This window comes from Desulfovibrio sp. SGI.230, from assembly GCF_050313065.1.
Lineage (GTDB): Bacteria > Desulfobacterota > Desulfovibrionia > Desulfovibrionales > Desulfovibrionaceae > Desulfovibrio.
This window is the reverse complement of sequence record NZ_JBNPKS010000003.1, coordinates 226,312-281,517: the sequence shown is the minus strand read 5'-3', so window position 1 is coordinate 281,517 and position 55,206 is coordinate 226,312. Positions and strand designations below refer to the sequence as shown.

The 55,206-nt window shown below is 65.7% G+C and carries 56 protein-coding genes (2 of these 56 cut by a window edge); 16 read left to right on the top strand and 40 right to left on the bottom strand.

Going from position 1 to position 55,206, the window contains the following annotated elements; all coding sequences use genetic code 11:
- The 16 genes from ACQRAG_RS05125 to ACQRAG_RS05050 form a co-directional block, all read right to left on the bottom strand.
- Positions 1-1,106, bottom strand: the 5' portion of a protein-coding gene (locus ACQRAG_RS05125) for a hypothetical protein (RefSeq protein WP_427803672.1). 385 nt of this gene lie to the left of the window's left edge; only the first 1,106 of its 1,491 coding nucleotides appear in the window; the start codon lies at positions 1,104-1,106; the stop codon falls past the left edge of the window.
- Between the two features lie 65 nt (positions 1,107-1,171).
- Positions 1,172-1,765 carry a hypothetical protein gene (locus ACQRAG_RS05120; RefSeq protein ID WP_427803671.1) on the bottom strand — a complete coding sequence of 198 codons (594 nt, stop codon included), beginning with the start codon at positions 1,763-1,765 and terminating at the stop codon, positions 1,172-1,174.
- A gap of 194 nt (positions 1,766-1,959) precedes the next feature.
- A complete protein-coding gene (locus ACQRAG_RS05115; RefSeq protein ID WP_337464364.1) occupies positions 1,960-2,382 on the bottom strand; it encodes a hypothetical protein in 423 nt (140 codons plus the stop codon).
- Positions 2,383-2,610: 228 nt separating this feature from the next.
- Positions 2,611-3,597, bottom strand: coding sequence for a major capsid protein (locus tag ACQRAG_RS05110; protein WP_204673892.1), 987 nt, complete (start codon positions 3,595-3,597; stop codon positions 2,611-2,613).
- A 101-nt stretch (positions 3,598-3,698) separates the two neighbouring features.
- The gene (locus ACQRAG_RS05105) at positions 3,699-4,250 is read right to left on the bottom strand and encodes a hypothetical protein (RefSeq protein ID WP_304019681.1); all 552 of its coding nucleotides are present in this window, start codon (positions 4,248-4,250) and stop codon (positions 3,699-3,701) included.
- A complete protein-coding gene (locus tag ACQRAG_RS05100) occupies positions 4,237-4,557 on the bottom strand; it encodes a hypothetical protein (protein WP_168934542.1) in 321 nt (106 codons plus the stop codon). The genes ACQRAG_RS05105 and ACQRAG_RS05100 overlap by 14 nt, the downstream gene beginning before the upstream one ends.
- Positions 4,547-6,385: a portal protein gene (locus ACQRAG_RS05095; RefSeq protein ID WP_427803670.1), complete on the bottom strand. Its 1,839-nt coding sequence runs from the start codon at positions 6,383-6,385 to the stop codon at positions 4,547-4,549. Before ACQRAG_RS05095 ends, ACQRAG_RS05100 begins: the two co-directional genes overlap by 11 nt.
- A gap of 1 nt (position 6,386) precedes the next feature.
- A complete protein-coding gene (locus ACQRAG_RS05090) occupies positions 6,387-6,596 on the bottom strand; it encodes a hypothetical protein (protein WP_168934540.1) in 210 nt (69 codons plus the stop codon).
- Positions 6,597-6,622: 26 nt separating this feature from the next.
- The gene (locus ACQRAG_RS05085) at positions 6,623-7,201 is read right to left on the bottom strand and encodes a hypothetical protein (RefSeq protein WP_168934539.1); all 579 of its coding nucleotides are present in this window, start codon (positions 7,199-7,201) and stop codon (positions 6,623-6,625) included.
- Between the two features lie 206 nt (positions 7,202-7,407).
- Positions 7,408-8,742, bottom strand: a complete 1,335-nt coding sequence (locus tag ACQRAG_RS05080) for a hypothetical protein (protein WP_337464662.1) — start codon at positions 8,740-8,742, stop codon at positions 7,408-7,410.
- A gap of 24 nt (positions 8,743-8,766) precedes the next feature.
- Positions 8,767-9,018, bottom strand: coding sequence for a hypothetical protein (locus ACQRAG_RS05075; RefSeq protein WP_168934537.1), 252 nt, complete (start codon positions 9,016-9,018; stop codon positions 8,767-8,769).
- Positions 9,015-9,437 (bottom strand): hypothetical protein, encoded by a 423-nt coding sequence (locus ACQRAG_RS05070; protein WP_204625197.1) that lies wholly within the window; start codon positions 9,435-9,437, stop codon positions 9,015-9,017. Before ACQRAG_RS05070 ends, ACQRAG_RS05075 begins: the two co-directional genes overlap by 4 nt.
- A 15-nt stretch (positions 9,438-9,452) precedes the next feature.
- Positions 9,453-9,767: a hypothetical protein gene (locus ACQRAG_RS05065; protein WP_303995615.1), complete on the bottom strand. Its 315-nt coding sequence runs from the start codon at positions 9,765-9,767 to the stop codon at positions 9,453-9,455.
- Positions 9,764-10,447, bottom strand: a complete 684-nt coding sequence (locus ACQRAG_RS05060; RefSeq protein ID WP_204673883.1) for a glycoside hydrolase family 108 protein — start codon at positions 10,445-10,447, stop codon at positions 9,764-9,766. Before ACQRAG_RS05060 ends, ACQRAG_RS05065 begins: the two co-directional genes overlap by 4 nt.
- A 314-nt stretch (positions 10,448-10,761) precedes the next feature.
- Entirely contained in the window at positions 10,762-11,265 is a 504-nt protein-coding gene (locus ACQRAG_RS05055; RefSeq protein WP_304037116.1) for a Mor transcription activator family protein, read from the bottom strand.
- Complete coding sequence (locus ACQRAG_RS05050; protein ID WP_204625193.1) at positions 11,252-11,560, bottom strand: hypothetical protein; 309 nt, start codon at positions 11,558-11,560, stop codon at positions 11,252-11,254. The genes ACQRAG_RS05055 and ACQRAG_RS05050 overlap by 14 nt, the downstream gene beginning before the upstream one ends.
- 271 nt (positions 11,561-11,831) lie before the next feature.
- Between ACQRAG_RS05050 and ACQRAG_RS05045 the strand changes: the two genes are divergently transcribed.
- The 9 genes from ACQRAG_RS05045 (at position 11,832) to ACQRAG_RS05005 (ending at position 25,052) form a co-directional block, all read left to right on the top strand.
- Complete coding sequence (locus ACQRAG_RS05045; protein ID WP_303954171.1) at positions 11,832-12,512, top strand: XRE family transcriptional regulator; 681 nt, start codon at positions 11,832-11,834, stop codon at positions 12,510-12,512.
- Positions 12,513-12,767: 255 nt separating this feature from the next.
- Positions 12,768-13,157, top strand: coding sequence for a YgiW/YdeI family stress tolerance OB fold protein (locus ACQRAG_RS05040; RefSeq protein ID WP_204673880.1), 390 nt, complete (start codon positions 12,768-12,770; stop codon positions 13,155-13,157).
- Between the two features lie 52 nt (positions 13,158-13,209).
- The gene (locus ACQRAG_RS05035) at positions 13,210-13,572 is read left to right on the top strand and encodes a NirD/YgiW/YdeI family stress tolerance protein (RefSeq protein WP_168934529.1); all 363 of its coding nucleotides are present in this window, start codon (positions 13,210-13,212) and stop codon (positions 13,570-13,572) included.
- 100 nt (positions 13,573-13,672) lie between these two features.
- Complete coding sequence (locus ACQRAG_RS05030) at positions 13,673-14,377, top strand: response regulator transcription factor (protein WP_168934528.1); 705 nt, start codon at positions 13,673-13,675, stop codon at positions 14,375-14,377.
- Positions 14,374-15,681: a sensor histidine kinase gene (locus ACQRAG_RS05025; protein WP_427803669.1), complete on the top strand. Its 1,308-nt coding sequence runs from the start codon at positions 14,374-14,376 to the stop codon at positions 15,679-15,681. The genes ACQRAG_RS05030 and ACQRAG_RS05025 overlap by 4 nt, the downstream gene beginning before the upstream one ends.
- Complete coding sequence (locus tag ACQRAG_RS05020) at positions 15,678-16,856, top strand: MdtA/MuxA family multidrug efflux RND transporter periplasmic adaptor subunit (protein WP_427803668.1); 1,179 nt, start codon at positions 15,678-15,680, stop codon at positions 16,854-16,856. The genes ACQRAG_RS05025 and ACQRAG_RS05020 overlap by 4 nt, the downstream gene beginning before the upstream one ends.
- 376 nt (positions 16,857-17,232) lie before the next feature.
- Positions 17,233-20,328 (top strand): multidrug efflux RND transporter permease subunit, encoded by a 3,096-nt coding sequence (locus ACQRAG_RS05015; RefSeq protein WP_427803667.1) that lies wholly within the window; start codon positions 17,233-17,235, stop codon positions 20,326-20,328.
- On the top strand, positions 20,315-23,605 hold the full coding sequence (locus tag ACQRAG_RS05010) for an efflux RND transporter permease subunit (RefSeq protein ID WP_427803666.1): 3,291 nt from the start codon (positions 20,315-20,317) through the stop codon (positions 23,603-23,605). Before ACQRAG_RS05015 ends, ACQRAG_RS05010 begins: the two co-directional genes overlap by 14 nt.
- A 316-nt stretch (positions 23,606-23,921) precedes the next feature.
- A complete protein-coding gene (locus ACQRAG_RS05005) occupies positions 23,922-25,052 on the top strand; it encodes an aminotransferase class I/II-fold pyridoxal phosphate-dependent enzyme (RefSeq protein ID WP_204673877.1) in 1,131 nt (376 codons plus the stop codon).
- 284 nt (positions 25,053-25,336) lie between these two features.
- On the opposite strand, the gene ACQRAG_RS05000 is transcribed toward ACQRAG_RS05005, so the two are convergent.
- From ACQRAG_RS05000 to ACQRAG_RS04985, 4 genes are all read right to left on the bottom strand, one after another.
- Positions 25,337-25,627 carry an HMA2 domain-containing protein gene (locus ACQRAG_RS05000; RefSeq protein ID WP_168934525.1) on the bottom strand — a complete coding sequence of 97 codons (291 nt, stop codon included), beginning with the start codon at positions 25,625-25,627 and terminating at the stop codon, positions 25,337-25,339.
- On the bottom strand, positions 25,627-27,798 hold the full coding sequence (locus tag ACQRAG_RS04995; RefSeq protein WP_168934524.1) for a heavy metal translocating P-type ATPase: 2,172 nt from the start codon (positions 27,796-27,798) through the stop codon (positions 25,627-25,629). The genes ACQRAG_RS05000 and ACQRAG_RS04995 overlap by 1 nt, the downstream gene beginning before the upstream one ends.
- A 13-nt stretch (positions 27,799-27,811) precedes the next feature.
- Positions 27,812-28,066 carry a DUF6110 family protein gene (locus tag ACQRAG_RS04990; protein ID WP_168934523.1) on the bottom strand — a complete coding sequence of 85 codons (255 nt, stop codon included), beginning with the start codon at positions 28,064-28,066 and terminating at the stop codon, positions 27,812-27,814.
- Between the two features lie 105 nt (positions 28,067-28,171).
- On the bottom strand, positions 28,172-28,411 hold the full coding sequence (locus ACQRAG_RS04985; protein WP_168934522.1) for a FeoA family protein: 240 nt from the start codon (positions 28,409-28,411) through the stop codon (positions 28,172-28,174).
- A gap of 256 nt (positions 28,412-28,667) precedes the next feature.
- Between ACQRAG_RS04985 and ACQRAG_RS04980 the strand changes: the two genes are divergently transcribed.
- Positions 28,668-28,889, top strand: a complete 222-nt coding sequence (locus tag ACQRAG_RS04980; RefSeq protein ID WP_168934521.1) for a hypothetical protein — start codon at positions 28,668-28,670, stop codon at positions 28,887-28,889.
- Between the two features lie 10 nt (positions 28,890-28,899).
- On the top strand, positions 28,900-29,196 hold the full coding sequence (locus ACQRAG_RS04975) for a hypothetical protein (RefSeq protein WP_204625184.1): 297 nt from the start codon (positions 28,900-28,902) through the stop codon (positions 29,194-29,196).
- Between the two features lie 133 nt (positions 29,197-29,329).
- Here the strand turns inward: ACQRAG_RS04975 and acs are convergent, their stop codons facing one another.
- The 4 genes from acs to ACQRAG_RS04955 form a co-directional block, all read right to left on the bottom strand.
- Complete coding sequence (gene acs, locus ACQRAG_RS04970; RefSeq protein ID WP_006006145.1) at positions 29,330-31,372, bottom strand: acetate--CoA ligase; 2,043 nt, start codon at positions 31,370-31,372, stop codon at positions 29,330-29,332.
- A 396-nt stretch (positions 31,373-31,768) separates the two neighbouring features.
- A complete protein-coding gene (locus tag ACQRAG_RS04965; protein WP_168934519.1) occupies positions 31,769-32,401 on the bottom strand; it encodes a Maf family nucleotide pyrophosphatase in 633 nt (210 codons plus the stop codon).
- Positions 32,398-32,979, bottom strand: a complete 582-nt coding sequence (yfcE, locus tag ACQRAG_RS04960; RefSeq protein ID WP_168934518.1) for a phosphodiesterase — start codon at positions 32,977-32,979, stop codon at positions 32,398-32,400. Before yfcE ends, ACQRAG_RS04965 begins: the two co-directional genes overlap by 4 nt.
- A gap of 8 nt (positions 32,980-32,987) precedes the next feature.
- A complete protein-coding gene (locus ACQRAG_RS04955; RefSeq protein WP_006006155.1) occupies positions 32,988-33,191 on the bottom strand; it encodes a Trm112 family protein in 204 nt (67 codons plus the stop codon).
- A 220-nt stretch (positions 33,192-33,411) separates the two neighbouring features.
- Between ACQRAG_RS04955 and ACQRAG_RS04950 the strand changes: the two genes are divergently transcribed.
- Entirely contained in the window at positions 33,412-34,272 is an 861-nt protein-coding gene (locus tag ACQRAG_RS04950) for a PHP domain-containing protein (protein WP_204673873.1), read from the top strand.
- A 534-nt stretch (positions 34,273-34,806) separates the two neighbouring features.
- Here ACQRAG_RS04950 and secA read toward each other — a convergent pair.
- On the bottom strand, positions 34,807-37,398 hold the full coding sequence (gene secA / locus ACQRAG_RS04945) for a preprotein translocase subunit SecA (RefSeq protein ID WP_168934515.1): 2,592 nt from the start codon (positions 37,396-37,398) through the stop codon (positions 34,807-34,809).
- A gap of 586 nt (positions 37,399-37,984) precedes the next feature.
- Complete coding sequence (locus ACQRAG_RS04940; RefSeq protein ID WP_168934514.1) at positions 37,985-38,353, bottom strand: molybdenum cofactor biosynthesis protein MoaE; 369 nt, start codon at positions 38,351-38,353, stop codon at positions 37,985-37,987.
- Between the two features lie 232 nt (positions 38,354-38,585).
- Here ACQRAG_RS04940 and ACQRAG_RS04935 point away from each other — a divergent pair, with 232 nt between their 5' ends.
- Positions 38,586-38,930, top strand: a complete 345-nt coding sequence (locus ACQRAG_RS04935) for a DVU0772 family protein (protein WP_168934513.1) — start codon at positions 38,586-38,588, stop codon at positions 38,928-38,930.
- 326 nt (positions 38,931-39,256) lie between these two features.
- Here the strand turns inward: ACQRAG_RS04935 and ybgF are convergent, their stop codons facing one another.
- From ybgF to ACQRAG_RS04865, 14 genes are all read right to left on the bottom strand, one after another.
- Positions 39,257-40,231 carry a tol-pal system protein YbgF gene (ybgF, locus tag ACQRAG_RS04930; protein ID WP_168934512.1) on the bottom strand — a complete coding sequence of 325 codons (975 nt, stop codon included), beginning with the start codon at positions 40,229-40,231 and terminating at the stop codon, positions 39,257-39,259.
- 19 nt (positions 40,232-40,250) lie between these two features.
- A complete protein-coding gene (locus tag ACQRAG_RS04925; protein ID WP_006006176.1) occupies positions 40,251-40,451 on the bottom strand; it encodes a PLDc N-terminal domain-containing protein in 201 nt (66 codons plus the stop codon).
- The gene (gene lspA / locus ACQRAG_RS04920; protein WP_168934511.1) at positions 40,448-40,948 is read right to left on the bottom strand and encodes a signal peptidase II; all 501 of its coding nucleotides are present in this window, start codon (positions 40,946-40,948) and stop codon (positions 40,448-40,450) included. Before lspA ends, ACQRAG_RS04925 begins: the two co-directional genes overlap by 4 nt.
- Positions 40,948-43,767: an isoleucine--tRNA ligase gene (gene ileS, locus ACQRAG_RS04915; protein WP_302261167.1), complete on the bottom strand. Its 2,820-nt coding sequence runs from the start codon at positions 43,765-43,767 to the stop codon at positions 40,948-40,950. Before ileS ends, lspA begins: the two co-directional genes overlap by 1 nt.
- A 326-nt stretch (positions 43,768-44,093) precedes the next feature.
- Positions 44,094-44,345 (bottom strand): HypC/HybG/HupF family hydrogenase formation chaperone, encoded by a 252-nt coding sequence (locus ACQRAG_RS04910; protein ID WP_006006184.1) that lies wholly within the window; start codon positions 44,343-44,345, stop codon positions 44,094-44,096.
- A 16-nt stretch (positions 44,346-44,361) separates the two neighbouring features.
- Positions 44,362-44,859 (bottom strand): NiFeSe hydrogenase maturation protease, encoded by a 498-nt coding sequence (gene hysD, locus ACQRAG_RS04905; protein WP_006006186.1) that lies wholly within the window; start codon positions 44,857-44,859, stop codon positions 44,362-44,364.
- Between the two features lie 299 nt (positions 44,860-45,158).
- Entirely contained in the window at positions 45,159-45,314 is a 156-nt protein-coding gene (locus tag ACQRAG_RS04900; RefSeq protein WP_006006188.1) for a hypothetical protein, read from the bottom strand.
- A gap of 15 nt (positions 45,315-45,329) precedes the next feature.
- Positions 45,330-46,544, bottom strand: coding sequence for a sulfate respiration complex protein HmcC (hmcC, locus tag ACQRAG_RS04895; RefSeq protein ID WP_006006190.1), 1,215 nt, complete (start codon positions 46,542-46,544; stop codon positions 45,330-45,332).
- Complete coding sequence (gene hmcB / locus ACQRAG_RS04890) at positions 46,545-47,666, bottom strand: sulfate respiration complex iron-sulfur protein HmcB (RefSeq protein WP_168934507.1); 1,122 nt, start codon at positions 47,664-47,666, stop codon at positions 46,545-46,547. It lies immediately after the preceding gene.
- Positions 47,667-47,681: 15 nt separating this feature from the next.
- Positions 47,682-48,668, bottom strand: coding sequence for a nine-heme cytochrome c (locus ACQRAG_RS04885; RefSeq protein WP_168934506.1), 987 nt, complete (start codon positions 48,666-48,668; stop codon positions 47,682-47,684).
- Between the two features lie 485 nt (positions 48,669-49,153).
- Positions 49,154-50,068: a tRNA (adenosine(37)-N6)-dimethylallyltransferase MiaA gene (gene miaA / locus ACQRAG_RS04880; RefSeq protein WP_427803665.1), complete on the bottom strand. Its 915-nt coding sequence runs from the start codon at positions 50,066-50,068 to the stop codon at positions 49,154-49,156.
- A gap of 1 nt (position 50,069) precedes the next feature.
- Complete coding sequence (gene coaD / locus ACQRAG_RS04875; RefSeq protein WP_006006201.1) at positions 50,070-50,624, bottom strand: pantetheine-phosphate adenylyltransferase; 555 nt, start codon at positions 50,622-50,624, stop codon at positions 50,070-50,072.
- Positions 50,609-51,160 carry a 16S rRNA (guanine(966)-N(2))-methyltransferase RsmD gene (rsmD, locus tag ACQRAG_RS04870; RefSeq protein ID WP_168934504.1) on the bottom strand — a complete coding sequence of 184 codons (552 nt, stop codon included), beginning with the start codon at positions 51,158-51,160 and terminating at the stop codon, positions 50,609-50,611. The genes coaD and rsmD overlap by 16 nt, the downstream gene beginning before the upstream one ends.
- Positions 51,161-51,333: 173 nt before the next feature.
- Complete coding sequence (locus tag ACQRAG_RS04865; RefSeq protein WP_168934503.1) at positions 51,334-52,944, bottom strand: MBL fold metallo-hydrolase RNA specificity domain-containing protein; 1,611 nt, start codon at positions 52,942-52,944, stop codon at positions 51,334-51,336.
- 171 nt (positions 52,945-53,115) lie between these two features.
- Between ACQRAG_RS04865 and ACQRAG_RS04860 the strand changes: the two genes are divergently transcribed.
- The 3 genes in view from ACQRAG_RS04860 to ACQRAG_RS04850 are tightly spaced (at most 40 nt apart) and all read left to right on the top strand, a layout consistent with a single transcriptional unit that may run on beyond the window.
- A complete protein-coding gene (locus ACQRAG_RS04860) occupies positions 53,116-53,781 on the top strand; it encodes a TIGR00730 family Rossman fold protein (protein ID WP_168934502.1) in 666 nt (221 codons plus the stop codon).
- Positions 53,782-53,816: 35 nt separating this feature from the next.
- A complete protein-coding gene (tadA, locus tag ACQRAG_RS04855; protein ID WP_370684896.1) occupies positions 53,817-54,290 on the top strand; it encodes a tRNA adenosine(34) deaminase TadA in 474 nt (157 codons plus the stop codon).
- Between the two features lie 40 nt (positions 54,291-54,330).
- Positions 54,331-55,206, top strand: the 5' portion of a protein-coding gene (locus ACQRAG_RS04850; RefSeq protein ID WP_289615973.1) for a fused MFS/spermidine synthase. It continues 618 nt past the right edge of the window; only the first 876 of its 1,494 coding nucleotides appear in the window; the start codon lies at positions 54,331-54,333; its stop codon lies beyond the right edge, outside the window.

Below are 55,206 nucleotides of genomic sequence, written 5' to 3'. Positions count from 1 at the left end.
CGTGCCTGCTCTTCTCCGGGCATGATGGCCCGGCGTCCGTCACTGCCGCCCGGCGTCGCGCCCCAGATGGGGACGGGCACGAAGGGTGGGAACATGTCCCAATAGTCAGGTCTGGGCACCCAGCTTGCGTCCAGCGTGCCGTCTTCCCCGGCCTGGGGCACGGTGTTGGCCGCCGCCGTGGTGCTGGCCAGCACGCCGCCACGCTGGGAAGCACTGGCCTTGCGGACGCGCAGTTTCCCATCTGTTTCGAGTTCAAGGCCGTCCTCGTGGCCGGTCTGGGGCATGACGCTGCCCAGGCTGGTAGGGGTGGCGATGGCCGACGCCCCGGAATCGCCCTTGGGGATGCCGAGATGCAGGATGCCGGTCTCCGGGTCATAGTCGCCGCCGGCGGGCAGTCCGGGATCGAGCGTGGACACCTCCACCTGCAATCCCAGGATGGCCGCGGCGCTCTGGGCGGCCCTGTCCTCGCTCCCTGCCGCGGCCTCCGCGCTCTGGCGGGCTGCCGTGGCGCTTTGGGAGGCGTCGGCGGTACTGGCGGCTGCCGCTGCCCGGCTTTGGTCGGCGGCTTCTGCCGAGGCAGCTGCGGCCTGTGCGCTGGCTGCGGACTGCGAAGCGCTGGACGCTGCTGCGGATTCGCTGTCCTGGGCAGCTGCGGCGCTGGCCTGGGCGGCCTTTCCCGCCTGCAGGAGCTGTTCGGCCATCTTGATGGGCGTCTCGTCGCTGGTGGGGGGCAGGATGACCGCCCGCTGGAGCTGTTCCAGCAGCTGCTGGCGTTCGGCCGTGGCCCGGTCGAGGCCTGTCTCGATGACTTCGGCATCGAAGCGGGTCCCGGACACCAGGTCGATCTGCTGTTCAAAAGGCATGTTGCGGGTGATGGCCAGTTTCCAGCCCGCGGGCAGGGGAGCGCCTTCGTGGAGGTAGGTCACGCTGCCGCCGTCGTCGTTCAGGCGGGCGGTCCAGCCGCTGGCCGGGCGGCTGTTGCCGTCGGGGCCGGTCAGGGTGACGGTCAGTTGTTCAGTCCCCCAGACTTTGAAGGAAAAAGGAAAATCCGTGGCCGTACCGTTGCCTTCGAACAGGGCACGGCCGGGACTGTAAGGCATGGTCATGCGAACTCCCGGAAAAGGGGCGGACAGGGAAGGCCGCCATATAGTGAAGAGCGGGTATCGGGCCGTCAGCGGGCCTGCAACCAGCTGTCGGGCAGGGGCAGGGGACGGCGCTCACTGGCATCGGACTGCCGGGCCTGGGGAAGGCTGGCGCTGTAGAGCTGTTCCAGCTCCGCAATCTTCTGGCTGTTGCTCTTGAGCAGCGGTGCCGCCAGCAGGCAGGCCAGCTTCCGGGCCAGCATGTGGGCGAAAAGGTCGTCGAACTGGTGGCAGTGGCGCACGTCTTCCGTATAGAGCAGCAAGGCCCGGCTGGCGCTGGTGAGCAGGATGGTGGCATCCCCGTCAGGATCCCGGGCCAGACAGAAGGGGCGCGGCAGCAGCCCTTCGTGCCGGACCTCATGCGCTTTGAGGCAGGCCTCGGGCAGGGCGTAGGCAAAGCGGTATTCCTGCTCGAAGCCCGAGGGCAGGGCCACCCGGGCCAGCCAGGCCCGGCGCTGGGCAAAGGCCCAGGGGTAGTCGCGCAGGGCCTGCCGCCGGGCACTGTCCCAGTACAGGCGGCATTGCAGGGCCTCGGGCGTGTTCTCGTCCTCGGCGGCGATGCTGCGGGCGCCCAAAAAGCCCAGGGCCCGGTTCCAGATGGCGATCTGGGTCAGGGTCTCCATATGTCTTCCTTGTGATGGCATCAGGGAAAAGGGAACGGAGGGGGCTCCCTCACGTTGGGCAGGGGGGCGGGGCAAGCGTCCGCCCCGCCCCATGAATGAGGGATCTGTCGCCCGCCGGTCGCGGGCATGATCCTGTCTCCGGTGCGGCGACCGGGCTGTGAGATGGCCCGGTCGCTCCCGGTGCGGGGAGAGGACTAGCGCACGCGCAGTTCCTTTTCGTAGGGGAAGTCTTCCTCGCGCAGCAGGGCCGCGAAGATGTGCCCGTCATGGCTGCCGCTCCCGGCCGGAGACAGCTTGAGGCGCAGCCAGCTCTTGCGCACGGCCTGGGGCACGAAGCGCCAGCCCAGGCGGGCGCCCTCGCCCAGTTCCGCCCCCTGGACGGTGATGGCAGCGCCGGGCACGTCCTGCCATTCGCCTTCGGAGCTGTCGGCTTCCTGCAGGGTCAGGGCCAGCGAGGTGGTCTGTTCTTTGGCGAAACCCCTGGTCACGGAGATGCGCAGCGGCATGGGCTCCATGCGGCCGGGCAGGCGCAGGGCCGTGAGGGGTACGGCCTTGCCGGTGCTTTCGGCACTCAGGGGGCCTTCGAAAAGAATGCAATGACTGTCGATGATAGCCATGAGGACTCCTTGTTTCCTGAAAAAATGCATGGGGAGCGGACGTATGATGGCCGCAGGTCGTGCAGTCAGAGGGGAGGGCAACCTGGGGGCCGCCGGGACACGGTGGAGGCGGAGGAAGGGGAGCGCCGCTGCACGGACAGCGCATCCGCCCGGGGATCGTGCCGTAAGGTCCCGGCATCCTGGCAGCAGCGGCAGCTCAGGGCGGTCCCCCCTTGGAAGGGCGCGGCTCTAGATGGAAGCCTCGTCCGAGGCGATGGCGTCGCACTGGCGCACGGGGCGGCCGTGCAGCACGGGAACGGCCTTGGCATCGAAAAATTCGCCGTAGTGCAGCTGCACCTGCCCGGCGTCGGAGTTCTGGAGTTCCAGCGCGGTGAGCACATCGGCGTTGGCGTACCAGACGGCTTTCTGGCGCAGATGCTGGGGCATGCGGTTCTTGGCTTCGATGGTCAGCTTCTGCAGATCCACGAAACCTTCCTCGCCCTTGCGCTTGCCCAGTGCGGCCACGGGCACGTTGGCGATGCGCACCACCCCGCGCCAGTCGCGTACGGCCAGACCGCAGCGCCAGTTGTATTTGTCGCCCGTGACCTGATATTTGCGGCCGTTCTCGTCCTGCGCCATGTAGGTCTTGAGATCTTCGTGGGAAAGGCCGCCGCGGCTGCCCTTGGGATAGATGCCGTGCACGGACTGCGGCCCCCAGGAGACCAGCCAGAGCGAGGTGCAGCCGCCGTCGCGGCCACCGGCGTCCAGCACGTTTTCGGCATCGCTGGCCGGGTAACGCATGGCCAGGCCGTTGAATTCGTCGGGGTTGCGGTTGCTGTCGCCGTAGAACAGGGTGCGGGCCACCTTCTGGCGCATGGCCTCGGCAAAGGCGATGCCCTCGCTCATGCGGAAGGAGCGGTCACGGTCGCCGTACAGGCGGATCTCTTCCACATCCAGTTCCATGATGGCCTCAAGGATGCCGCAACCTTCCTTGACCTGGCTCCACTGGGACTTGGCGGGCGGCGTGCCCTGATAGAGGCGGCGCCAGTATACGGCGGGCAGGCCGGTGCGGATGCGCGTCAGGTGGCCGTCGGACTGGTTGGCTTCCATCCAGGGCACGTCATCCATGATGTCGTTGGTCTTGTTCATCAGCTCGATGATCTGGCCGGCCTTGTCGCCGCGATAGAACTGTTCCATTTCGGCCAGCGTGGCCACAAAACCCAGAGTGGCGGACATGAAGTCTCCTTGGCAAAGGTGGTCGGGAAGGGGCCGTCAGCGGCCCGGTACGAAACGACGGAAAGGGGAAAATGCCGTGTGCCGGTTGGCGACCTGCATGGTCAGGATCGCTGCGAGCTCCAGCCCGCGTACATGCGTTCTTCCAGGGGCGGCAGGCTGCCGCCGCCTTCGCTGCCGGGCAGGCTGTCTTCCAGCAGACTGTCGGCCAGGCGGCTGAAAAAGCGCAGCACGGCCGGGTGGTTGCCGTAGCCGCTTTCTTCCAGCAGGCGGCCGATGCTCTTGTCCGTGTCGAAGCGGTCCAGGGCCAGCTGGGCCCGGGCCACGGTGGCGGCCAGATGTTCGCCGCCCAGCTGCGGATCGTCGGCCACTTCCTGCCGCCACTGTTCCACCTGCTGCTGCCAGCGGGCACGGCGCAGGGCATCGGTCTGGCGCAGATGGGCCTCCAGCCGGGCGGCGTCATCGGCTGCGGGCTGTTTTTCCTGCCCCTCGGCAGAGGTCTGGCCGGGGGCGGCGGGCCGGCCTTCCTCCGGACCGCTGCCCAGCAGGGGCGTAGCGGGGGGCGTCCCCCCCTCGTCGGCAGGCAGGCCGTACAGGCCGCTTTCCGGCCGGGGGGCCATGCCGCCTTCGTCAAAGATCGCTTCAGTTTCGGGCATCGTCTTCCTCCTGTGTCAAAAAAAGTCGGGGCAGGTGGGAGGGATCGGCCTCCTGCAAAAGGCGGAGCACGGCCACGCCCACATGGCGGCGGCCCTCCTCCCAGTAGATCTGTCCGGCCGGGGTCCCCGGTCCCGGACAGGCGGCGGTGAAGCAGAGACCGGCCTGCAACAGCCAGCGCAGCAGGTCGCGCCCTTCCGCCGAGGTCATGAGGCCGTCCACGGCCCGGCACAGTCCGGCCCGCCAGCGCTGCTGTGCCGGGGAAGCGGGGGCAGGAGCCCCGGCGGGGAAAAGCCGGTCATCGTGCATCGTGTCCTCCTTCCGGGGGCGGCGTCGTGCCGCTCGTCTGCTGCGGCCGCAGGGCAGGGGCGGCCCCGGCGGCCAGGTTGGCCAGTACCTGCAGGACGGAGCTTTTTTCCCCTTCCACGGTCAGGTCGCTGTCGGCCAGGGTGTGTCCCAGGTCGGCGGCCTTCTGCAGCAGCTCCAGCTGCTGTTCCGTCTGCCGCGCTTCCTCGCGTCCGGCCCGCAGCCGGGCCCGTTCCTCACGGGGACGTGTCAGGTTCGCGGGCAGGCCGAGGCTTTGGGCATAATTGTCCAGCAGATTGTCCACATCCACGCTGTCCAGGGCTTCGGGCCAGGCCGAGGCGGCCTTGAGGGTCAGGGCCAGATACTGGTCCGTGGCGCTGATGCCCACCAGTTTCTGGGCCTGGGCCAGCAGGGAGACGAATTCCACCTTGAGGTGGCGTCCGCTCAGTTCCGGCGGGCAGGGGGGCAGCATGTCCAGGGCCAGCATGAGGCGGAAGGTGCGGTCGATGAGCGGGATCAGCAGCTCGTCATGCAGGCGTTCCAGCACGGGACCGATGAGCAGCAGCTTCTCTTCTTCGCGGGCGGCTATCTCGCTGGCCGTGACCTTGCTGCGCCCTTCCAGGATCAGGCGGAACAGGTCGTTGTAGAGCCCGGCCCGTATCTGCTGCTGCACGGCTTCCATGGCGGAGCGCGCCTGGGCCAGATCGGGCTTGACCTGCAAAAGGGGCGTGGCCACGGGCTGGTTCTGTCCGGGCAGGCTGTCCACGAAGTTGATGCCGCCGGGCGTCAGGTCGAGCCCCACGGAGCGCAGGCCCGCATGGACGCTCATGGGCGGGTCCACGGCCTTGTGGATGGCCTTGAGCGTGGTGATGCCCATTTGTTGCAGCATGCGGCAGTCGGGCAGGGCATCCATGGCGGGCGAGCGGCCATAGACATCGTTGGCCGCCACATCCCAGCGCGGGCCGAAACCGGGAAAGCCCAGGAAGCCGGATTCCTTCAGGGGCACGACCTGCCCTTCCCGTCCTTCCAGCCAGTAGACCGAGGCCCAGGGCATGTGGCATTGCCCCGCCAGCCGGGGCCGGCGTTCCGTGCGCGGCAGCACGGCATGGATGACCGCATGTCGCTGGTCCGGCGTGCGCCGGGCCGCCAGACGCAGGTTTTCCGGCAGGGCCTCCGGACCGAAGCTTTGCACCATCTGGCGCAGGCTCATGTGCATGCGGTGGAAAACCGTGTCCACCCGCCGGGCCGCGTCCGTATCCAGCACATACTGTCCGGCACAGAGCGGCACGAAGCGGAAGCCGTGGCGCAGGTCGGCCAGTTCGAAGACGAAGGCCGTGCCGAAGGTCCCCAGTTCCGCATAGATGGTGTGCATGGCGTTGTAGAAGTTGCAGCGCTGCAGCACCACGCGCATGCGGGCCTCCACTTCATCCAGATAACGCTGGCCCGCGTGGCTGCGCGACAGTTCGGGATCGTCCAGGGCCAGCCGGAACCAGGGCCGGGCGGGGCTGGTCATGCCGCCCTGCAGGCCAGCGGCCAGGGTCCGCATGGCCAGGATGCCCGTGGCGTCCACCAAGGAGCGGTTGAGCAGGGGGCGGTCGTCCGGACTGTCGTCGGTACGGAAACGGGTGGGCAGAAAGTGCTCGGCCAGGCTCTCCCAGGCCGTGTCCCAGGGCGAGCGCCGTTCCAGCAGGGCCCGGTAACGCCGGGCCAGGGCCGGGACGCGCAGGGCAAGACGCTCTTCGGCTTCCGGCCGGTCTCCTGCAGGCAGCGGGGGCCCCTGATGCGCTGTCCCGAGCAGGGCGCGCAAAGCGGGGCGCTGTGCCGGGCGCATCCTATTGCCCCAGCAGGGTCTTGCCGCGGTTCTCCTGCGAGGCCAGTGGCGTGGTGTGGATGGATGCCCGGATGCCCGCGGCCTTGCTGGCCTTGTCCTTCTGGTTCTGGCGGGCGGCCGTGGCCGCTTCGGTGACGGGTTTGGGAGTGGCCGCCTTGGGGGCGGGCTGGACTTCCGGTACGCTGGGGCTGGAGGAGCCTCCGAATCCCATATGTCCTCCTTGGGGATGAAGGTTGTTTACGGATGGGCCCTGTGGCCGGATGGAGACATCTTTATGGCGCGCGCCAGCGTCTCCGGCGTGCAGAGCAGCTGGATGCCGTCCACATGGACGCCGCGCCGGGCCAGCCAGCAGGCGGCGGGCAGGCGCCCCGTGATGACGAAACCGCAGGCTGTGGCCAGACGCCAGGCATGGCGGTTGCTGACCGGGCACAGGCCCCAAAGCGCGCTGCTCTCCGTATGACGGAAGACCCAGCGGAAAGCGGCACGGGCCAGTGGCACGGCCAGCGGGAATGCCGGGCGGAAGACCGTGAAATCGAATTCTCGGATCCGCCCGCGCCAGGGGCTGAACAATCCGCAGGCCAGCGCCGTGCCGTCAGGGGCCGTGGCCTGCAGGAGCAGGCGGCCGGGGGCGCTGACCAGATGCAGCCAGTCGTCTTCCCGGGGATGGGGCCAGGCGTACATGGCGCAGCCCGTGAGCCCTTCCCGGCACATGCGGGCGAAGAGGGCTTTGCGGCCCGCGTCGTCCCGGACGGCTTCCAGATGGAATGCGTCCTGCACGTCGGCCTGGCCGCAGGGTTGCGGTCGTGTGTTTTCCATGCGGGCTCCTGTTGTTGGGGGATTTGCGGGATAGGGCGTGCGGGATGTCGTCGCAGTCATGACACTGCCCGGGACGGGGGAGGAAGGCCAATCTCGACCGGCTTTCCCCTGTTTGGCAGGTCTCCCGGCACGGCCCTGTCGCGGGCGATCCCGGCGATGGATCTTTTCGGGCCTGTCGATGGCACGGGGACGTGGAAGCCTTCCTTTCATCGCCCCAGTCCCAGCACGTCATAGCTGATGCGGGCCCGGGCCGGAGGCAGGGGACGCTCCGGCGGGCGAAAGCCCGTGACCGCGTAGCGCAGGGCATCGGCGGCGTGGCTGGAGCCGTCATGCAGCGGGCCGGAGGAGAACTGTTCCTGCCGGGGCCGCCATTGCCGACGGTAGGAGCGCAGGGCCGCCAGTCCGGCGGCGCAGTGACGGCTGTCGAACCAGAGCCGGGGCAGGGCGCGGCGCACGGCATCGATACCGTCGGCCAGCGGCAGGGACGGCGCGATGTCGAAGCGGATGCCCAGGCGGGCGGCGCTCTCCAGACGGCTCTGGCCCGTGCCCAGTTCCCGCACCCGGATGTCATGCGGGGCCAGGTGGCGGCCGTAGCAAAATCCGCGTCCCGCAAGGCCGTCGGCGGTGGCCGTTCCTTCCGGCCGGGCCTTGGCCGCCAGCACGGCCGCGTAATGGGTCAGCCCCTCGCCGCTGGCTTCGTAATAGTCCAGCATGCGCCAGTTACCGGAAGGCTCCACCTGGAAGAACCAGATGGCCGTGGCATCATCCATGCCCAGGTCCCAGGCCGTATGCACGGGCAGGTCGGGGCTTACCGGCAGGGGGCAGATGCGTCCCGCCAGATCGGCGGCATCCAGCTGGGCGGCATAGTAGGCCCCGCGCACGGCGGCGGCGAAGGAACACTCGAATTCCTGCTGGTACTCGGCCTCGCTCATGCCGCGGCGGGCGGCGTCCAGCTCGGTCTGCGGCAGGTAGCCTGTCTGCGAGGCCGGGAAGCGGAAGCGTGACCAGCCCTCCGCCGCCCCCAGACTGCCCGCCAGCTGCCAGACATCGTGCAGCAAATTGTCACAGCCCTTGGGCGTACCGCAGAACAGGGCCCGTCCCTGCCGGTCGGCCAGCGCGGGGCGCAGGATCTGGCTCCAGACCTCGCGGGGGATGTCGGCGGGCTCGTCCAGCACCAGATCGTCCAGATACAGGCCGCGCAGGGCCTGGGCGTTGTCCGTGCCGTACAGGCGGATGCGCGCGCCGTTGGGCAGGTCACAGCGCAGTTCGCCTTCATGGAAACGGGTACCGGGGATCACGCCCGCGAAATGCCGCAGATAATCCCAGGCCACGGCCTTGGCCTGCCCCAGATAGGGGGCGGTGTAGGCGGCGCGCCAGTCCGTGCGGGAAGTACGCAGGGCCGCCCGCAGCAGGTCGTTGACGGCGGCCACGGTCTTGCCGAAACGGCGGTGGCAGAGCAGCACGCAAAAGCGGGTGCGCTGCTGGTGGAAGCGCCATTGCAGCGGGCGCGGCGCATAGGGGATGATGCAGGGCGTTTCCATGTCGGTCTCGGCGGGCTTCAAAGGTTACGGAGGGCCATCTTCCGGCTCCTGTCCGGCCCAGATGACGCGCAGGGGGGCGGGGGGCTTCCGGTCGCCGTCCTGCGACGTGCCCTCCTGCTCCAGCGTGCGGGCAAGGGCGTGCAGTTCCTTGATCTCTTTGACGATGTCGATGCTTTTTTCCGAGACCTCGGCAGTGTCGAGATGTTCGGTCAGGCGTTGCAGGCGCTCGTGCAGGGCTTTTTCCAGGGCTTTTTTCCGGCGGCGTACCGGCATCACTGCACCTCCCGGGGAGGACGGCAGTGCAGCAGGGCGGGCAAGGCGGCGCCGGGGAGCTGCTGCCAGCGGTCCTCCTGCCGCTCCAGATGCCGTTCCAGACGTTGCAGCAGGCGCTCCAGGCCGTAGAAGCGCGCTTCCTGGGCCTGCAACTGGCTGTGCAGGCGGCCTGCGTCCTCCCGCAGGGAGCGTACCTCGTCCGCCAGCGGCGTCAGGAGTTCCCGTTCCTGCGCCAGAGCCTGTTCCAGCAGATCGAGGCGGCGCAGCCACAGGGCTTCCCGTCGCTGTTCGTCCCGGCGGCAGCGCAGATGTTCGGCCTGCGGGACGAAGCTGCGGCGCAGGCTCCACAGGGCCCAGAGCAGCAGCCCCTGTACCAGGGCCAACAGCAGGGGCAGGAGCGCGGCAGGCAGATGGGTGGTCATGGGCATCTCCGTGGTTCAGAAGGGCAGGCCCAGCATACCGGCCAGCAGGCCCAGGATTTGGTCCAGGGCCGGGGGCGGCAGGTCGTCCAGCAGGTCGGGCGCCAGCAGGGGCAGGAGCAGCAGGCGCACGGGCACTTCCCAGCAAAAGAGCAGGGCCAGCACCCAGCCCAGGAAGGAACGCCACAGGCGCAGCACACTGGAAGGGGCATTTTCCGTTTCTCGTTCGTTGAGGCGGATCTGGGCGGCCAGCAGTTCCTGCCGTTCCCGGCTGCTGCCCGTCAGGTCGCGCAACAGCCGGGTGCCCAGATCGCGCAGCAGGTTCCACATCACTGAGCCTCCCGTTCCAGATCGGCCAGATGCTGGTGCAGGGCCTTCACCCGGTTGCGCCAGCCCGTCAGAAAGACCTTCATGGACGGGCGGGACGCGGCCAGACGGCGATAGAAGGCGTCCCGCAGGCGCAGGCTGCTCCGGGCCGCGTACCAGTCCAGATGCACGTCGGCCAGCGCGTTGGCCAGCTCGCGGGTGTCCGGGCCCATGATGCCGTCCTCGGCGATGGGGGAGTAGTGGTCGAGCTGGGTCTCGCCCGTGGCGTTCATGGCTTCCTGCAACTGCTTCACGGCCCGGCTGGCGCCCATGTTGACCGCGCCGTCATAGAGCGTGACGGCCAGCGGCAGGGGCAGGCGGTCGCAGCCCAGGGCCTCCCAGAAATGCCTGCGGAACAGACGGGCCGCCTGTTCTTTGGTACAGGCGCGGATATCGTCGGCGTCGATGTCGCCGTCATTGTCCAGATCAAGGCTGAAGTAGTCGCAGTCCGGGCCCGTACGCCGGGGGCAGGTATCGCACTGCCGGGCATCGCGCAGACAGCGTTCTTTGGCCTGCCGGGCCAGATCCGTGACCCAGCGCAGGGAGATGCCGTGATTGGTGATGCCGCCGGGATCGGCTTCGTGGTCGGAAAGGCCGCCTTCCCAGCGGGCCGTGAACGTATGGGCCAGAGTGAAATTGTCGCGCATATGCCCTCCTGCATGGCGGTGGAATGATGGCGGGGCGGTGTCGCACCCGTGAGGCCACCATGCCGGAAAAGGGCGCTGGCGTAAGTTTGAAGGATTTCAGTAGGGGAAGCGTCGTGGAGGGACAGGGGGAAGGAGATGGTGCGGGGCCGGAGAGGGAAGAAGCCAGACAGGCACCCCGGAGAGGAGAGCCCGTGTACAGGCCTGCGGGGGCTCATCCGTCCCTGCGGACATGCCCCGGCAAGGGACAGCCTGCGGACAAAAAAACGGGAAAGGCCGCAGCCTTTCCCGTCCGGCCTGAAAGGGAGGTGTGGGGATCAGCCCTGAAGGGCGTCGCCGGGGGCCGGAAGGGCCTTGTCCGGCAGTTCGGCCTCCTGCTTGAGCAGCTGCCAGACGCGCCGGTCCGTGATGCCGTACCGGCGGGCCAGAAAGCGCACCTCGGCATTGCTGGAGGTACCGGCGGCGGTATGGCGGCTGAAGGCGCCGAGCAGCTCCCGCTGGCGCACCTGACGGGCGAGACGGGCGCAGCGGGGGATATACAGACAGGTGCCGCCGTAAGCCCCCAGCAGGCGGCGCAAGACGGGCTCGGGCAGCAGGGCGCGCAGCAGATGCCCTTCCGACGGGAAGCGGCGGGGGATGCGCAGGGTCAGGCCGCCGCAGTGTTCCAGAAGCCTGTGCAGGGCGGCATCATCTTCCAGAACCTGGCGCAGCAGGCGTACGCTTTCGGGCAAAAGGGGCAGCAGGCTGTCCCAGTCCACGGGGGCGGAGGATCCGGCCGTGTGCCGGGGAAGCGTGGCAGGACTTCCGCTACTGGACCACATGGCGGGCCTCCGGGGCCAGGGGGCTGCGGGGGCGCTGGAGATGTGCCTCCAACGGTTGTTCCGTGTCGTCCGCCCCTTGTCCGGCCATGAAGGTCCCGGCAGCAGGGATGGCTTCCGGGGCAGGCGGCATGGCATCGCCGGACTGGCGGGGAGCGGCCTGCATGTCTTCCAGCATGCGGGCGATGCGGCGCAATTGCGCTGCCGCCCAGAGCAGGGAACCCTCGGCGGGTTCCTCTTCACTGTCGGCGGACTGCGTCAGGAGACGCTGGAACTGTTCCAGGGATCGTGTGTTCATGTCGGCTACTCCCTTTCTGATAATGGCACGGTGTCCCGCAGCGGATCTCTGCGGAAAAGTTATGTTGCGGAAAAAGTTTTCTTTTGCCCGCAAAAGCGGGCCCGGGCTGCTGTATCCATTGCCATTAGCTACAGGTTGTTCTATGTTTGACAGCAGCCATAGCCGTACTTTTTACATGTTTTCTTTTTTCAATCAAAGGAAAAATTTTTAACTTTTCTTTTAAAAAGATTTAATAGCCTGTTTTTAATGAATAAAAAAATTTGGAGCGCGCATGGAAGATAAAAATAGGTTTTCCTTTATCTCTACACAGGGCTTTGCCGAGCGCCTGCGCCGCCGTCGCCTTGGCCTTGGTCTGCGCAAGCAGGATCTTGCCGCACAGGTGGGGGTCAGCCTGACCACTATCCAGCAGTACGAGAACGGCCAGTTGCCCAAGGGGGAGTTTGCCGTCCGGCTGGGGGCGGCCCTGCGCTGTTCGCTGGACTGGCTGCTGGCCGGGCAGGGGAATGTGGAAGGGGCCCTGCAGGACCAGTGGGCCGGGCTGGTCATGGTGCCCATGGTGGAGGCGCGTCTTTCCGCCGGTACGGGGAGTTTTGAGACCAGTGCCGATGTGGTGCGGCACTATGCCTTCCGCGAGGATTTTTTGCGGCGCAAGGGCAGCCCGTCGCACATGGCCCTGCTGCGGGTCTCCGGCGACAGCATGGAGCCCCGCATCTGCCACAATGACGTGGTCCTTGTGGACCAGAGCCAGAAAGACCCGGTGCCCGGCCGCATCTATGCCGTGAGCGTGGAGGATCTGGTCTACCTCAAGGTGGTCAATGCCATGCCGGGGCGCCTGATCCTCAGCAGCTACAATCCTGCCTATCCGCCCATCGAGGCCTGCACTACCGACCAGCTGGCCGACCTGGTGCGCATCGTGGGGCGGGCGGTCTGGGTGGGGCGTGAGCTTGATTGACGGCACGTCCCGCGTACCTTGTTCGATTTGTTAAACATAGTAAAAAACTTTATTTTATTATCCTTTAAAATCAATACAATAACAAAAAATATGCATGGCGCAGGCGTTTTCTTGGCCTGCGCTGACACTTTGCTGACAGCCGCAGGCGCAGTGTGGAGATGCGGACAGGGCCCAGTCCGCAGGGGCCGGGACGTAGCCGTGCCCCCACCCGCAACTGTTACGGATGGCGGTCATGCCGCCAGAAGGAGATATCCCATGCGTCTGCTGCTTTCTTGTGTGATGGTTCTGGCTCTTGCTTTCCCCGCCATGGCTGCCCAGGGCGGCTTCCAGGGCCCGGGACAGGCTCCCGGCGGTTTCCAGGGGCCCACGTCCGGCGTCCAGGCCGATACCGTGGCCAAGGCCCTCAAAGCCTGGGACGACGCGCCGGTGATGCTGACGGGCCATATCGTGGAGCGTGTGGCCGGCAGCGATGACAAGTACAATTTCCGTGACGCCACGGGCACCATCGTGGTAGAGATCGACCATGAAGTGTTCGCCGGCCGTACGGTGACGCCCGCCGACCGGGTGCGCCTTTCCGGCAAGCTGGACAAGGAGATGATGGATCCCACCAAGGTCGACGTGAAGGTCCTGGAAATCCTCAAGTAGTCTGACAGGCGGGCCGTGCGCTACCGGCGGGCGGCCCGCCAGCGGAGTCGTGATGCGAATTTTTTCTGTGCTGCTTCTGCTGGCCGCCGGCCTGTTTCTGCTCCCGCCGGGTACCGGTGCGGCGGGTTTCGTGGGCCCCGGTGTCTCGCCGACGCTGACCCGTGCGGCCGACGTGCTCAATGCCTGGGATGATGCCCCCTGTGTTCTGGAAGGCCATATCCTGGAAAAGATCCCCCGCAAGGACCGTTACCTTTTTGAGGACGAGAGCGGCCGCGTGGTGGTGGAGATAGAGCACGAGACCTTCGGGCACCTGACGGTCACTCCGCAGGACAAAGTGCGCCTGGTGGGGCATGTGGACTGGAGCTCCAAGCACCCCAATGAGGTGGAGGTGGACGCTCTGGCCATCATCCAGTGATGTTCGGGCCCTGCGGGGCCTTTCGGACGGCGGGGCATCCGCCGGGTTTTCCATTCTTCAGGGGGCGCACGGCGCCCCGTCCTTTTTTGCGGAGGTGCGCATGGTGCCTGTCTCTGTCCTGCTGGTGGAAGATAACGAGGACATCCTCGCCAACCTGTACGCCTATCTTGAGCCTTTGGGCTATGAACTGGATTGCGCCCGCAACGGCCGTACGGGCCTCGAGATGGCCGCGTCCGGCCAGTTCGATCTGGTGGTGCTGGACATCATGCTCCCCGGGCTGGACGGCATCAGCCTGTGCCGTGCCCTGCGCGAGGAACACGGCGTGCAGGTGCCGGTCATCATGCTAACGGCCCGTGATACCGTGGCCGACCGTGTGCTGGGCCTGGACGCCGGGGCCGACGACTACCTGGTCAAACCCTTTGCCCTGCGCGAGCTGGAGGCCCGCATCCGGGCCCTGCTGCGTCGGGGCCGGACGCAGGAGAGCGCCCAGGGCGGCGAGCTGCGTGTGGACGATGTCTGTATCGACGTGGCCGGGCACCGGGTCACGCGGCAGGGCCGCGAGGTCAAGGTGAGCCCCACGGGCTTCCGCATCCTGTGCGAGTTGGCGCGCCGGGCCCCCGCCCTGGTCCGCCGCGAGGAACTGGAGCGCCGCCTCTGGGGCGACGATCTGCCCGGCGGCAGCGCCCTGCGGACGCATATCCACGAACTGCGCCAGCATCTGGACAAGCCTTTCGGCAGCCCCGTGCTGCACACCATCTCCCATGTGGGCTACCGTCTCGGCCGTGAAGAGGAGCCCGGGGCGTGAGCGGCGGTTCCCCCATCCGGCGGCGTCTGCTGGTCTCGTTCATGCTGCTGGCCGCCGGTCTCGGCCTGACCATGGGCATGGTGGGCCTGCTCTCCTATGACAGGCTGGGCGCCCATCTGGTGGACTGGTACGCACGTCCGGTCATGAATGCCCTCATCGAGGCCGAGGAACGCTCGCGCCGTGCCGAGGACCGGGGACGGCACAACAACCTGGTCTATGGGGCCGACCTGGCGAACCTTATGGATCTGCAATTCCGGGTGGGCAAACAGATCCCCCGCGAATGGCATTCCCTGGAGCCCGGCCTGCACTTTTTCGACCGCATGGAGAATTTCGTCTTCCTCGAGGAGCACAAGGGCGTGCGTTACGCCCTGAGCGGGCACACGGGCCTGCTGGTGACCATCAAGGCCCAGCTGACCCGGGTCCTGGGCCTGTGCGCGGGCCTGGGCCTGGGCGTGGCGGCCCTGCTGGCCGTGCTGCTCAGCCGGCGGCTCACGGGCCAGCTGACCGATCTGACCCGTACCGTGTCCCGCTGCCCCGTGCCCCGTGCCGGAGGGGATTATCCCGGCCTGCCGTCCTTGCCGCAGGTGGCCCTTGATGACGAGGTGGGCGTGCTGGCGCGGGCCATCGCCAGCCGCGAGGAGGCCCTGCGCCGTTTCGTGCAGCGCGAGAGCTTCTTCACCGGCGACGTGAGCCACGAGCTGCGCACGCCCCTGACCGTCATGCAGGGCGGTCTGGAAGTGCTGGAGCTGCAGCTGGAGCGCCTGCCCGGTTCCGAGCGCTGTGCGCCCACGGTGGAGCGCCTGCAGCGCACGGTGCGCGACATGTCCGCCACGGTGGGCATCCTTCTGCTGCTGGCCCGCCGTCCCGAAAATATCGAACTCGAACCCGTGGATCTGGCCCTGCTGGTGCGGGACACGGCCCAGGGGCAGGACTGCTTTTCACTGGAGCTCCCCGAGAGCCGGGAAGTGCAGGCGCAGCCTGCCCTGGCGGGGATCGTCGTCAAGAATCTGCTGGACAATGCCCGGCTTTACTCGGAAAATGGCCGCGTTGCCGTGCGCCTGGACGAGCATGTGCTCCAGGTGCGCAACGCGGGACGCATCCCTGAGGATCTGGACATCTTTGCCCGCGGGGTGCGTGCCCGTGCCCGGGGCGATGCCACGCCGGGCGGCAGCGGTCTGGGGCTGTCGCTGGTGCGCCGCGCCTGCGAGCAGCTGGGCTGGTCGGTGAACTACCGGCACAGCGGAGAAAATGAGACACTGTTCGAAGTGTGCTTTGCTCCGGACAGTGATGGAGAACGTGTGTGAAGATCAGCATGAGCAAGGGCCGCCTGCTGGCCGTACTGGCCCTGCTGCTGGGCTGTGCGCTGCTCTGGCGGGGCTTTTTCGAGCCCGGCAGGCAGCGCGGCATGCCGCAGGATACGCCGCCGGTGCGTGTGGCCACGGCCCTGGCGCAGGATATGCCCCATTTCCTCAACGGTCTGGGCACGGTGGAGCCGTCCAGTGACGTGCTGGTGACCAGCCGGGTGGACGGGCATCTGCAGCGCCTGTATTTTACGGAAGGTCAGTTCGTCCATAAGGGCGACCTGCTGGCCGAGATCGACCCCCGGCCGTTCGAGGCCGCTTTGGGCGAGGCCCGGGGCGCCCTGGCCCGCGATACGGCCCAGCTGGAGAACGCCCGCCGCGACCTGAGCCGGTATGAAAAGCTGGTGAGCGGCGGCCATATCGCCCGGCAACAGTACGACAACCAGCGCGCCCTGGTGCGCCAGTATGAAGGCACGGTACAGTCCGACAAGGCTGCCGTGGATTCGGCGGCCCTGCAACTGCAGTACAGCCGTATCACCGCTCCGGCCGACGGCGTGCTGGGCCTGCGGAAGGTGGACGAGGGCAACATGGTGCATGCCTCCGATACCGAAGGTCTGGTGCGCATCACCCTGCTGACGCCTTCCTATGTGGTCTTCACCCTGCCGGAAAGCCGGGTGCCCCTGGTGGCGCAGCACTGGCGCGAGGCCCGCAAGAGCGGTGGCCGTCTGCTGGTCCAGGCCTGGGACCGCGAGCAGCAGGCCCTGCTGGCCCAGGGCTATCTGCTGAGCATGGACAACCAGATCGACACCGCCACGGGCACGGTGAAGCTCAAGGCGGAATTCGCCAACGAGGACCATACCCTTTTCCCCAACCAGTTCGTCAATGCCCGTTTGCTGGTCACGGTCCTGCCCCGGGCCGTCACGGTGCCCACCGCCGCCGTGCAGCTGGGCAGCCGCGGCTCCTACGTCTATGTGGTGGACAAGGATACCGTCCGCCTGCGCGAAGTGACGCCCGGCGTGCGTACCGACAGCCTGACCGTCATCGACAAGGGCCTTGCCGCGGGCGAGGTCGTGGTGGTGGACGGTGTGGACCGCCTGCGTGACGGCCTGCGCGTGCGCGTGACGGCCAGCATGGAGACCCCGCGCGTGACCGTGCCTGCCACCGGGAGCGGGGAGTAGCTTCAGGGAGGGAAGAGGGATCCCGACACGGCTGCCGATGCCCGTGACGCTGCGCCTTGCAGCCGCCATCCGGTGACGCGGGCGTGCGGCATGGTCCCTTTCCTCCGGTTCGATCCCTTTCCCGGCGCGCTTTCCCGCCCGCCCCTTGGCAAAAAGGTCATGCGGTGAAAGCGCGGTGCAGGGGCCGCCGGGCATCCCTTCCCTTGCCGTGCTCCTGCCGGGGGCGGTGTTGGCGCTGCCGTGCTCCTGCCCCCTGGGGCAGCGGCAGGCCCTTTCCCCCTTCCTTTCCCGGCCTCCCGTCCTTTCGCAGGGCAGGGGACCGCCGTTTCCCGCTGACGGTCCCGTCGCCGTTTCCAGAAGACAGACGAGCAGCTCCATGAACATTTCCCGCATCTTCATCCTCCGGCCCATCGCCACCTCGCTGCTGATGGTGGCCCTGCTCCTTTCCGGGCTGCTGGCCTATCATTATCTGCCCATGGCGGCCCTGCCGCAGATCGACTACCCCACCATCCAGGTGCAGACCCTGTACCCCGGCGCGTCCTCCGAGGTCATGGCCGCGGTGGTCACCTCGCCGCTGGAACGGCAACTGGGCACCATGTCGGGCCTTGTGCAGATGACCTCCCTGTCTTCGGCCGGGGCTTCGGTCATCACCTTGCAGTTCGACCTTTCCGTGCCGCTGGACGTGGCCGAGCAGGAGGTGCAGGCCGCCATCAACGCGGCGGACAACCTGCTGCCATCTGATCTGCCCAACCCGCCGGTCTACAACAAGGTCAACCCGGCTGACCCGGCCATCATGACGCTGGCGGTCTACAGTGACGCCATGCCCCTGACCCGGCTGGAAGACCTGGTGGACACCCGGCTGGCGCAGAAGATTTCGCAGATCACCGGCGTGGGCCTGGTGACCCTGTCGGGCGGGCAGCGGCCCGCGGTGCGGGTGCAGGTCAATCCCTCGGCCCTGGCCTCGGCCGGGCTGACCATGGCCGACGTGCGCTCGGCCATCGCTTCGGCCAACGTCAACGACGCCAAGGGCAGCTTTGACGGGCCCCAGCGCACCAGCACCATCGACGCCAACGACCAGCTGGCCTCGGCCGAGGAATACGCGCGGACCATCATCGGCTACAGCAACGGCGCGCCCCTGCGTCTGGAAGATGTGGCCACCGTGGAGGAGGGCGCGGAGAACGCCCGTCTGGCCGCCTATGTGGCCGACGGGGAGCAGGGCTTCCGCCCGGCCATCGTCCTCTCCATCCAGCGCCAGCCCGGCGCCAACGTCATCACCGTGGCCGACAGCATCACCCGTTTGCTGCCGCAGCTGCAGCAGGCCCTGCCCGGGCATGTGCGGGTGCAGGTGGTGACGGACCGCACCACCACCATCCGGGCCACGGTGCACGACGTGCAGCTGGAACTGGTGCTGGCCGTGGTCCTGGTCATCGCCGTCATCTGGATCTTCCTGCGCAACGTGCAGGCCACCATCATCCCGGCCCTGGCCGTGCCCCTGTCGCTGGTGGGCTCGCTGGGCGTCATGTATCTGGCGGGTTTCTCGCTCAACAACCTGACCCTCATGGCCCTGGTCATCGCCTCCGGTTTCGTGGTGGACGACGCCATCGTGGTCATCGAGAACATCAGCCGCTATCTGGAAAACGGCTACAAGCCCCTGCAGGCCGCCCTCGTGGGGGCCGGGCAGATCGGTTTCACCATCATCTCCCTGACCCTGTCGCTGGTGGCCGTGCTCATCCCGTTGCTGTTCATGGGCGACGTGGCCGGGCGCCTGTTCCGCGAGTTCGCGGTCACGCTGGCCGTGACCATCCTCATCTCGGCCGTCATCTCCCTGTCCCTGACGCCCATGCTCTGCGCGGTCATGCTGCGGCCGGAGCGGCACAAGGAAGGGGAGGGCAATTTCTTCCCGGCCCTGCTGCGCTGGTATGAAGGCAAGCTGGACTGGGTGCTGGCCCACCAGCGCCTGACCCTGGCCGTGGCCGTGGGGACCCTGCTGCTGAGCGTGGCCATGTACGCGCTGGTGCCCAAGGGCTTTTTCCCCACGCAGGACACGGGCGTCATCCAGGGCATCGCGGAATTCCCGCAGGATACCTCGTTTGCGGCCATGGCCCGGCGCCAGAAAGAACTTTCCGACGTGCTGCTGGCCGATCCGGCCGTGGCCCGGGTGGCGTTCTTCGTGGGCGTGGACGGCATCAACCCCAGTCTGGCCACCTCGCGCCTGACCATCGACCTCAAGCCGCTGGAAGAGCGCGACCACCGCGCCCCGGCCATCGCCCGGCGCCTCATGGAACGGGCCGACAGCCTGCCGGGCATGGATCTGTTCCTGCAGCCCGTGCAGGACCTGACCGTGGAGGACCGCGTCTCGCGCACCCAGTACCAGCTTTCGGTGGAGGCCCTCAGCGACGCCCAGCTGGAAGGGCGCATCCCGGACATCCTGGCGACGTTGCGGGCGCGGCCGGAGCTGAGCCATGTGACCAGCGACCTGCTGGGCCGGGGCCGCATGCTCTGGCTGGACATCGACCGCGATGCGGCCAGCCGTCTGGGCGTGAGCATGGACGTCATCGACAATGCCCTTTATGACGCGCTGGGGCAGCGCCTGATCTCCACCATCTTCACCCAGACAAACCAGTACAAGGTGGTGCTGGAAAGCGCCCCGCAATTCCGGCGCGGCCCGGACGACATCGAAAAGATCTACGTCAAGGGCAGCGAGGGCAAGCCCATCCCGCTTTCGGCCCTGGTGCGCATGGAAGAACGCTCCGCGCGCCCTGCCACCATGCGGCAGGGCCAGTTCCCGGTGGCCACCATCTCCTTCAACGTGGCCGAAGGCTCCTCCCTGGGGGCGGCCGTGAGTGCGGTGGAGGAGACCCTTGCTTCCCTGGAGCTGCCTTCGTCCCTGCGCTGCCAGTTCCAAGGAGCGGCCCATGCCTTTGCCTCGTCCACGGACAATCAGGTCTGGCTGCTGCTGGCCGCCGTGGTCACCATGTACATCGTGCTGGGCGTGCTCTACGAAAGCTACATCCATCCCGTGACCATCCTGTCCACCCTGCCGTCGGCGGGCATCGGCGCCACGCTGGCCCTCATGCTCTGCGGCATGGAACTGGGCGTGGTGGGCATCATCGGCATCATCCTGCTCATCGGCATCGTCAAAAAGAACGCCATCATGATGATCGACTTTGCCCTGGAGGCCGAACGGCAGGAAGGCAAGGATCCGCAGGCCGCCATCCGGCAAGCCTGTCTGCTGCGTCTGCGGCCCATCCTCATGACCACCATGGCGGCCCTGCTGGGGGCCCTGCCGCTGATGATCGGCTGGGGCATGGGCGCGGAACTGCGCCGTCCGCTGGGCGTGACCATGGTGGGCGGCCTCATCGTCAGCCAGGTGCTGACCCTGTTCACCACGCCTGTCATCTATATCTGGTTCGCGCGTCTGGCCGAGAAGTTGGGCCGCCGTGGCGGGGAGGCCGGTCATGAGCAGGCCTGAGGAGACGCCCCGGGCCGCCGCATCCGGCCGGGAGAGCCGCCACGCCCATGAAGGGCAGGATCTGGCTCTGGCCGGGGAACGGCGCAAGCGCTTCGGGCCGGAATTCATCCCCCTGAACCTTTCCGCGCCCTTCATCCGCCGGCCCGTGGCCACCACGCTGCTGACCATCGCCGTGACCCTGGCGGGCATGGTGGCTTTTTTCCTGCTGCCCGTGGCGCCCCTGCCCGAAGTGGACTTCCCCGTGGTCAGGGTGCAGGCCAACATGCCCGGGGCCAGCCCCGAGACCATGGCCTCCACCGTGGCCACGCCGCTGGAACGGGCCCTGGGCCGCATCGCCGGGGTGACCGAGATGACCTCCAGCAGCAGCCTGGGCTCCACGCGCGTCATCCTCCAGTTCGACCTGGACAGGGACATCAACGGCGCGGCCCGTGACGTGCAGGCGGCCATCAACGCCGCCCGTTCCACCCTGCCCACCATGCCGTCCAACCCCACCTACCGCAAGGTGAACCCGTCGGGCGCGCCCATCCTCATCCTGTCCGTCACCTCGGACGTCCTGAGCCGCACCCAGCTCTACGATGCCGCGTCCACGGTGCTGGCCCAGAAGATCAGCCAGATCGCCGGGGTGGGCGAAGTGACCGTGGGCGGCGGCGCCCTGCCTGCCGTGCGCGTGGACATCTCGCCCGATGCCCTGCACCGCACGGGCCTGAGCATGGAAGACGTGTGTGCGGCCCTGGCCGGGGCCAATGCCTTTTTGCCCAAGGGGCATCTGGAGAACGAAAGCACCTCCTGGACCGTGGTGGCCAGCGACCAGCTGCGCACCGCTGCCCAGTACCGCAAGGTCATCGTGGCCGAGCGCGGCGGTGTCGTCATCCGTCTGGGCGACGTGGCCACGGTGACGGATTCCAGCCAGGACATCCGCCAGATGGCCCTTTCCAACGGCAAGCCCTCCATCCTGCTCATCGTGTTCCGTTCGCCCGGGGCCAACATCATCGAGACCGTGGACAGGGTGAAGGCCATGATCCCGCAGCTGCGCTCCTGGCTGCCCGAAAGCGCGGATCTTTCCGTGCGCATGGACCGCTCCCAGACCATCCGGGCCTCGCTGCACGAGGTGGAGAAGAGCCTGCTGCTGTCCATGGCCCTGGTGGTGCTGGTGGTCTTCCTCTTTTTGCGCAACGGCCGCGCCACCAGCATCCCGGCCGTGGCCGCGCCGGTATCGCTCATCGGCACCTTCGGGGTCATGTATCTGTGCGGCTACACGCTGGACAACCTTTCGCTCATGGCCCTGACCGTGGCCACGGGCTTTGTGGTGGACGACGCCATCGTGGTGCTGGAGAACATCGTGCGCCGTCTGGAGATGGGCGAAAAGCCCCTGCGGGCCGCCCTGCGCGGTGCGCGCGAGGTGGGCTTTACGGTCATCTCCATTTCCCTGTCGCTGGTGGCGGTCTTCATCCCCATCCTGTTCATGGGCGGCGTGGTGGGACGCCTGTTCCGCGAGTTCTCCGTGGTGCTGGCCACGGCCGTGCTGGTCTCCATGGTGGTCTCCCTGACCACCACGCCCATGATGTGCGCCACGTTGCTGCGGCCTTTCGATGAAGAGCTCGCCCGCCGCAGTGCCCGCCTGCGGGCGGAAGAGGGCGGACGGCAGGGGATATTCACCCATGTGGGACGGTTGTGGGGCCGCTTCCTGTCCGCCATGCAGGAGGGCTATTCCCGCAGCCTCTATGTGGTGCTGGATCACTGGAAGCTGACCCTGACCGCGCTCCTGCTGGTGGTGGCGGCCAATGTCTGGATGTACGTCGTGGTGCCCAAGGGTTTCTTTCCCCAGCAGGATACGGGCGTCATCATGGGCGGCATCCGCGCTGATCAGAGCGCCTCGTTTCAGGACATGGAAGTCAAGCTGGCCCGGCTGGTGCGCATCCTCAGCGCCGATCCGGCCGTGGACCAGGTCTCGGCCCACATCTCGGGCGGCCGCGGCGGCGGGGGCGTGTTCATCTCCCTCAAGCCGCTGGAGGAACGCGGCATCAGCGCCCAGCAGGTCATCGGCCGTCTGCGCGGCAAGATGTCCTCGGAACCGGGGCTCCAGATCTTTTTGCAGGCCGCGCAGGACATCATGATGGGCGGGCGCAGCTCCCGCTCCCAGTACCAGTACACCTTGCAGGCCGACGACCTGGACAGCCTGCGCCGCTGGGGACGGCGTTTGCAGCAGGAGTTCGCGGGCATCCGCATCCTCAAGGACGTGGACAGCGACATCGAGGAACGGGGCCTGCAGACCCTGCTGACCATCAACCGTGACGCTCTGGCCCGGCTGGGCCTGACCATGAAGGACGTGGACGCGGCCCTGAGCAATGCCTTCGGCCAGCGTCAGGTCAGCACCATCTATGAGGAAAAGAACCAGTACCGCGTAGTGCTGGAATATGCCCTGCCCTGGCTGGAAGGCGAGGATTCGCTGGGCAAGGTCTGGCTGCCGGGCAAGGACGGGGCCGTGCCTCTGCTGGGCGTGGCCGAGGTCTCACCGGCCTTCGCGCCCCTTTCCGTGGCCCATCAGGGCCAGTTCGCGGCCGTGACCCTGTCCTTCAACCTGGCGGAGGGCGCGTCCCTTTCACAGGCGCAGGCGGCCATCGACGAGGCGCGCGTGCGCATCGGCATGCCGTCCACCATCGTGGGCAGCTTCCAGGGCACGGCCAAGATGTACAGCGATACGGTCAGGGAGCAGGTGCTGCTCATCCTGGCGGCCCTGGCCGCGCTCTATATCGTGCTGGGCGTGCTTTACGAGAGCCTCATCCATCCGCTGACCATCCTCTCCACCCTGCCGTCGGCGGGCATCGGGGCCCTGCTGGCCCTGCGGGCCTGCGGCATGGAGTTCAGCGTCATCGCCCTCATCGGCGTGCTGCTGCTTTGCGGCATCGTCAAAAAGAACGCCATCATGATGATCGACTTTGCCATCGAGGCCGCGCGCACCCGCAACCTGCCCCCGCGCGAGGCCATCCACGAGGCCTGCCGCCTGCGCTTCCGTCCCATCATGATGACCACGGCCGCCGCCATCCTGGGGGCCGTACCGCTGGCCCTGGGGCAGGGCGACGGCGCCGAGATCCGCCAGCCCCTGGGCATCACCATCGTGGGCGGCCTGCTGGTGAGCCAGCTGCTCACCCTGTACACCACGCCCGTGGTCTACCTCTGCCTCGACCGGGCCCGTCTGCGCTGGCGCCGGCGCTGGTGGCGGCTGCGCTACGGCGAACGCAAGGCGGCCCTGCTGACGGCGCTTTGCCGTCAGGGCTAGGGACTGTCTTTCCGCAGGAGGGGGGCCGGGCCATGTCGCGGCCTTCCGGGGGCATGGCCCTTGCGGCCGTCATCCTTGCGGCCTTCCTGCCGGCGTGTTTTGTACGGAAAGGGCGGCGCTGTGGAAGGCCCCACCTCCCTTGATGATTCCCTGTCCGGAGGGCTCCTGTCCTCCTGATCCGGACAGGAGCTTTTTCTGCGCCCTGTTTCTGCCTCCGCAAGTCCTTCATTTTCACTCCGCGGATTGACGGCCCGCATGGGGGCTCCTATGCTGGGACGGCGACAGTGTCGCCAAAGAGACAGCCTGTGGAGGGAACATGAAAATCAGGGACTTCGGACTGGAGATCTTTTTTGGACGGTATGAATTCAGCGCGCCGTATCTGCTGGCGCAGTCGGACTGCGAGTCCCTGAGCATCCGCGAGTTGCTGGCTCTGGAGCCGGGCGCACAGGAAGGCTTTCTGGACACCTGGCTGGGCTACAGCGAGAACGACGGTGCTCCGGCCCTGCGGGAGGCGGTCTCCGGCCTGTACACGCAGTGCGGTCCGGAAAACGTGCTGCTGCACGTGGGCGCGCAGGAGGCCATCTTCGGGGCGCTCAACGTGCTGGTGGAGCCGGGCGAGCATGTGATCTGCCAGTTCCCCACCTACCAGTCCCTGTACGAGGTGGCGCGGGCCGCGGGCTGCGAGCTCTCCCTCTGGCCCCTGCATCAGGGCGAGGACGGCTGGTACTGCGACCTTGACGAGCTGGAGCGGCTCATCACGCCCAAGACGCGTCTGCTGGTGCTGAACACGCCCAACAATCCCACCGGCTACGCCCTGTCCGCCGACGAGCGGCAGCGCATCTGCGAGCTGGCCCGCCGCCACGGCCTGCGCATCCTGGCCGATGAGGTCTACCGGGGCCTGGAAGCGCCGGATGCCGTGCCCCCGGCCTTTTGCGACATCTACGAACGGGCCTTTTCCGTGGGCGTGCTCTCCAAGGCATACGGCCTGCCCGGCCTGCGTGTGGGCTGGATCGCCTCGCAGGAACGGGACGCCATCGGCGCCCTGAGCCGCTACAAGAATTATCTCAGCATCTGCTGCCCCACGCCTTCCGAAGCCCTGGCCCGCATCGCGCTGAAGCACGGCCCGGCCGTCCTGGCCCGCAACCGGGAGATCATCGCCCGTAATCGCCGGATCGCCGCCGACTTCTTTGCCCGTTACGACCACGTGTTCCTCCACAATCCGCCCCAGGCCGGTCCCATCGCTTTCCATGGCCTGAGGCCGGACTTCGTGGCCCGCTTCGGTTCCGCACTGGCTTTTTGCGAACACCTGGCCCAGTCGGCCGGTGTGCTGCTCCTGCCCGGCAATGTCTATGACATGGACGCGCCCTATGTGCGCATGGGCTACGGCCGCGCCAACTTTGCCGAGAACCTGGCCGTGCTGGACGGCTGGCTGCAGCAAAACGGTTAAGCTCAGGGAGGGAGTTTCCCGGGAGGGAAGTCTCTTTCCCCCACCGTAAGGGGATCGCTTCCCCACCGCGCATTATGAAAAAAGGACGCCATGGCGGCGTCCTTTTTTTACGGGGGCTCCAAGGGAGGAAGCGATCTGGATGGGGCCCCCGTCAGGCCGGGATGTCCCTAACTACGAGGCAGCGACGGGGACCTGTGCCCGTACCTGAAAGTTTTTGGGGAGAGGGGCCCGGGGGAGAGAGCTTTTGTTTGCAAAGAGTCTCTCCCCCGGAGTGTCTGTCATTCCTACAAGGGCGGCATCTCGCCTGCCTGGCCGCGTGCGGCTTTGTCCAGCCAGTCGGCCCAGCGGCAGCCGGTCTCGATGAGCCTGTCCTGCGACAGCCGGGTGCTGTCATACAGGATGAGGGCCGAACCGCTCAGGGGGTTGAGCTCTATGTCCCGCACACCGTCCACACGCAGGAGGGCGGCGCGGGCCTTGCCGGCGATGGCGGCGTCACGCAGGGCAGGGTGCCGGACGCGCACGCGTCCGTCCATGAAGCTGCGGACATATTTCACGAAGCGCAGGCTGTCGAGCATCAGGCGGCCTCCAGCTGACGGGCGTGGCGACCGGGCAGATGCGGCCGCATGGCATTGAGGGTCACGCCCAGGGTCGTCAGGTTATGCAACAGAGCCGAGACGCCGGGCGTCAGGATCATGAACAGGCCCCCGGCCAGGAACATGCTGTTGAGCAGCATGGTGGCCGCAAAGTTGATGTGGATGCGCCGCAGGGTGGCCCTGCCCAGCAGCCGGGCCGTGATGAGCCCGCTGAGGTCCGGCCGGGTGAGCAGCACATTGGCCACTTCGCGGGCCAGGTCGGCGCCGTCGCACATGGCCACGCCCACATGGGAGGCGGACAGGGCAGGAGCGTCGTTGATGCCGTCGCCCACCATGAGGACCTTGCAGCCCTGGGCGGTGAGGTCGGCGATGACGTCTGCCTTGTCGGCGGGCAGGACCTGCGAACGGTATTCCTTGAGGCCCAGCTTGCCGGCCACGGCACGGGCGGTACGCTCGTCGTCGCCGGTGAGCATGAGGATGCGGCGGAAGCCCAGCTCTTCGAGCTGCTTGAGGACCTGCGGGCATTCGGGACGCAGGGGGTCCTCGATGGCCAGGAACCCGGCCAGCTTGCCGTCGATGGCCAGATAGAGCAGCGAGCGTCCCATCCGGGCCTGGGCGTCGATCTCCGCCTCCAGGGGCGAAAGGTCGATGCCTTCGTCGCATTCGATGTAGTGGCGGCTGCCCACACGCACGGCCTTGCCGTACAGGGTGGAGGCGATGCCGTGGGCCACCACATATTCCACCTGGGCGTGCTCTTCCTCATGCTGCAGGCCTTCTTCCTGCGCGCAGCGGACAACGGCGCGGGCCACAGGATGGGGGAAGTGCTCCTCAAGGCAGGCCGCAAGGCGCAGGACCTCGTCCCGGTCATGACCGGCGGCGGGGATGACCTCCACCACATGGGGGCTGGCGTTGGTGAGGGTGCCCGTTTTGTCGAAGACCACGGTATCGGCTTCGGAAAGGGCCTCCAGGAAACGGCCGCCCTTGATGACCACGCCGTGACGCGCGCCTTCGCGCATGGCGGCCAGCACGGCCAGCGGGGTGGCAAGACGCAGGGCGCAGGAGTAGTCCACCAGCAGCACGGAAGCCGCCTGCATGGGGTTGCGGGTGATGAGCCACACAAGGCCCGCCAGGGCGAAGGTGAAGGGCACGGCCATGTCGGCCATGCGTTCGAATTTGCCCTGGATGCCGGCCTTGAGGGCCTCGGACTCTTCGATGAAGCGCACCACCTGCTTGAGGCGGGTGCCGTCGCCCACATGGGTGGCGCGGATGACGAGATGTCCCTGCTCCACCACCGTGCCCGAGTAGACGGCAGCGCCCTTGCTGCGGGCCACGCCCAAGGGCTCGCCGGTCATGCTGGCCTGGTTGACCACGGCCTCGCCGTCCTCGACGATACCGTCCACAGGGATGGAGCCGCCGTCGCGGACCACGACCAGATCGCCTTCACGCACATCGGAGAGCGGGACGCTGGTCTCCACACCATCGGCCAGTACCCAGACGGTATCCACGTTGAGCGCCAGGCTCTCGGTCAGGCTGTCCATGGAGCGGCGGCGCGTCCAGTATTCCAGGGCCTCGCCCAGTCCCAGCAGCAGGGTCAGCACGGTGACGGTACGGAAGTCGCGCCGCAGCAGGGAAACACCGATGGCCGCGGCATCCAGTACGTCGACATTGAGCTTGCCCTGGAGGAGCGAGGCGAGGCCCTTTCGCAAAAAGGGAAGGGCTCCCATGACACTGCTGGCCACACGCAGCTTGAACGGCAGGAAAGGACGGACGAAGAGGAAGCGCATCAGGGGGCCGAAACCGTGGGCCCCCATCTCGTCCTCATCATGGGCCGGCAGGCGGCTGCCGGAAGCGTGCCGTTCGAGGCTGCTTTCCAGCTCCTGGGTCAGGGTGGCCAGGACGCTGCCGTCATTGAGGGCACCGGCGTCCTGGGCAGCCAGGGAGCGGAGCACGTCCTGCCGGGCCTGCGCATGCCGGTAGAGCACGAGGACGCTGGGCACGCGGGGATTGACCCGCACGCCTTCCACGCCGTCGATGGCATCCAGAGTATCGGCCAGGATCTCGGCCTGCACCTGTGTCATGGGGCGGCAGGCACGCGCACGCAGCCGTCCGGCCCCGTTGGAGCAGCTCAGTTCATGAACCAGAAAAAAGCGCATGCGCGTGCCCTCATTAGGCCTGAGGATCGGCAGCTTCGGCCTTGCGCTTGTCAGCGGCCTGACGGGCTTCGGCGGCCAGATCTTCCATATCTTCCTTGACGGCTTCCACCTTGCTCATGATGGCGTCTTTCATGTCCATGCCGCGGCTCACCAGATCGGTGGCCAGGGGTTTGAGATCGAGCTTGCCGCGGGTGACGGCAACGGTGCCCACGACGCCCAGCGCCAGACCACCCAGGAAAAAGAGACCGTATTTCAGACCGTTGTTCATGCTTGTGCCTCCGTTTGCACAGGTAAAAGGATACAGAGGGCCATCCGGGCCATGTTCTGGCACGGCCCGGACAGCAAAAAACGCACGATTGGGAGAAGAGAGGGGCTAGTTGGAGACGTCGACGGTGATGTGGTCGGCTTCGCTGTTGCGCAGGGTGACGGTCACGCCGGAAAGGCGCAGCGCAACGGGGTCTTTGAGGGGCGCGCGGCCCACGACGGAAACGGTGGTCCCGGGGATCAGGCCCATGTCCCGGATGCGGCGGCCCATTTCTCCAAGGGCTTCCACCGTGGCGATCCTGCCGCTCTGGCCGATCTGCATCTGACGAAGGCTGATGATGTCGCTCATGATCTTCTCCTTTGCTGGTACGGGCCCGGAGCAGGGACCGGCATACCTGCGCAGTGCGATCCGGCCGGGACGATCCCGACCGGGCTTGGGGGGCGGCTGATCCGGCATGTCGAACCGCTACTCCGGGCTTGCAAAGAAGCATGGCGTAAACTAGGATGAGTGTCAAGAAAAAAGAAAATCACTTTCATTTTTCTTTTGACCTGTATGTAAAATTTTTTATCTTTTCATTTTAACCTGTTACCCCAGGAGTGATCTTATGGAAGAAGCCTGTCTCGCTACAGGGGACCTGGCTGTCCCCGCACGGCCCGCGACCAAAAAGCTCAGCGGGCGCAAACTGGCCATGCGCATCATGCTCGGTGCGCTGGGGGCATCGGTGGTGCTGGGCTTTGCCGGCAACAAAACGGCCCATGTGCTGACCGGCGCCGTGTTCAGCGCCCTGCTGGCCGACCACGTCTGGAAGCGCCGCAAGGCCCTGTAAGGATCGTCACATGGAGCGTCCTTCCGACGGGAATGCGGCTTTGCCCGCTGCTTCGGGGGCGGCCGTCCCCCGGTGGAAAGCCCTGCTGGCCACGGGTATCCGGCGGCTGGCGGTCTGGGGAACGGGCCTGCTGGCGGCCCTGGTCGCCCTGCTGGCCCTGGCCCAGATCGTCTGCCTGGCCCTGTGTCTGCTGGCTCTGGTGGTCCTGGCCCTGTGTTTCCTGATGGCTTCCTATCCCGAGGAATGCCGCCAGTTCTGGCGCATGCTGCGGGAGACGCGTGCGGAGGGACGCGGCAACGATTCCTGAACCTTGGGGGCGGTCGTTGCGGCCTGGGGGGCCGGCCGCTCCGCAAGGGAAAGGAGCCCGCAGGAGGCTGCGGACAAAAAAAGACCACCCGTCGGCGGGTGGTCTTTTTTCGTATCAGGGAGCGGGGGAGAGCCTATTCCTTGGGCTGGTCCTCGTCGGGCAGGTTGGCCGTCTCGTGCTGGCCCTGCAGCAGGTTGCGGTGACCGACGATGATGTGGTCGAGCACTTCGGGCTTGGCCAGGGCCGTGGTATCGCCCAGGTCGTCATAGACGTTGCCCGCGATCTTGCGCAGCATGCGGCGGATGACCTTGCCGGAGCAGGTCTTGGGCATGGCTTCCACGAACTGGATGTATTCGGGGGAGGCCAGGGCGCCGATGTCGCGGCGCACGGTGTCGCGCAGCTTTTTGCGCACGTCGTCGCTCCAGGGCACTTCGTCACGGGTGACGACGTAGGCGTAGATGCCTTCTCCCTTGAGGGCATGGGGCATGGGCACCACGGCGGCTTCCGCCACTTCGGGGCAGGAGGCCAGCACGGCCTCGATCTCGGCGGTGGAGAGACGGTGGCCGGAAACGTTGATGGAATCGTCCACGCGGCCCAGGATCCAGAAGTAGCCGTCCTCGTCCACTTCGGCGCCGTCGCCGGACTCATAGCAGCCGAAGCGCGAGAAGTAGGACTGGTACTTTTCTTCGTCGTTGTACACGCCCTGCATCATGCCGGGCCAGGGCTTGCGGATGACCAGATGGCCGCTGCGGGTGGAGCCGTCGCCGTCTTCCTCGTCACGGGTGGCGCTGCCGCCCATGACGGCCGCGTCGATGCCGGGCAGGGGCCGCGAGGCCGAGCCGGGCTTGAGCTTGGTGGCGTAGGGCAGGGGGCTGATCATGGCGCCGCCGGTCTCGGTCTGCCACCAGGTATCCACGATGGGCAGCTCGCTGCCGCCGATGTTCTTGTGGTACCAGTGCCAGGCTTCGGGGTTGATGGGTTCGCCCACGGAGCCCAGGATGCGCAGGGTGCGGAGGTCATAGCGTTCGGCCCAGGCTTCGCCCAGACGCATGAGGGAACGGATGACCGTGGGGGCCGTGTAGAGGATGTTGACGCGGAATTTTTCCACGATGCGCCAGTAGCGGTCCGGCTTTGGCCATGTGGGCACGCCTTCGAACATCACCACGGTGGCGCCCAGGGCCAGCGGCCCGTACACGCCGTAGGTATGGCCGGTGATCCAGCCCATGTCGGCCGTGCACCAGTAGACGTCGTCGTCGCGCATGTCGAAGACCCATTGCGTGGTATGCGCCGCATAGGTCAGGTAGCCGCCCGTGGAGTGCATGATGCCCGTAGGCTTGCCGGTGCTGCCGCTGGTATGCAGCAGGAAGAGCGTGTCGTTGGCGTCCATGGGCTCGCAGGGGAAGTCCACGTCCAGGGTGAAGTCCTCGATGAGGTCATGCCACCAGATGTCGCGGTTGGGGGTCATCTTCACGTCGTAGAGGTCGGCGTGGTTCACCACCACCACGTGGGCCACGGAGGGGCACTTTTCCAGGATGGGGTCCAGGTTGGCCTTGAGGGGCTTGATCTTGCCGGCGCGGATGGCGGCATCGGCGGTGATGACGACCTTGGCCTTGGAGCCCTGGATACGGCTGCGCACGCCGCCTTCGGCATAGCCGGAGAAGATGGCCGTATGGATGGCGCCGATGCGGGCACAGGCCAGCATGGCGATGACCAGCTCGGGGATCATGGGCATGTACAGGGCCACACGGTCACCCTTGTTGATGTGCAGGGAGCTCAGGGCGTGGGCCACACGGCAGACCTCGGTATAGAGCATCTGGTAGGTGAAGCAGCGCACGTCCATTTCCTTTTCGCCCTGCCAGATGAGGGCGGCCTTGTTGCGGCGGCCGGAGATCAGGTGGCGGTCGATGCAGTTGAAGGCGGCATTGAGCTTGGCGCCGGTGAACCATCTGTACTTGTGCCGCGCTTCGTCGGCCTCCAGTACCTTGTCCCAGCGCTTGAACCAGTGGATCAGCTGCGATGCGCGTGCACCCCAGAAGTCATTGGGGTCTTCCAGAGCTCGCCGGCAGATGGCGTCGGCTTCGTCCTGACCGCAGATCCACGCGGACGACTTGCCGTGCTCGGGGGGGAGGTAGCTACGCTTCTCGGTTAAGAGAGTGGTAATCCGTTCCTGGGACATGATGGCAACTCCATAAGCTTAAGACTGCAAACAACAGTGGAAAATCATCCATGCTACCGGCGTAAAGTGATTTCTTACGGGCGTCAAGGGCCGGAAAACTGTTTGTGCTACCAGTCATCGTGGAGAAAAAAGGGACAAGGAGCTGAAACAGAGTGCAACAAAACGGCAGCAGGCACCGGTATGCATGGGAATGCTGAATAGTGAAAAAAATCCCAATCTGGAACGATTTTTTATGAAATTTTTTTTAAAATTTTTTCCATATTCGGAACGAGAGCCTGCTTTTTGTGTAAAAAATGCATGGCGGCAGAGAAAATGACCGGCAGCGCGGCCGGAAAATGAAAAGGGCGGCCTCATGACGAGACCGCCCTGAAAAGCAGGATGGAGATGGCGCAAGGATCAGTCCACGGGGCGCATCCAGCCTCCCTCCAGCAGGAGGGCGGCAAGACGGCTCACCGGCAGGCCCACCACCGTGGACCAGGAACCGTGTACGCTTTCCACCAGAAAGGCCCCCTGGCCCTGGATGGCGTAGGCCCCGGCCTTGTCGGCCGGTTCGCCGCTGCGCACATAGGCGCGGAGAACGTCTTCAGGCCAGGCATGGAAGCGGACGGCGCTGGTATCGGCAAAGCCCGCGCTGCTCCCGTCGGGGAAAAGGCAGCAGACGCCGGTGATGACCTCATGCTCGCGGCCGGAAAGGCGCCGCAGCATGTCCAGGGCGTCCGCATCGTCAGCGGGTTTGCCCAGGATGTCGTGGCCCAGGGCCACCACGGTGTCGGCGGCCAGGATCAGGTCGTCGGCCCCGGCATCCGCCGAGGCGGCCACGGCCCGCGCTTTGGCCGTAGCGGCACGCAGGGCGTAGGCGGCGGGCGTTTCCCCGTGTTCGGGGCGCGGTTCCACCCCGGTGGGACGGACGATGGTATAGGGCAGGCCCCATTCATCCATGAACTGGCGGCGTCGCGGCGAGGCCGAAGCCAGCACCAGCCGGATGCCGGGCCGCAGGAGGAAAAGGGGCTGGAGCGGGGCCGTGTTCATCGGCCCGCCTGATGGGGCCAGTTCTGGCGGGGCCAGTGGCGCAGCAGTTCCTTGCCTTCCATGTCATAGACGTGGAAGCAGCCGTCCTCATACAGGCCGTAGCTGCGGGGGAATCCGCCCTTGGGCAGGCTGAGGGAGCCGGGGTTCCAGAAGTGCAGGCCGTCCAGGCTCTCGCCGCGCGGGATGTGGGTATGGCCGCGCAGGATGACCGTGCCCGGGGCAAAACCCGGCAGAGGCGGGTTCTCCGGCAGACGGTGGCCGTGGCTGGCGAAGATGCGCAGGGCGTCGGCCTCTATCCAGGCATTTTCCGAAACGGCGAAGGGCGTGAGCATGATGTCCACTTCGGCGTCGCAGTTGCCGCGTACGGCCGTGACCGGGCAGGGCAGATGGTTCAGGCGGTCCAGTTCTTCCAGCACGGAGCGGGTGTCATAGCCGCCGGGCAGGGGGTTGCGCGGACCGTGGTAGACCAGGTCGCCCAGCAGCACCAGCATGTCGGGCGACAGGCGTTGGGCCGTATCACAGAGGAAGCGCAGGCTGTCCAGCGAGCCGTGCAGGTCGGAAGCGATGAGCAGACGCATGGACGGCCCTAGCCTTTGTGTTCCTCATCCCAGCGGGCGCGCTCCACAGCGGCGTCCACCAGCATGATGGGGATATCGTCACGCACGGGATAGACCACGTTGCAGGCCGGGCAGGCCAGGCCTTCGGGATGCTCGGCAGAGGGCAGGGGCTCCAGAGAGCCCATGCAGCGGGGGCAGGCCAGAATCTGCAGCAGTTCCTGTGTGTTCATCATGATGTTTCCTTGTCTTTGGGGACAGCGGCCCCCTGTTTTGCGAGGGCAAAAGCATAGCTTTTTGCCGTCCGTTCTTCAAGACAAAGCTTCCGGGACGACCTGCGGGAAAGCGTGACCTGACGGGCCCTGCGCACCTTGCCACGGGAGTGCGCAGCTTGCTTTTTTTTCATAAAGTCGTAGTTTACTTGAAAAGAAAAAGATAACTGTCAGGGATGAAAGCATGCAATTCATTGATTTACATACGCATTCACAGGCCTCTGACGGAACGGACAGCCCCGGGCAGCTCGTGCGTAATGCCCAGATCCAGGGGCTGGCGGCGGTGGCGGTGACCGATCATGATACGGTCTCCGGCCTGGACGAAGCCGAGGCGGCAGCCCGTGACCTGGGGCTGGAATTCGTGCGTGGATGCGAACTGTCGACCAGTACGGAGCTGGGCGAGATGCATGTGCTCGGCCTGTGGCTGCCCCGGGATCTGGCTCCCCTGCAGGACAGGCTCCAGTATCTGCGCCGCAAACGCAGCGAGCGCAACGTCCGCATCGTGGAAAAGCTCCAGGGCCTGGGCGTGGAGATCGAGCTCGACGAAGTGCTGCACGAGGCCCGCGGCGAGAGCGTGGGGCGCCCGCACATCGCTGCCGTGCTGGTCCGCAAGGGCTACGTGAAGGACGTCAGCGAGGCCTTCAAGGAATATCTGGGCTATTACGGCCGCGCCTACCTGCCCAAGGAAGTCCTGCAGCCCGAAGAGGCCGTGGAAGTCCTCTCTTCTCTGGGGGCCACGGTCTGCCTGGCCCACCCCATGCTGCAAAAGCTGCCCGAGGGCTGGCTGGAAGCCTTCATCGAACGCCTCCTGCCCTGCGGGCTCACGGCCATCGAGGCCTATCACAGCGAACATTCCGAGGCCGCTTCCCGGCGCTGCCTGGAGCTGGCCCGCCATTACGGCCTGGGCGTCAGCGGCGGCTCGGACTATCACGGTACCAACAAGCCGCGTATCCGTCTGGGCAAGGGCTACGGCTCCCTGCGCGTGCCCTACAGCGTGCTGGAAGAGCTGCGCGAGATGCGCGCCCGGCGCGGCCTGCCCTGCTAGGGCGTGGCGACCTGTCCGCAGTTTGTTTGTGGGGGAAGGGAAACCCCTCATCTCCGCTGTCGATGCCCGTAACGCTCCTTCGTCGTTAACGGGCACGGCCTGCGGCCGCCTTCGGTCGCTGCTCGCGCGAGTTTTTTCCCTTTCCCCAAGCCCCATCCTTTCCCCAGCGCGCTTTTTCAGATGGGCGCTGGCTCATGCGGCGGGCATCCTTCTTTGGGGATGTGTGCTGGTATCCTTTATTTCATTGGAATACAACGGAGAGTTGCGTTGAAAGGCCCAAGGCAAAGGGGGGCTTGAGGAGGCTCACCCCTCTTTCCGTGAGCCTCATGCGGCCCGTACGTGCAACGGGCTCGGTGGGTAGCGTCTTCATGGCGGGAGCGTCCTGCGCGGCCATGCTGTGCCCTTCCCGTTCCCGTGCCTCTGGTTATTCTGGCCGTATCTCTCTGCCGTAGATCTTCCACTGTCGGCGGATGCAAAAAAGCGGGGCCCTCTTGAGAGGGTCCCGCTTTTTTCGTCAGTGATGGTCAGGAGCGGCTAGACTTTGCCCATGCCGCAGCACTTTTTGTACTTCTTGCCGCTGCCGCAGGGGCAGGGATCGTTGCGGCCCACGCGGGGCTTGGCCTTGGCGGGCTGGTTGCCGGCATCCGTGGTCTGGCTGCCGGAGTAGGCCAGGTCGTCGTTCTCCTTGTGGCGCAGGCTCAGGGTGGGCTTGGCCTTGGGGGCTTCCTGCTGCGGAGCTTCGGCCGGGGCATTGCCCTCTTCCACGGCGTCCTCGGCAGGGGCGGGTTCGGCAGGCTGCACATGCACGCGGGTCAGGGCGCGGAACACGCCTTCGCGGATCTGGAAGAGCATGGACTGGAACATCTCGAAGCCTTCACGCTTGTATTCCAGCTTGGGGTCCTTCTGGCCGTAACCGCGCAGGCCGATACCGTCACGCAGGGCGTCCATGTTGCGCAGATGTTCCTTCCAGGTGCGGTCCAGTTCTTCCAGCAGGAAGTAGCGCAGGATGTCCTGGTACAGGGGACCGGCTTCTTCGCGCAGCTGCTGGAAGATCTGGTGGATGCATTCCTCACAGCCGGCACGGTCGGGCACGGGAGCATCGGCCGCCAGCACGCGGCCCAGGTTGAAGACGTCGGCCAGACGGGCCTGCAGGGCCTTGCGCAGCTCGATGGCCGTATCGGTATCGGCCTGCTCCAGCGGCGTGTAGGCATCGTCCAGGATATCGTTGCGGAACTCGCTCAGCACGGGTTCCAGATCTTCTTCCACCATCATGTCGCGGCGCAGGGTGTAGATGACCTCGCGCTGCTGGTTCATGACGTTGTCGTAATCCAGCAGGGTCTTGCGGATCTCGAAGTGGTGGGCTTCCACGCGCTTCTGGGCGCTTTCCACGGCGCGGGTGACCATGGTGTTCTCGATGGCTTCACCATCCTTGAGGCCCAGCTTCTCCATGAGGCCGCTGATGCGGTCGGAGCCGAACAGGCGCATGAGGTCGTCTTCCAGCGAGAGGTAGAAGCGGGAGGAACCGGGGTCGCCCTGACGGCCGGAACGGCCGCGCAGCTGGTTGTCGATACGGCGGCTCTCGTGGCGTTCGGTGCCCAGGATGTGCAGGCCGCCCAGTTCCAGCACGCCTTCGCCCAGCACGATGTCCGTACCGCGGCCGGCCATGTTGGTGGCGATGGTCACATGGCCCTTCTGGCCGGCCTGGGCCACGATCTCGGCTTCACGGGCGTGCTGCTTGGCGTTGAGCACGCTGTGCGGGATGTTGAGCTTTTTCAGGCGCTGGGAGAGCATTTCCGAGGTCTCGATGGAGATGGTGCCCACCAGCACGGGCTGGCCCTTTTCGTACAGCTCGCGGATGGCCTCGATGATGGCATCGTACTTTTCCTTGCGGGTACGGTAGATGAGGTCGGGGTAGTCCTTGCGCTGCATGGGCTTGTTGGGCGGGATGGAGACCACTTCCAGATTGTAGATCTGGTGGAATTCCACGGCTTCGGTATCGGCCGTACCGGTCATGCCCGCCAGCTTGTCATACATGCGGAAATAGTTCTGGAAGGTGATGGAGGCCAGGGTCTGGTTCTCGGCGGCGATGGTGACGTTTTCCTTGGCTTCCAGGGCCTGGTGTAGACCGTCGGAATAGCGGCGGCCGTCCATGAGGCGGCCCGTGAACTCGTCCACGATGACCACCTTGTCGTTCTGCACGATGTAGTCCACGTCGCGCTTGAAGACGTGATGGGCCTTCAGGGCCTGCAGGATGCAGTGCTGCTGGGTGATGTTGGCCGGGTCGAAGAGGTTGTCCACATGCAGCAGGGCTTCGCAGTGGGCCACGCCTTCCTCGGAGAGCATGGCGGTGCGGGCCTTCTCGTCCACGGTGTAGTCTTCGGGGCCCAGCTGGCGCACGATCTGGTCCATGGCGCGGTACATGCCCACGCTTTCGTCGGAAGCGCCGGAGATGATGAGCGGGGTACGGGCCTCGTCGATGAGGATGGAGTCCACTTCGTCCACGATGGCGAAGTTGTGGCCGCGCTGCACCAGCTGCGTGGCGTAGAACTTCATGTTGTCGCGCAGGTAGTCGAAGCCGAACTCGTTGTTGGTACCGTAGGTGATGTCGGCGCCGTAGGCTTCCTTGCGGGCCTGGTCGTCGAGACCGTTGACGATGACGCCCACGGAAAGGCCCAGGAAGTTGTAGAGCTTGCCCATCCACTGGGCGTCGCGGGTGGCCAGGTAGTCGTTGACGGTCACCACATGCACGCCCTTGCCGGAAAGGGCATTGAGGGCCACGGGCAGGGTGGCCACCAGGGTCTTGCCTTCACCGGTCTTCATTTCGGCGATCTTGCCGCGGTGCAGCACGATGCCGCCCACCAGCTGCACGTCATAGTGGCGCATGCCCATGACACGGCGGGAGGCTTCGCGGACCAGGGCGAAGACTTCGGGCAGAAGGTCGTCCAGGGTGCGTTCACCGGCCTGCACCTGCTGGCGGTATTCCGCCATGCGCTGGGCGAAGTCCTCGTCGGCCAGTTCCTGCATCTGGGGTTCGAGCGCGTTGATGCGCGCCACGATGGGGCGCAGGCGGCGCAGGTAGCGGTCGTTCTTGCTGCCGAAAATCTTTTTGAAAATGAAACCGAACATGCGTTCTCCTCGTTTGGCGGGATGGCCTGCCCCGGGGCAGGCGCGCGACCGTGTGCATCCTGAAAAAAACGGACGGGCCGTGCGTGAAAGGGCCCGGCACCGGGGGCCGGGCGTCACAAACGGTCGCGCATGCCGTAGAAGTAAGGTCAAAACACGGCTTTGGCAATGCACCGAGGGGGAAAAATGCCCTCACGGACAGGAGAAAGCGCGTCTGGCGACCAGCTGGGGCGGGGGAGGGCTGTGGGGAAAAGCTGCAGCAGGCTGCCCAGCGGGAGCGGGATCTTCGTTGGGCAGGGCCGGACTTGCCTGTCTGCGGGAAGAGCCGGGCCGGGGAAGATCAAGGGGAAGGCCAAGGGGAAGGGAAGAGCAGGAGGGAGGGGCTTCCCCGTTAAGACAGGGGCCTCTTCTTGAAAAAAGCTTGCCCGCAGGCCCTGCCTGTTGAGGCAGGAAACTGCGGGCGATACGGGCAGCCACGGGCATCCGAAGCTTCTGCCGCTGTCACCATCGTCCTTGCGGGCAAGGGCGGCCGCGGTTCCGTGCGGATGCGGCAGCAGGGCAGAGGGGCTCCTCCCTGAACGGCACCGGTCTAGGCTTCCGGGCCGTGTTCCTGTTTGATGACGGCTTCGGACTTGATGCGGTCCAGCAGCTCGGCAAAGGTGGCTTTGACGTTCTCGCGGATGTCACCGGCCACCACCAGCAGGAGCAGGTCGTCACCGGGCTGCAATTCCCCTCCATTGGCCTGGGCCACGATGGCGAAGATGCCGGGGCGCTGCTCCATCTCATGACAAATGGCGTCCATCTTGGCCTGGTCATGGCTGACGGTGATGGAGCTGACCGGCGCATGATCCTTGCGCGACCAGCCGCGGACAACGCCATTGTGTACCAGCATCATGCCCACATGGTCGGTGAAGCCGGGGCGGGCCTTGAGTTCCTGCAAAACCTTGTTGACGTCCATACTGACTCCTTTGTCTGCGGTGCCGGATCGGTCCGGCGCAGGAGCAAGCATACACGGCCCAAGCCCGTGGATAAAGGGCGGACGGCGCGGAAAAACAGCTTTTTGCGCCAATCTTCATCTTCCAATACGCTGGAATGATTTGAGAATAAAAAAATATTACTTATTTTTGCGCTAGGTATTGATTTTTTAATTAAGAATCATTACTATTCAAAAAAAGCACATGGAGGAGTATATGAACCGCCTGCAAGATTATGCTCTTTATGATATTTCCTGGAACCTGAGCCCTGAACACGCCGTGACCATGTACCTCGAATGGGGCAATAACGACTGGCACTCCGAATATCCGCCCGTGCGCTCCAAGGAAGATGTGTCCCACTACTTTGTGGTGGACAGCTGGGGCAAGGAACCCGTCATCCGCCTGGTGCGCCGCAACTCCGAAAACGCTGAAGACCTGTTCACCATGCCGCTTCCCCACCACCTGCTGTCCGAATACGAATCCGTGCACGGCAAGTGGCGCGGCATCAGCGAACCCACCCCCGCCATCAAGAGCTGGCTGCGCCACGAACTGGGCCAGTAGACAGCTTTGACGTCATAACGAACCTTTCTTCTTCATTCCCTCCTCAAACCCATAAACCTCCACACCAAACGCACCAGACAGGGCCCCGGCAACGGGGCCCTTCGTCTTTTGGGGGCCCGGGATACTGCCATGCCATCCCGGCCAGGGCAGTTGCCCGGCGGGCTCTGTGCGAGGGGCGGCGGGGCACGATGGTCTGTCCGCATCCCTGCCCGGACGGGAGAGCCGCAGCGGAGCGGTCGACCGTTCGCGAGCTTCCCCGGACGGCGGACATAAAAAAAGCCGGTGGCTTTGGCCACCGGCTTTTTCATATCTGTCAGGCGCGTGCCTTACTTGTTGGTCTTGAGGAAGTTCTTGGCACGGGCCGCTTCGGGCGAGTTGGGGTACTTCTTGATGAGCTCGTTCATGCGGGCCTTGGCGGCGGCCTTCTGGTTCATCTTGCTGAAGCAGATGCCCTGCTTCAGGTAAGCGCCCGGAGTACGGTTGCTCTTGGAGAACTTGGTGATGACCGTGTCGTAGGCCAGGGCGGCGTCAGGGAACTGGTTGCGCTGGAAGTAGCACTCGGCCAGATAGTACTGCGCGTCGGGAGCCATGCTGTGCGTGGGATAGTTCTTCATGAAGTCGGCGAAAGAACGCTGGGCCTCATCGTACTTGCGGGCCTGGAAGGCATTGAGGCCGGCGTCATACAGGGCCAGCGAGATGTCCTTCTTCGCAGCGGGCTTGGCTTCGGGCTGGGGCGTGGGCTGGCCCCAGGTGCTGCCCGCAGCGGCCGGAGCGGCGGCAGGAGCAGCGGCGGCATCACCGTAAGGGCCGGTAGCCAGACCGGCGGCGGCACCGGCTGCTGCACCGGCAGCGGCACCAGCGGCGGGCGCGGCATAGGGGTTCTGCTGGGGCTGGAACAGGGGCGCATTGGCCTGGGGCGCGGCGGCATGGGCCGGAGCGGCCCCACCGGCGGCCATGGGCTCGCCCAGGTTGAGGTTGAGGGCCATGCTGGTCTCCACCTGGCGCAGGGCGGCATCATGGGCACGCACGCGTTCAGCCAGGGCAGCGGCACCGCCCACGTTCTTCAGGTCGTCCACCAGGCCCTTGAGGGTGTTCAGTTCCTGGCGCATGGCCTGCACCTGGTTCCAGACTTCGGCCTGGGCAGGCTGCATCTGGCGCAGCAGGGTATCGTGTTCCTGCACGCGCTGCTCAAGATACATGCTTTCGTTGGCAGCGTTGCTGCTGCCCTGACCCACGCAAGCGCCCAGCATGGCGGTGGCGCAGATCAGGCCACACAGAGGAAGAAGACGTTTGCTGTTCATAGAGTCTTGGTCTCCCGTTTTAAAGTTTTTCACCGGCGTGCTTGCGACCGGCGAAAATATAGATCAGGCCCCCCAGCACAGGCAGGAAAACAGCGATGACCAGCCAGATGGCCTTTTGCTGGAAGGATGAGAAGCGGTGGTTCCAGATATGCCAGATGCTCCAGAGGTTGGGCAGGATGGGGATCAGGGCCACCAGGACGTGCCACCAGGCAAAGGTCATGATTTTTTCTCCTTGCTCTTTTCCGGGGCTTCCGGGGTGCGCCAGATGACGATGCAGGCCAGGAAGGCGCCGACGCAGATGGCCATGTCCGCCACGTTGAAGGCGGGCCAGTGCCACTGCCCCACATAGACATCCACAAAGTCGATGACCGCCCGGAAGCGGATGCGGTCCACCAGATTGCCCAGTGCGCCCCCCAGCACCAGCCCCAGCCCGGCACTGAGCCAGGCATTGAAGCGGGAGCTGCGCAGCAGGGCCACGATGGCCACGGCGGCCACCACGGTCGCGCCCAGGAACAGCCAGAACTGCCACTGGATGTCGGAACGGTTCAAAAAGCCGAAGGCAGCGCCCCGGTTGTGGACCAGCACCAGATCCAGCAGGCCGGGGATGACCGTCACGGGCTGCAGGGGATCGATGGCGGCCACGGCCCACCACTTGGTCAGCTGGTCAAGGACCAGCGCCAGCAGGCCGTAGCCGCCCAGGATCGTATATTTGCGCATTACGCCTCAGGCAGTTCCGCCATGACCTTGGCACAGCGGGGGCAGAGGGTGGGGTGCGCGGGATCGCTGCCCAGTTCGGTGCTGTAGATCCAGCAGCGTTCGCACTTTTCACCGGCGGCCTTGGCCACGCCCACGGCCAGACCGGCCACTTCGGCGTCCTGCACGGCGTCGGCCGGAGCTTCGGCCAGGGGCGCCAGATGCAGCTGCGAGACGATGAAGAAGGCGCGCAGGTCGGTGTGCAGGCCTTCCAGGCGTTCACGCAGTTCGTCGGCCACATAAAGGGTCACGCTGGTATCCAGCGAATGGCCCACCACGCTGTCGCGACGCAGGGGCTCGATGGCGCGGGTCACGGCGCCGCGTACGGCCAGCAGCACGTTCCAGTCGTCGCGCACGCCGTCTTCCAGCAGATAGGGCTTGCTGTCCACGGGCGGCAGGGCAAAGACGGTGGGCACGTCGTCGCGCAGGTCGTTGGGCAGGTGGTGGAAGATCTCTTCGGCGGTGAAGGACAGCACCGGGGCCATGTCGCGCACCAGCATGCAGAGCAGGTGGTACAGGGCGGTCTGGGCCGAGCGGCGTTCCTTGCTGGCGGGAGCGGAGGAATACAGACGGTCCTTGAGGATGTCCAGATACACGGCCGAGAGGTCGGTCACGCAATAGTTGTGCAGGGTGTGGTAGACCTTGTGGAAGTCGTAGGTCATGTAGGCATCCTGCACGCGGTCATGCACCTGGGCGGCGGCATGGAGCGCGTAGCGGTCCAGAGGCAGCAGCTGGTCCAGGGGCAGCAGGTCGGCGCGGGTCAGGTCGTTGATGGTGCCCAGGATGAAGCGGCAGGTGTTGCGGATACGGCGGTAGGCATCCACCAGTCGGCCCAGGATCTGTTCCGAGATGCGGATGTCTTCGCGGTATTCCACCGAGGAGACCCACAGGCGCACGATCTCGGCGCCGTACTTGTCGATGAGTTCCTGGGGGGCGATGACGTTGCCGATGGACTTGGACATCTTGCGGCCGTCGCCGTCCACCACATAGCCGTGGGTCAGCACGGCCTTGTAGGGCGGATCGTTACGGGTGCCTTCGGCCACCAGCAGGGAGCTGTGGAACCAGCCGCGGTGCTGGTCCGAGCCTTCCAGATACAGGTCGGCAGGCGCGGAGAGCTCGGGGCGGCTCTCCAGTACGGCGGCGAAGCTGGTACCGGAGTCGAACCACACGTCGAGGATGTCGTCTTCCTTTTCCCAGTGCTGGCCACCGCAGTGGGGGCACTTGAGGCCTTCGGGCACGATCTCTTCCAGGGGCGCTTCATACCAGTAGTCGCAGCCCGTGGGGTGCTTGGCGAAGCGATCGGCCATCTCGTGCATCCACTTGGCGTCGTTCCAGGCTTCGCCGCAGTCCTTGCAGAGCAGGGCCATGATGGGCACGCCCCACTGACGCTGGCGCGAGATGCACCAGTCGGGACGGGACTCGATCATGTTGTAGATGCGGTCGCGGCCCCAGGCGGGGATCCACTGCACCTTGGTGTCGATGGCGTTGAGGGCCTTCTTGCGCAGGTCGTTCTTTTCCATGCTGATGAACCACTGGGTGGTGGCACGGAAGATGACCGGCTGCTTGCAGCGCCAGCAGTGCGGGTAGGAGTGGCTGATCTTGGCGGTCTTGAGCAGGGCGCCCACTTCGGTCAGCTTTTCGATGACCTTGGGGTTGGCTTCAAAGACGTTGAGACCGGCGAAAAATTCCACGGACGGCAGGAAGCGGCCCGCATCGTCCAGGGGCGAGTAGACGTCCAGCTTGTAGGCCAGGCCCACTTCGTAGTCCTCGCGGCCGTGGCCGGGAGCGGTGTGGACGCAGCCGGTACCGGCATCCAGGGTCACGTGGCGGCCCAGGATCAGGGGGGACTGGCGGTCATAGAAGGGATGACGGGCGATGAGGCCTTCCAGCTCCTGACCGGTGGCGCGGCCCACCACGGTCACGTCTTCCCAGCCGAAGGACTTGGCGCAGCCTTCCAGCAGCTCTTCGGCCAGCAGGTACTGGCAGCCGCCGGTCTCCACCAGCACGTAGGTGAATTCGGGGTGCAGGCAGACGGCCATGTTGTCCGGCAGGGTCCAGGGCGTGGTGGTCCAGATGACCACATAGGCGCGGGACGGATCGGCGCCGGGGATGCGCTGGGCCAGGGCGGCATCGTTGAGGGCGAAGCGCACGAAGATGGAGGGCGAGGTATGGTCGCCGTATTCCACTTCGGCTTCGGCCAGGGCCGTATGGCAGGAGCAGCACCAGTAGATGGGCTTCTTGGCGCGCACCACACCGCCCTTGTCCACGAACTTGGCCAGTTCGTGGGCCGTGGCGGCCTCATAGGCGGGGTTCATGCTCTTGTAGGGATCGTCCCAGTTGCCCAGCACGCCCAGGCGCTTGAACTCCTTGCGCTGGATGTCGATCCACTTGCCGGCGTAGTCGCGGCACATCTTGCGCACCACGTGGGCGGGCAGGGTCTTTTTCTTTTCCTTCAGTTCCTGTTCCACCTTGTGCTCGATGGGCAGGCCGTGGCAGTCCCAGCCGGGCACATAGTGGGCGCGATAGCCCTGCATGTTGCGCGACTTGACCACGATATCCTTCAGGATCTTGTTCAGGGCCGTGCCCATGTGGATATGACCGTTGGCATACGGCGGGCCGTCATGCAGGACGAACGCACCCTTGTCGGTGCAGTTCTCGATCATGGCTTCACAGGCTTTGGTTTCTTCCCACTGCTTGAGCTGCTGGGGCTCGCGCTGGGCAAGATTGGCCTTCATGGGGAAGGCGGTCTTGGGCAAATTCAGGGTTTTTTTATAGTCGCTCATGCTGGCTCCTCAGGCAATGTAAAAAGCGCCTAAGTTTCGGCAAATACGTTTGTAAAGTCAAGGAAAGGGCAGCAGGAAAGGCCGCCCTGACGCGCTTTTCCGCCGGAAAACGCAGCCGGGGACACGGCCGCTGCCCGGCACATGCGGATGCGGGCTTTTCCGGGTGGGCCAAAGGCCCCGCCGGAGACAGGGAAAGCTGGCGGAAATAGCCGCGGACGGCGGAGAGGGGACAGGGGGGCGGGAGCGTACTGGTGAACGGCCGGCCCCCCGCTGCCGGATGATGAAAAGGGCTTTCCCACGGGAAAGCCCTTTGCTGTCGCTGCGGATCAGAACAGGGGTTTCTGCCCTTCGATGGCCTCGGCCACCTCGCGCAGGGCCGCCAGGCTCTCCTGGGCCTGCTCAGGGGTGAGGCTGTGCAGGGCGAAGCCCGCGTGGACGATGACGTAATCACCGACCTTGGGCGGCTCGGGCAGCAGGAGCATGGAAGCGGTAAGGTAGGTCTGGCTTTCGCCCACACGCACGCGGGCCATGCCCTGTTCCTGGAGTTCGACCACCTGGGCCGGAATGGCAAGACACATGACTCTTCCTCGATGGTTAACAGGTACTGTCGGGATCGTTCCCGGCGTATTGGCGGGACAGGCGCAGGATCTCCTTGCGGACCTCGTCCAGATAGGCGGGGAAGCGTTCCTGCACGACGGGGGAAAGCTCCATGCTCCAGGAGGTGTAGTCCGCGGGCTCCATGCCCATGACGGTGAGGTTGGGGCGGGAGCCGTGGAGCATCTCGGCCATGCGCAGGGAATCCAGCAGGTCGATGTCGTGGATGGAGAGGCGCTGCTTCTCGTTGTCCACCAGCTGGTTCTCGGTCAGATGATAGACCGTGCCGGGTCCGGCATGGCCATGGACGATGTCCAGGATGAGCACATGGGCAAAGCCCTTGAACAGATAGAAGACATCCTGGGTGAAGGTGCCCGCTTCCATGATGGTGACGTTTTCGGGCCAGGATTCCCCGGCCAGGGTCTGGGCGGCGTGGACGCCGACACCGTCGTCGGTGAGGAGCAGGTTGCCGATACCCATGACAAGCACTTTGTCCATACTATCCTCGGTACAGGAGTTGCGCCCGCTGGGGGCGGGATGTGGTGTCCGCCGTGCCCGGTGCCGCATGGGCGCCGGCCGTGCAGGCGCGGATGCCCCGGCAGGGACGGATCACGGACAGGCGACAGCATAGCAGCCCGGCGGGGCAGCCGCAAGGGGATGGCGGGGAAGGGAGGGATGCCCGGCGGATGGAACATGCTCCCGGGCGAGCAATGCTCCCCGGGCGAGCGCCGGAGCGCGGGCACGAAAAAAGGGCGGGGTCACCCCCGCCCTTTCGGTTTGTGTGGTTTGCGTACGGCCTAATGCTCGTCGTCGTCACCAAAGAGCCAGGGGCCCTTCTTGGGGAACAGCACGGTGTTCCAGTAGAGGACGTAGACGGGCAGGGTCACGAACATCATGACGTAGGCCCAGTTCTTGGTGTAGAGGAAGTAGTCGTAAAAGGTATGGAATTCCATGATTTTCCTCCTGTCCTAGTGGGCGTCCTTGAAGTCGGGGTGTTCGTACAGCACCGGCATGTGATAGACGATGAAGCGGTACACGGTCACGATCAGGGTCACCACGAAGATGGAGATGCACACTTCCCAGATGCTGGGGAAGTAGCGCTCGTCAGCGGGCAGGGCATAGTTGAAGGCGATCATGGACACGTTGAAACGGTTCAGGACGATACCCAGCACGGCGTTGGCGGAAGCGAAGCGGCAGAGCTTGATGTTGCGGTCGCGAGAGCCCTTGGCATACAGCAGGGCGGGCGTCAGCACGAAGAACAGCATTTCCACCAGCCACCACAGACCGTAACCGGTGCAGAGGTAAGGCAGGTTGGCCTGGACCAGCATGTCGATGAGCTTCAGCATGAAGTAGCCGAAGAGGATGAAGGCACCGGCCTTGGAGAAGCTGAAGACCACTTCGTCAGCTTCGCGCAGGTGGGTCTCGTCCATGTAGTGGTGCACGCCCTTGTGGGCCCACATGCCTTCAAAGATGACCATGGAGCAACCGGCAGCCATGGAGCTGACGAAGAAGAACATGGGCATGAAGGGGGAGTACCACAGCGGATGCAGCTTGCCGGGGGCGATCAGGTAGAGGGCGCCCAGCGAGGACTGGTGCAGGGTGGACAGGCACACGCCGAAGATGGTCAGGATGATGGTGCAGCGCACCACGACCTTGCGCCACTTCTTGAGGAAGGGGAACTTGCAGGACAGCCATTCCATGGGAGCCACCGAGAATTCGATGAACAGCACGGTCAGGTAGGTAGCCACGCACAGACCCACTTCGAACAGAACGGAGGTAGTGCCGGGGAAGAAGAACATGTAGGGCAGACGCAGCGGGTGACCAAGGTCATACAGCAGGGCGAACACCACGAAGGCGTAGCCCAGGAAGGCGGTGGTCACAGCGGGGCGCACGGCCGAATGGAAGTGCTTCATGCCCATGACGTAGCAGGCCACGGTGGTGAAGTAACCACCGGCGGCCAGACACACGCCGCAGAGCAGGTCGAAGCCGATCCACATGCCCCAGGGCATGGTATCGGACAGGTTGGTGATGGAGCCGATACCCTGGGTGAAGCGGATGAAGGTCAGTACGAAGCCCACGACCAGGATGACCGCGGTGATCATGTTGCCGGGGCGACGCAGGGAAAACTCACCAAGGTTGAACAGTTTGTCCTTGGTGGGGATCACGATTTGGTGCTGGGACATTTACTTATCCTCCCCGTGCTTGCAGCCGCAGCAGCCGTCGCAGCCGTTTTGAGCTTCACGGGCCTTGAGGGCCTGGATCATGGCCTTGCGGGCCTCATCTGCGGCCACGGGACCCTGATTCTGCTCGATGCTGCGCACAGCGGCGTCCATGGCGGCCGTCACATCTTCCTTGGCGGTCTGGACGGTCTTTTCCTGGGCGGCCTTGCTCATGGCCTCACGACGCTTGGTCATGCCGTAGGCGCCACCGAAGAGGATGGGCCAGAAGGCGATGATCATGGGCACGGCACCCAGGGCGCCGTAGGTCAGTTCACCCATGGGACGGTTGCCCAGGTGGGTGTCCAGACCCAGTTCCTTGAAGGTATGGCCGGCATCGGCCGTACCGGCGGCCTTGACGGCCGACGGGGTCGGCTTGGGAGCCAGGACCATCCAGGCGGTACCGCCGGCGTCCCATTCACCATAGATGTAGTCCACGTATTTGCCGGGGTTCTCGGCGATACGCTTGCGGGCGATCTTGATGAGGTCGGAACGGCGGCCGAAGGTCAGGGCGTCCATGGGGCAGGCTTCCACACAGCCGGGCAGCTTGCCTTCCTTCAGGCGGGGTTCGCAGAAGGTGCACTTCTGGACCAACGGATCCCAGGCCTCGTCGTATTCGAAGCCGGGCACATAGAAGGGGCAGGCGATCATGCAGTAACGGCAGCCCACGCACTGGGAACCGTCGTAGGTCACGCTGCCGTCAGGCTGCTTCTGGAAGCATTTGGCGAAACAGGCGGAGGCACAGGCCGGGTCGTTGCAGTGGAAGCACTGCAGCTTGCGGAACACGGGCTTGCCGCCCACTTCGTACTTGTTGACCACCGTCCAGGCATCGGCGGAGGTACGACGATGCTTGTCACAGACGGAAAGGTCGGTGAAGGGCTTTTCGGGCTTGGGCAGGTTGTTGACCTTGTTGCAAGCCTCTTCGCAGCTGCGGCAGCCGATGCAGCGGGTGGTATCGTGCAGGACGCCGTAGCTGTCTTCATAGTAAGGGAACATATGGGTGCCGCCGGCCTTGGCCACTTGTGCCGTGCCCAATGCGGAAGCGACGCCAGCGCTGCCCAGGATGGTCAGAAATTTTCTACGATCCATAATCGTACTCTCCAGCTAGTTGGCGTTCTCGGTCGCACGCGGCTTGTGGCAGGACGCGCAGGACGTATCGAGGGGACGGGCAACGTCCATGCCGTCATGGCAACCCATGCACTGCAGATGATACGCGGCCTTCAGCGTGGGACGCTCGGGCACGCGGGGATCGATCTTGGCGGAGTGGCAGCTGCCGCACTTGGGCGGAGTGGCCGACAGGGGGCTGCGATGGTGGCAGGTGGCGCACAGGATCTCGGGTTCGCTGTGGAACGCCTTGGCCAGATTGTCGCCTTCAATGCGCTTCATGAGCGAAGAGACGTGACGACGATGGTTGAAGAGGTTGGGCTCGAACTTGTCGGACAGGCTGCCGATCTCCACCTTGTAGGGGCAGGCTTCGGGGGCCAGGTAGTCCACGGGCTTGCGTTCGGCGATGGTGGCTTCGGCCAGGGCGACGCGGTCCTCGGCGGACAGCTTGCCGGCCACGCCCAGCTGGTACTGTTCGGGGGTCATCTTGGAGGTGACCACGTGGCAGACGCCGCACCACTGGTCGTCACGCTTGGGAGTGACGATCTCGTGGCAGCCGGCGCATTCGCGGCGTTCCTTGTACTGCTCTTCGTGGCAGCTCACACAGCTCTTGGGCGTGACGCCATCCTTGCGCGGGGCAATCTTGGTGGCGTGCATGGCGCGCTCAAGGTTGATGAAGTTGCCCTCGGCTTTGCCTTCCACGGTATGACAGGTGCTACAGGCCACCATGTCGCCCGTGTGATGACAGGCCGTGCAATCGTCGATCTTGTCGACGTGAGCCTGATGGTTGAATGTCACCGGCGTCATGCTGGCGCCCTTGGGATTGGGCTTTTCGCTGACCGGAAAGAGAACCGTGGCATTAGGCATTTCCGCGTCGGATTCTTCCAGACCCACCGCCACAGCGCGGTTGGCTTCGGGAAGCATCAGACAGGCCACGCCGGCCAAGGCAATCACCGCCGCCAAAAGCAGTGCTTTACCGTTCCTCATGTGCTCGTCCTTTTGAAACAGACTTTTCCCCATTCTCCCGCAGCGTGGAGCCGCGGGCGTCCTCCGGCTCTCATGAGCCAAACACACCAATAATGTGTGGCAAGTTATCGCAGGCACAAGGCCACGTCAAGGGGAGGTCGCGAGCAGAAAAGCTTACTTGTACGCTGGTATTGGGGCATCCGGGCTGGAGAAAAAGGGGACCGCGGCGGGAAAAATCCTTGCGGCTGGCCCTGTTTCGGGAACGGATCAGGCAAAGAAGGCGGGAGCGGGCGGGAGGGGAGAACGGGCGGGATGTCAAGAAATATTTTGAGAAATCTCTTGTGACACGCGTCAAAAAGGGGGCTCCAGAGGCCGGGCCCTGCTCTCTGCGGGGAAGGACCTCCGTACGGGCATGAAAAAAGCACCATACCGCGGCCGTGCCGGGCATGGTGCCGTGATCTGTCTGCCGGCTGGGGAGGGGAGAGCGGGCGTCCGCCCGCCCCGGTTCAGCAGGCCTGCCGGGCGGCCGCCAGCAGGCCGTCCAGATCCTGCGGGGCGAAGAAGCGGGCCTCGCTGCGGGCCCGGAACCAGGTGCGCTGGCGCTTGGCATAGGCGCGGGTGTTGTGCAGCCAGAGGCGGCGGCATTCCTCCAGGGAAAGCTCGCCGCGCAGATGGGCCAGCACTTCGGCGCAGCCGATGCCGGACCAGCCGGGGGCCGCGGCATCATCACAGCGCCGCCGGGCGGCGCGGGCCTCGTCCAGGGCCCCCTGTTCCAGCATCAGGTCGATGCGGCGGGCCAGGCGGGGCGTCAGGGCATCCAGCTCCATGTCCAGCACCAGCAAGGGCCCGGCGCAGGGCGGTTCGGGCATGCCGTGCTCGTGCCACCAGCTGAAGGTATGGCCGGTGCCGGCCAGCACTTCCAGGGCACGCACGATGCGCTGGCGGTCATTGGGATGGATGCGGGCCGCGTAGGCGGGATCTTTGGCGGCCAGTTCGGCATGGAGGGCCGCCGGGCCCTCCTCGGCCAGCCGGGCCGTGAGGGCGGCGGTGATGGCCGGATCGATGGCCGGTATCTCGGCGATGCCGTGCAGCAGGCCCTGGAAGTACAGGCCGGTGCCGCCCACCAGCAGGGGCACATGGCCCCGGGCCAGCACGGCCTTTGCCTCGGCCACGGCCTGGTCGGCCCAGCGGCCGGCGCTGATCTTCTGCCCCGTAGGCAGAAAGCCGTACAGATGATGCGGGCAGCAGGCCTGTTCCTCGGGCGAGGGCTGGGCCGTGATGAGCGGAAAATCGCTGTAGACCTGGCGGGAGTCGGCGTTGATGACCTCGCCGCCCAGGGCTTCGGCCAGGGCCAGGGCCGCGGCGGTCTTGCCGCAGCCCGTGGGGCCGGCCAGACAGATGACGGGCAGGGACGCGGCCATCTTATTTGTTGACGCGGAAGCCGCCGTAGGGGGCGGAGAGGCAGGGGGTGGCCTGACGCACTTCGCCGCGCTGGTACTTTTCCATCAGGCGCAGGCGCACGTTCTCGGGCACCAGGCCCACGATGTCGGCGCCGTGGCTGGCCGCGGCCTTGACGATGGTGGAGCTGATGAACAGCCACTGGTAGTCGGTCATCAGGAACACGGTCTGGATGTCGCGCTGCAGGCGGCGGTTCATGAGGGCCAGCTGGAATTCGTATTCGAAGTCCGAGACGGCGCGCAGACCGCGCAGGATGGCACAGGCCCCGCGCTTGGCCGCATATTCCACGGTCAGGCCGGTGAAGGGTTCCACCAGGATGCGGTCGTCGTCGCCCACGGCCTCGCGGGCCATGGCCACGCGCTCTTCCTGGGAGAAGAGGGGGAACTTGGGCGTATTGTCGGCCACGGCCACCACGATCTGGTCGAAGACGGCCAGGCCGCGGCGGATGAGGGCCAGATGCCCGTTGGTCAGGGGGTCGAAAGTGCCGGGATAGAGTGCCAGTTTCATGCGAGTGTCCATATCAGTATGCGGGTTTGACCAAAATGGCGTTCCACCAGCAGTTCCAGACTGTCGGGAGCGGCCACGACGGCGTCTTTTTCGATCTCGGCGCAGATGAGGGCGCCGGGCGCCAGCCAGTTACGTTTGAGCAGGCCCTGCAGGGTGGCGTTGAGCAGGTTCTTGCGGTAGGGCGGGTCCAGGAAGACCAGGTCGAAACAGCCCATGGGCGTGTTGTTCAGGGTCTTGCGCACGTCGTCGCGGATCAGGCGCACGCAGTCCTCCACGCCCAGCTGGCGGATGTTGTCGGCCAGGCAGCGGGCGGCCACGGCGGAATTCTCCACCAGCACGGCCAGCTCGGCGCCGCGGCTCACGGCTTCGAAGGCCAGGCTGCCGCTGCCGGCGAAAAGGTCGAGCACGCGCGCCCCTTCCCAGACCACGCCCCGCGAGGTGAGCATGGAGAACAGGGATTCGCGCGTTTTGCCCATGGCCGGGCGGTAGCCTTCGCCCTCCACGGTCTTGATGCGTCTGCCGCCCAGTCTGCCGGAGATGATGCGCATGGTTTTTCCTGTATTTTCTGTGCCGTGGGTGAACGGCGGTTGGCTGTACAAAGGGTGCCCTCAGGGCAGGGACAAGACTTTTACCTGCGGGGCGGCCCTTCCGTCAATGGGCGGCCGGGGCATCCCGTAAAGCGCGGAAGGGCGCGGCCCCAAGGCCGCGCCCCGTAAGACGGTCACATGCGGGAAAGGAGACGGGTCAGGGCGTAATCCATCTTGGCCAGGGCGTCCTGCAGTTCGGTCTGCTGGACCCAGGGGCTCTGCTCCACGTCGGCCAGCTTGCCCTTGAACATGCCCCACTTGCGTTCCACTTCGCCGGTGAGGAAGTCCCAGTTGATGCGGGGATGGGCCAGGGCCTCGTGCTGGACGGTCTGGGCCACCTGATGGCCTTCGAGGATCATCTCTTCCATATAGCCGGGCACCAGCGGGGTCACACCGAACTTTTCCTTGATCAGGCCGGAAAGGGTGGTCTGGGCCTTTTCTTCACCGTGGACCAGGACCACGTTGGCCTTGTCGTGGACCAGGGGCTCCAGCCAGGAGAGCAGCTGGTCCTGCCCGGCGTGGGCGGAGAAGCCGTTGATGGTGTAGATGCGGGCGGCGATGTCCATATCTTCACCGAACAGGGTGATCTTGCTGGCTTTTTCCACGATCTTGCGGCCGGGGGTGCCCACGGCCTGATAGCCCACGAAGACGATGCTGGCCCCGGGCTTCCAGATGTTGTGCTTGAGGTGATGGCGCACACGGCCCGCGTTGCACATGCCGCTGGCCGAGATGATGATGGCCGGTCCCTTGTAGTCGTTGATGCTCTGGGATTCCGCGGCATCCAGGGTGTAGCGCAGGTTGGGCAGCTCGAAGGGGTCGTCGCCCTGGTGCAGCATCTTCTGGGCGTCCTCGTCGAAAAGTTCGCGGTTGCGGCGGAAGACCTCGGTGGCGCGGATGGCCAGGGGGCTGTCCACGAAGACGGGCATGTCCGCGGGCAGCTTGCCCTTGCTCTGGAGGATGTGCAGACAGTAGAGGATCTCCTGCGTGCGCTCCACGGCAAAGGCGGGGATGATGACCTTTTCGCCCTTGCTGTAGCTGTAGGCGATGGCGTCGGCCAGTTCCTGGTCGCTGATGTCCTCGTCCTTGTGGTTGCGGTCGCCGTAGGTGGACTCCATGAAGATGTAATCGGCCTTGGGCGGGCTTTCGGGGTCGCGCACGATGAGGGCCTGGGGACGGCCGATGTCGCCCGAGAAGATGATGCTGGTGGTCTTGTCGTCCTCGGTCACTTCCAGGCGCAGGGAGCCGGAGCCGAGGATGTGGCCCGCATCATAGTAGGTGACCTTGATGCCCGGGGCGGGCTCGAAGTCCTCATGGTAGGCCACGGGGTGCAGGAGCTCGGCGGTCTTGAGGGCGTCCTCGGTGGTGTACAGGGCTGCGGGCGGGTTCTTGAGGCCGCGGCGGCTGTACTTTTTGGCTTCCCACTGGGCTTCCATCTCCTGGATGTGGGCGCTGTCCTGCAGCATGATGTCCAGCAGTTCGCTGGTGGCCTTGGTACAGTAGATGGGCTTGCTGAAACCTTCGCGCACCATGAGGGGCAGCAGACCGGAATGGTCGATGTGCGCGTGGGTCACGAGGATGAAGTCGATATTGCCAGGGGCGTAGGGACGGGGATTGCGGTTGCGCTCCTCGATGGCCTTGTTGCCCTGGTGCATGCCGCAGTCGATACAGAAACGCTTGCCGCAGGCCTCTATCATATAACAGGAGCCGGTAACGGTCTGGGCAGCGCCGAGAAACTGGACTTTCATGGGATGCTCCGGGGTGATGTTCTGCTTGCCGGATGCAAGCGGGGGATTCTTCACTATGCGCTTCCTGCCCCGGAAGCGCAAGGCCCCATAAACCTTTGACGGGCTGTTCCGGGCGGTTTAAGATGAAGATTCATTCTTCTTTTCTGCGATCCTCGCAACAAGGAGGCTTTCATGGAGATCCGGCAGAACGTCATCGACGATCTCAATGCCATGACCACGGAGTCCTGGCGCACCATCCGCATCATGGCCGAAATGGTCCAGGCCCTGGATACCCTGAACAAGCTGGGCACCAACTGCGTGTCCATCTTCGGTTCGGCCCGCTCCACCTCCGACACGCCCGAATACCGGGATGCCGAGCGTCTGGCCCGGATGCTGGTGGAAAAGGGCTTCGGCGTCATCACCGGCGGCGGCCCCGGCGTCATGGAAGCGGCCAACAAGGGCGCTGCCGAGGCGGGCGGCGTTTCCGTGGGCCTGCACATCGAGCTGCCCCACGAACAGGGCTGCAACCAGTATGTGAAGACGCGCTGCAATTTCCGCTACTTCTTCACCCGCAAGTTCATGTTCGTGAAGTACGCCATGGCCTATGTGGTCATGCCCGGCGGCATGGGGACCATCGACGAACTGTCCGAGGCCTTCGTGCTGGCCCAGACCGGACGCATCCGGCCCTTCCCCATCATCCTTTATAATTCTTCCTACTGGGCGGGCCTGCTGGAGTGGCTGCGCACGAGCATGGCCAACGGCGGTTTCATCAACCGGGAAGAGATCGACAAGCTCGTCACGGTGTGCGACACGCCCGAGCAGGTGGTGGAGCATCTGTGCAAGATCGTGATCCTGTAAGCAACGGGGCGCTGGTACGCCCCTGCGGCGGGCCCGTGCCTTCCGCGCCGCCGGGCTGGAGCTGGGAGTCCCTCATGCGTCTGGCCCTGGACGAGGCGCGGCAGGCCGCCCGCGAGGACGAAGTGCCTGTGGGCGCGGTGCTGGTGGCGGCGGATGGCCGTCTGCTGGCCCGCGCCCACAACCGGCCCGTGGCCCTGCACGATCCCACGGCCCATGCCGAGATCCTGGCCCTGCGGGCCGCCGGGGCCGCCAGCGGCAATTACCGTCTGGGTGGCGGGGTGCTGGTGGTGACCCTGGAACCCTGCGCCATGTGCGCCGCGGCCCTGGTCCATGCCCGGCTCGCCGGGGTGGTCTACGGGGCGGCCGACAGGCTGGCCGGTGCCGTGACTTCCTGCACCGAGACGCTGGACCAGCCTTTCTTCAATCATCGGGTCTGGCATATGGGCGGCGTGCTGGCCCGGGAAAGCGTGGACCTGTTGCAGGACTTCTTTGCCGGACGGCGGGACTGACCCCGCTTTTTTTGCGGGTACGCCCGCGTACGGGACGACGATGCTGGAGATCATCGCTTTTTGTTGCGGCGCCCTGGTCATGGTGCTGGAGATGGTGGGCGCGCGCGTGCTGGCCCCGCATGTGGGCACCTCGGCCGTGGTCTGGACCAGCCTCATCGGCGTGGTGCTGGCCTGTCTTGCCGTGGGGGCCTGGCTGGGAGGCCGCCTGGCCGACAGGCACCTTTCCCGGCGGGGGCTGGCCTTCATCCTGACGGGAGCTTCCCTGGGCAGCGCCCTGGCCGCCGGGACGCACCGTCTGGTGGGGGAGGCGCTGAGCGTCGCCATCACGGACATCCATCTGGCCGCCGTGGCCTGTGCCCTGGGCATCCTGGCCCTGCCCGCCCTGTGCTGCGGCATGATCAGCCCCTACATCATCCGGCTGCGCATCCGGGACGTGGCCACGTCCGGCGCCACGGTGGGGCGGCTGTACGCCCTGTCCACGGCGGGCAGCATCGTGGGCACCTTCCTGGGGGGCTTCGTCCTCATCTCCTTCTTTGCCAGCGGCACCATCCTCTGGGGCGTGGCCCTGGGCCTGCTGCTGCTCTCGCTGCCGGCCGAGCCCTCCCGCTCCTGGGGGCGGCTGGGCCTTGTGCTGTTGCTGCTCCTGCTGGCCGTCTGGGACCGGCAGTTCCGCCGGACGGAAGGCCCCCTGATGGTGGAGAGCCCCTACAACTGTATGCTGATCCACGAGAGCCGCGACAGGGGCAGGCCGGTGCGCATCCTCTCCACGGATCCCGACTACAGCCAGTCGGGCATGTATCTGGACGATCCTGACGAGCTCTATTTCGACTACACCCGCTTTTATGCCCTGGCCGTGCTGGCCCGTCCGCAGGCCCGGGACATCCTCATGCTGGGCGGGGGCGGCGGCTCCGTGCCC

Bases quoted from the DNA above. Each gene is read 5' to 3' on its own strand.
- ACQRAG_RS04965 (WP_168934519.1), bottom strand. From the start codon at position 32,401: ATGAACACGGCCCCGCTCCAGCCCCTTTTCCTCCTGCGGCCCGGCATC.
- ACQRAG_RS05050 (WP_204625193.1), bottom strand. From the start codon at position 11,560: ATGAACACACGATCCCTGGAACAGTTCCAGCGTCTCCTGACGCAGTCC.
- rsmD (WP_168934504.1), bottom strand. From the start codon at position 51,160: ATGCGCATCATCTCCGGCAGACTGGGCGGCAGACGCATCAAGACCGTG.
- ACQRAG_RS04865 (WP_168934503.1), bottom strand. From the start codon at position 52,944: ATGAAAGTCCAGTTTCTCGGCGCTGCCCAGACCGTTACCGGCTCCTGT.
- hysD (WP_006006186.1), bottom strand. From the start codon at position 44,859: ATGGACAAAGTGCTTGTCATGGGTATCGGCAACCTGCTCCTCACCGAC.
- ACQRAG_RS04860 (WP_168934502.1), top strand. From the start codon at position 53,116: ATGGAGATCCGGCAGAACGTCATCGACGATCTCAATGCCATGACCACG.
- yfcE (WP_168934518.1), bottom strand. From the start codon at position 32,979: ATGCGTCTGCTCATCGCTTCCGACCTGCACGGCTCGCTGGACAGCCTG.
- ACQRAG_RS05060 (WP_204673883.1), bottom strand. From the start codon at position 10,447: ATGCGCGACAATTTCACTCTGGCCCATACGTTCACGGCCCGCTGGGAA.
- miaA (WP_427803665.1), bottom strand. From the start codon at position 50,068: ATGGCCGCGTCCCTGCCCGTCATCTGTCTGGCCGGCCCCACGGGCTGC.
- secA (WP_168934515.1), bottom strand. From the start codon at position 37,398: ATGTTCGGTTTCATTTTCAAAAAGATTTTCGGCAGCAAGAACGACCGC.
- ybgF (WP_168934512.1), bottom strand. From the start codon at position 40,231: ATGAACAGCAAACGTCTTCTTCCTCTGTGTGGCCTGATCTGCGCCACC.
- ACQRAG_RS04910 (WP_006006184.1), bottom strand. From the start codon at position 44,345: ATGTGTCTTGCCATTCCGGCCCAGGTGGTCGAACTCCAGGAACAGGGC.
- ACQRAG_RS04985 (WP_168934522.1), bottom strand. From the start codon at position 28,411: ATGAGCGACATCATCAGCCTTCGTCAGATGCAGATCGGCCAGAGCGGC.
- ACQRAG_RS04980 (WP_168934521.1), top strand. From the start codon at position 28,668: ATGGAAGAAGCCTGTCTCGCTACAGGGGACCTGGCTGTCCCCGCACGG.
- ACQRAG_RS05000 (WP_168934525.1), bottom strand. From the start codon at position 25,627: ATGCTCGACAGCCTGCGCTTCGTGAAATATGTCCGCAGCTTCATGGAC.
- ACQRAG_RS05055 (WP_304037116.1), bottom strand. From the start codon at position 11,265: ATGTGGTCCAGTAGCGGAAGTCCTGCCACGCTTCCCCGGCACACGGCC.
- ACQRAG_RS05120 (WP_427803671.1), bottom strand. From the start codon at position 1,765: ATGGAGACCCTGACCCAGATCGCCATCTGGAACCGGGCCCTGGGCTTT.
- ACQRAG_RS05095 (WP_427803670.1), bottom strand. From the start codon at position 6,385: ATGCGCCCGGCACAGCGCCCCGCTTTGCGCGCCCTGCTCGGGACAGCG.
- ACQRAG_RS05070 (WP_204625197.1), bottom strand. From the start codon at position 9,437: ATGACCACCCATCTGCCTGCCGCGCTCCTGCCCCTGCTGTTGGCCCTG.
- ACQRAG_RS05015 (WP_427803667.1), top strand. From the start codon at position 17,233: ATGAACATTTCCCGCATCTTCATCCTCCGGCCCATCGCCACCTCGCTG.
- ACQRAG_RS04940 (WP_168934514.1), bottom strand. From the start codon at position 38,353: ATGGACGTCAACAAGGTTTTGCAGGAACTCAAGGCCCGCCCCGGCTTC.
- ACQRAG_RS05105 (WP_304019681.1), bottom strand. From the start codon at position 4,250: ATGCCCGAAACTGAAGCGATCTTTGACGAAGGCGGCATGGCCCCCCGG.
- ACQRAG_RS05090 (WP_168934540.1), bottom strand. From the start codon at position 6,596: ATGGGATTCGGAGGCTCCTCCAGCCCCAGCGTACCGGAAGTCCAGCCC.
- hmcB (WP_168934507.1), bottom strand. From the start codon at position 47,666: ATGGATCGTAGAAAATTTCTGACCATCCTGGGCAGCGCTGGCGTCGCT.
- acs (WP_006006145.1), bottom strand. From the start codon at position 31,372: ATGTCCCAGGAACGGATTACCACTCTCTTAACCGAGAAGCGTAGCTAC.
- ACQRAG_RS05005 (WP_204673877.1), top strand. From the start codon at position 23,922: ATGAAAATCAGGGACTTCGGACTGGAGATCTTTTTTGGACGGTATGAA.
- ACQRAG_RS04995 (WP_168934524.1), bottom strand. From the start codon at position 27,798: ATGCGCTTTTTTCTGGTTCATGAACTGAGCTGCTCCAACGGGGCCGGA.
- lspA (WP_168934511.1), bottom strand. From the start codon at position 40,948: ATGCGCAAATATACGATCCTGGGCGGCTACGGCCTGCTGGCGCTGGTC.
- ACQRAG_RS05110 (WP_204673892.1), bottom strand. From the start codon at position 3,597: ATGTCCGCCACTCTGGGTTTTGTGGCCACGCTGGCCGAAATGGAACAG.
- ACQRAG_RS04925 (WP_006006176.1), bottom strand. From the start codon at position 40,451: ATGACCTTTGCCTGGTGGCACGTCCTGGTGGCCCTGATCCCCATCCTG.
- ileS (WP_302261167.1), bottom strand. From the start codon at position 43,767: ATGAGCGACTATAAAAAAACCCTGAATTTGCCCAAGACCGCCTTCCCC.
- ACQRAG_RS04950 (WP_204673873.1), top strand. From the start codon at position 33,412: ATGCAATTCATTGATTTACATACGCATTCACAGGCCTCTGACGGAACG.
- ACQRAG_RS05080 (WP_337464662.1), bottom strand. From the start codon at position 8,742: ATGGAAACGCCCTGCATCATCCCCTATGCGCCGCGCCCGCTGCAATGG.
- ACQRAG_RS04900 (WP_006006188.1), bottom strand. From the start codon at position 45,314: ATGGAATTCCATACCTTTTACGACTACTTCCTCTACACCAAGAACTGG.
- ACQRAG_RS05030 (WP_168934528.1), top strand. From the start codon at position 13,673: ATGGTGCCTGTCTCTGTCCTGCTGGTGGAAGATAACGAGGACATCCTC.
- ACQRAG_RS05085 (WP_168934539.1), bottom strand. From the start codon at position 7,201: ATGGAAAACACACGACCGCAACCCTGCGGCCAGGCCGACGTGCAGGAC.
- coaD (WP_006006201.1), bottom strand. From the start codon at position 50,624: ATGGACACTCGCATGAAACTGGCACTCTATCCCGGCACTTTCGACCCC.
- ACQRAG_RS05040 (WP_204673880.1), top strand. From the start codon at position 12,768: ATGCGTCTGCTGCTTTCTTGTGTGATGGTTCTGGCTCTTGCTTTCCCC.
- ACQRAG_RS04955 (WP_006006155.1), bottom strand. From the start codon at position 33,191: ATGATGAACACACAGGAACTGCTGCAGATTCTGGCCTGCCCCCGCTGC.
- ACQRAG_RS05010 (WP_427803666.1), top strand. From the start codon at position 20,315: ATGAGCAGGCCTGAGGAGACGCCCCGGGCCGCCGCATCCGGCCGGGAG.
- ACQRAG_RS04885 (WP_168934506.1), bottom strand. From the start codon at position 48,668: ATGAGGAACGGTAAAGCACTGCTTTTGGCGGCGGTGATTGCCTTGGCC.
- ACQRAG_RS05100 (WP_168934542.1), bottom strand. From the start codon at position 4,557: ATGCACGATGACCGGCTTTTCCCCGCCGGGGCTCCTGCCCCCGCTTCC.
- ACQRAG_RS04990 (WP_168934523.1), bottom strand. From the start codon at position 28,066: ATGAACAACGGTCTGAAATACGGTCTCTTTTTCCTGGGTGGTCTGGCG.
- ACQRAG_RS05045 (WP_303954171.1), top strand. From the start codon at position 11,832: ATGGAAGATAAAAATAGGTTTTCCTTTATCTCTACACAGGGCTTTGCC.
- hmcC (WP_006006190.1), bottom strand. From the start codon at position 46,544: ATGTCCCAGCACCAAATCGTGATCCCCACCAAGGACAAACTGTTCAAC.
- ACQRAG_RS04935 (WP_168934513.1), top strand. From the start codon at position 38,586: ATGAACCGCCTGCAAGATTATGCTCTTTATGATATTTCCTGGAACCTG.
- ACQRAG_RS04975 (WP_204625184.1), top strand. From the start codon at position 28,900: ATGGAGCGTCCTTCCGACGGGAATGCGGCTTTGCCCGCTGCTTCGGGG.
- ACQRAG_RS05035 (WP_168934529.1), top strand. From the start codon at position 13,210: ATGCGAATTTTTTCTGTGCTGCTTCTGCTGGCCGCCGGCCTGTTTCTG.
- ACQRAG_RS05115 (WP_337464364.1), bottom strand. From the start codon at position 2,382: ATGGCTATCATCGACAGTCATTGCATTCTTTTCGAAGGCCCCCTGAGT.